We start from the raw sequence: 57058 nt of genomic DNA, 5'->3' as shown, positions 1-57058 counted from the left end.
CGGCGACCATGCCCGCCTGCCGGGTCATCAGCCGCACCACCGCGCCGGTCTCGGCGTGGCTGCGATTGGCGCAGACAAAGGCGGGGGAGCGCAGTTCCATCGCGCCCGGCTGTGGCGCGGGCGGTCAGGCTTGGCAAGCCGTGCCGGATCAGTTGGCGGTTTCTGCCCGGAGGGTAAAATCCGGTCGGCCATCCGGCCCGGCGCAGCTTTGCTTCGATGCGGCAACCAGCGGATTCTCGGCGCGACCCATCGACCAGTTGCGGCCCATGCGGACCTTCGGGTTCGGCGCACACCAGATTTCGCCGGTGGCATCGATCGCTGTGACCCACATCAGGTTATGTTCCTGACCATAGTCGATCATGCCGATCGCATAGCCATCGCCCTTGCCCAGGACGTGGAGCGGAATGGGGGGATTGAGCTGGGTAAACATGCGGGAAGCATCCAAAGTTGTTTCCCATATAACAGCGCGAGCGCGCTTCAGGTTCCCGCCGGCTTCTTTCCCTTGGGCGCATTGCCAGCCTCAAGCGCGGCAATCCGCGCCTTCAGCGCCTCGGTTTCTTCGCGCGCCTTGGCGGCCATGTCCTTCACCGCGTCGAATTCCTCGCGGCTGACGAAATCCATGCCGCCCAGCGTTTCCTTGAACCGCTCACGCGCCGCATCGCGGGCTTCGCGGCCCATGCCGGCCATGGTGCCCGCCGCGCTGTTCAGCATCTTGGCGAGATCGGCGAAGAGGGGGTTTTCACTCTGCATGGACGCTAGATGGTCTTTCCTTGCCGCCGCTTCAAGATCAAAGCTCGATCCGCTGGACCGCGTTCGACGTCGGCCTGCCATCGGCATCGGGATTGAGCTTCAGAAACTGATAGTTGAGCAGCGTCGCAAAGCACACCCAGGCAAGATAGGGCAGGAGCAGCAAGGCGGCGCGGCTGCGCACTTTCCAGAACAGGAAGACCGTGATGGCGACTGCAATGTCGAGCGCGATCAGCAGGTAGAGCGCCGAGGTCATCTGGTGCGCGCCGAAGAACAGCGGCGTCCACGCCAAATTGAGCACCAGTTGCACGCCAAACATGGCGAGAGCGATTCCGCGCCCTTCGGCCCCGCGCGCTGCGGCGACCATCGCGGCGGCAATTCCCATCATCAGGTAAAGCAGCGACCAGACGATGCCGAACGTGGCCGGCGGCGGATAGATATCAGGCTTCACCAGATCGGCGAACCACGCATTGTCCGGCCCGCTTTGCGCCAGTTTGCCCGAAACGAAGCCGAGCAGCATGACCAGCGGCACCAGCACCAGCGCCCAGCGCAGGAGGGAGGCCTTGAGCTGGCCGGGAGAGGCGATCATGTTCATCCGTTGGTCGACCCTTATGGTTCTGATTCGCTACGGTGTTTTGCCGCATATTGGCGCTGCGCGATGGCGCTGGCAATTCCCCAAGACAATCAGGGGCATCCCGTATCGGGAAAGGTCGGCATCGCCCCTCAACCGCGTTCCTCGACCCTTTGGGCAGAGATGAGAAATTCGACATTGCCTTCAGGCCCCTTGATCGGGCTTTCGACGATACCCTGCACTTGCCAGCCAAGCCCTTCGATCCACTCGCGCACCTCGTCGCAGACGCGCTGGTGCAGGCTGGCATCGCGCACCACCCCGCCCTTGCCCACTTCGGCGCGGCCCACCTCGAACTGCGGCTTGATCAGCGCGACCAGCTGGCACGGCGTGGAAGCGAGCTGCAGCGGCACGTCCAGCACCTTGGCCAACCCGATGAAGCTGGCATCGCAAACCACCCAGTTGCACGGCCGGTCGATCATTTCCGGTGTCAGCACCCGCGCGCTGGTCTGTTCAAGCACGGTAACACGCGGGTCCTGCCGCAGTTTCCACGCGAGCTGATTGGTGCCGCTGTCCACCGCGAAGACGTGTTCCGCGCCCTTGGTGAGCAGCACGTCGGTGAAGCCGCCGGTGGACGAACCGATGTCCATGGCCGTCGCCCCCGCCGGATCGAGCCCGAAATGCTCGATGGCATGGGCCAGCTTGATCCCGCCGCGCGACACCCACGGATGATCGCGCCCGCGCACTTCGAGCGGGGCATCGCCGGCAAGCTGCTGACCGGGCTTGGCGATCTTCGTTTCCCCGCTAAACACGATCCCTGCGAGCACCAGCGCCTGCGCGCGGGTGCGGCTTTCGGCATGGCCGCGCGTCACCAGCATCTGGTCGACGCGTTCCTTGGCGGCAGGCTTGGCCTTCGCGGCAGAGTGGGGCTTGGAAGGGGTGACCATGTCTCTCAGGGGCTTGCGGTTGGGGTATCGTCCTTCCATACCGGGACGATGAAGGCAAATGCCCTTATCGCCGCGTCGCTGCTCGCGTTCACCCTTGCGGGCTGCGCATCGACGCCGAAGCCCAAGCACCACCCCGCCCCCGTGCCCGATCAGGTGCGTCCGGTCCGCCCGGTCCCGCCGCCAATCGTTACGCGCCCGCCGTCCGCTGACTGGCGCAACATGCCGCGCAGTGCCGGTGACTGGTCATGGAGCCGTGAGGGCCAGACCTCGATCGCGCGCTATGGCCGGTTGTTCTCGATCGCTTGCAGCCTGCCTGACCGCGGGATCGCGCTGATGCTCGCCAGTCCGGCCACCTCTTCGCAGCCGATGGTGATTACCGCGACATCGACGCGCGGCACTCTTTCAGCCGAACCGGAGAGCGGTCAGCTGATCGCCCGCCTGCCCGCCGGCGATCCGCTGATTGACGCCATGGCCTTCAGCCGCGGGCGCTTCATGGTCGAAGCTGGCACAGCCGCGCCGCTTTACCTGCCAAGCTGGCCCGAAATCAGCCGCGTGGCCGAGGATTGTCGCTAGTCGGTGGATTCGGAAAATCGGGCTGGGGATAACCGGCCCGAACGACGGATTCTGACAGCAAATTAATTTCATTCAAGTCTTGTTGTTCGCCCCGTGTTGAATCACATTGTTTCGCAAGGACGGCGGTGATTTGCCCCGGCCGAGCCCCGAGAGGGGTGACTTTGGCTTCAACAGCGCGAAAGGAGGTGACCGATGTCTCATGGTTCAGCAGGGAGGTCGGTAATCCGCGTCATGGAGCATTATCGCTGAGTTCACTTTCGCGATAAAGGCTTCGTGAGCGGCACTTTCCGGCCGCTGACCATGCGAAGGGCTGCACTCCTTTAGGAGTTGCAGCCCTTCTCATTTTCAGGCGCTCAATGTGTTTGGGCGCTGGTTTATCGCCGTACCAGCCCCTGCGGCTTGACCACGCCAAGGTCGAAGTGCGTGACCACGCCCGTCGCCGCTTCGCAGACATCGGGCACCACCGTGCAACCCAGCAGGCCCGTCCACGGGATACCGTAGAACGGCTGGCGGCCGTCTTCCTCTTCCTGGCCCATCAGGTGACATTCCATCGGCGGATCGCCGTGGATGCGCACGCGGTATTTAGCCTCGCCCACTTCCCATAGCGGGTCGAGATCGGTGCCGAGCTGCCAGTAGAAGTGATAGACGATCAGCGGCTTGCCCTGAACCCAGGCGGTCCATTCATAGTGCTGGCCGCCGCAGGTGCCCTTTTTGACCATGCCATAGTCATGGACGATGTCGGCGGTCGCCTTCGACACTTCGAAGCGGGTGGTGACCTTCTCGATCTCGACGCCCAGCCCCTCGGCGATCATCTGCATCGAGGAGTAGAAGTGCTGGTAGGTATCCGGCCCGCGCCGCGGATTGGCGAGCAGTTCGTCGCAGTCCGCGCCGAAGCCCATGATCTCGGTATAGATCATCGGGTTGCGCTTCTTGTCGATGATCTCGGTCACCTCGATGCAGTCGATCCGGCTCATTAGGCGGGCAAGCGTGAGCGGCAGGATGTCGCTGGCAAAGCCGGGGTGGATACCGCACGAATGAAACGAGACGCCGCCCGCCTTGCACGCCGCCTCGACCCGCGCCGCATGTTCGGGAAAGAACTTGTTGGGCAGGAACGGCCCGGCGGGCGAGATGACGTTCTTGCCGCTCGCCAGCAGGCGGCAGACCATGTCGACCGGCGGGGTCATCATGCTCGGCGCGAAGAGCACCGCGTCCGCCTCCATGGCAAGGATCGCTTCCTCGCTGTCTGTGCAGAGCACGCCGGTCTTGGGCAAGCCGACGATATCACCCGCATCCTTGCCAACCTTGTCCGGATTGGTGACCAGCACGCCGACCAGCTCGATTACCGGATTCTCGATGAAATACTTCAGCGCCGCCTGGCCGACCGTGCCGGTGGCCCACTGGATGACCTTGTAGGTTTTCTGGGTCATGCGATCCTCCTTAGTTGAGCCCGCGAGTCTGGCCGCCATCCACCCGGTAATTGGCACCGGTGATGAAGCCGTTGGCGGGGCTGGCCAGCAGGGCGGCGACCATCGCCAGTTCGTGTGGCAAGCCAAAGCGGCCGGCGGGCGGCACTTCAAACACGGCTTCAGAGGCCAAGCGCTCGTTGACCTGATCGGCGGTCAGGCTTTCATCCCCGAACTTCATGCGGCCGAAACGGACGAGGCCATCGACGAGGATTACGCCCGGGGTCAGCACATTGGCGCAGACGTTCACCCCGCGCAGCGATCCGGCGAGGCTGACGGTGTAATTGAGCAGCGCCGCCTTGGCCGCCGAATAGTCCGCGCCCATGAAATTGGGCTGCATGGCAACCGCGGAGGAGACGTTGACGATCCGCCCGAACTTCGCGGCGACCATGTCCGGCACGCAAAGCTGGCAGAGCTGCACCGCGCCGAGCGTGTTGGCGCGGTAGTTCGACATGAAGTCCTCGACCGAGATTTCGGTCGGCTTCTTCGAGGTATTGCCTTCAGAATTGCCGCCGGCATTGTTGATCAGGATTTCGATATTGCCGCCCAGCGCCGCGACCGCTTCGGCATGGACGCGCGGCGCGCCGCCGTCATCGGACAATTCACCGATCGCCACCCCGGCCGCGCCGATATCGGCGGCGACCTTTTCCGCGCGCTCGCGGTTGCGGCCATGGACGACAACGCGGGCGCCTTCTTCGGTGAGCAAGCGCACGATCGCCTCGCCTATGCCGCTGCTGCTGCCGGTCACCAGCGCGCGGCGGCCCTTCAATTGCAGGTCCATGCCTTCGCTATCCTCTCGTCTTGCTTGTTGCGCCGCATTAGGGGTGCGCGGCGGCGCTTTGGCAAGCCGGCCTCGCCCTCTGTGCCAGTGCGGAGGGAAACTCCGTCACGGCGATGACGCTTCATCCGGGCGGCGCTCGCACCCCTTCCATCGCCCGAAAATTGCGCCTAGACAGCGGTTCGAGCGGCAAATTCGCGCACTAAATTGCTTGTAACTTGCCATTCTTGTAATTTTCGTACACTGGCGGCGCCAGTTTTGACATTAAGGATCGAATCTATGGCGACTCTCGCCGCATCGCAGATCAACTTCACCCACCAGCCGCACCCTTCACCGGTGCCGGTGGACGTGCGCGATGCGGCGCTGGCCGATCCCGGTTTCGGCAAGCTGTTTTCCGATCACATGGTCTCGATCGAATGGAGCGAGGATGCCGGATGGCACAATGCCCAGGTCGGCCCGCTGACCGCGATCCCGCTCCACCCGGCGGCATCGGTGCTGCATTACGCGCAGGAAATCTTCGAAGGGCTGAAAGCCTATCGCCTGCAGGACGGCACCATGGCGCTGTTCCGTCCGCACGCGAACGCCGCCCGGTTCAACGCTTCGGCCCGCCGGCTTGCCATGCCAGAATTGCCCGAGGACGTTTTTGTCGAGGCTTGCCGGCAACTGGTCGCCGCAGATCGCGACTGGTTCCCCACCGTTCCCGGCGGTTCGCTTTACCTGCGCCCCTTCATGTTCGCCGATGAGGCGTTCCTCGGCGTGCGTCCAGCCAAGAGCTACAAGTTCCTGGTCATCGCCAGCCCGGCGGGCAATTACTTCAAGTCCGGCGCGCCGGCGGTTTCGCTCTGGGTTTCGGACTATACCCGCGCCGCGCCCGGCGGCACCGGCGCAGCCAAGTGCGGCGGAAATTATGCCGCCAGCCTCGTCCCCACGGCAGAGGCATTTTCGCGCGGGCACGACCAGGTGCTGTTCCTTGACGCGGCCGAACACAAGTGGGTCGAGGAACTGGGCGGCATGAACATGTTCTTCGTGTTCGACGATGGCTCGATCCTGACCCCGGCGCTGACCGGCACGATCCTGCCCGGCATCACCCGCGAAAGCCTGATCGCGCTGGCCCGCGACGAAGGGCTGACCGTGCGCGAGGATCGCTATTCGATCGACCAGTGGCGCGCTGATGCCGCAACAGGCCGTCTGGTCGAGGCTTTTGCCTGCGGTACGGCGGCAGTGGTCACTCCGGTTGGCCGCGTCACTGATCCGCATCAGGGCGAATTCGTCATCGGCAGCGGCGGCCCTGGGCAGACCACCGGCAAGCTCAAGGACCGACTGGTCGCCATCCAGCGCGGCGCGGCGCCGGATCCCCACGGCTGGGTGATGCGGCTGGATTGACCTTCGCACGAATTTACATGCCGCTCAGTCAAGCCGCATGGCGGTTTGCGTGAAACTGCGTTAATATAGGGCCAATTCCAGGGGGGCAGGAATTGGCGACGCAGCGCAAGACATCCCGCAGGGAAAAGCGCCCCGCGCCGCGCGGGTGGCGAGTGCTTGATCCGCGCACGGCCGATTGGTCGCTGCTGAGTTGGCGGCACAGCGCCCCTGCCTTTGCGCTGTTGCTCGGTGCCGACCAGCTTCCCACCGCCGATCCTGACAAGGCCGTTTGGAGCGAAGCACAGGTCGCGCATCTGCTGTTCGAAGCGCGGAACGCCCCGTTCGATGGCTTGCCCCAGCCCGATACCACGGCGCTGCGCAAGGCGATCAAGCGCGGGCAGCCCGGTGCGATCAATCGCAGCGCCAGCGACCTCGCGCTGTTGCTCGCCGGGCAGCACCTGCATGGCATCTCCGCGCCCGAAGAGCGGATCGAATGGTACATCATCGATACGGACCGCACCGAAGGGCTGGCGTCCGAGCTTACCGCTGCCCTGCGCGAAGACCGGCTGGGTGACTTCTTCGCCAGCCTGCGGCCCGCCCATCCCGACTATGCCATGCTGCGCACCACGCTCACCAGCGAGGACGATCCGCAGCGCCAGATCGCCCTGATGCGCACGATGGAGCGCTGGCGCTGGCTGCCACGCCAGCTGGGCGAGACGTTCGTGCTGGCAAATGCCGCCGGGTTCGAGGTCAACCTGTGGCGGGGCGGTGCCCACGTGAAACGCTGGGCGGCGATTTCCGGCAAGGCCAGCACGCAAACCCCTTCGCTGATGGCCGAGGCGGTGGCGGTGAACTTCAACCCGTGGTGGGAAGTGCCGAAGAGCATTGCCGAGGAAAGCGGGATGCGCGCGGGCGGGCGCTATGTCTGGGAGAAGAACCGCTTTCGCCAGCCGCCGGGGCCGGGCAATGCGCTGGGCCGGATGAAGGTCATCATGCCCAACACGCACAACATCTACCTCCACGATACGCCCAGCCGAGGCCTGTTCGGCGCGCAGAACCGCGCCTTCAGCCACGGCTGTATGCGGGTGGAGGACGCGCTGGGCTTTGCCGCAGCCCTGCTGGATGGGGCGCGCAGCCGCCAGCAGATCGACAAGCTGTTCGAAGCGGAAAAGCCACTGCCGGGGGCGCTTCGGTTGAAACCCGCCGAGCCGAAATCAACCGTCGTGCCGCTGCCGCAAAAGGTGCCGGTCTATGTCACCTACATGACCGTGACGGTGAAACCCGACGGCGCGCCGGTGTTCCACAAGGACATATACGGCCGCGACGCGAAGATCGCCTGGGTCCAGCCGCGCAGCGATCCGCAACTGGCACTTCAGTAGCCGCCTTCTTCGACCGTGTTGAATTGGGGGTGGATTTCCTTCCAACGGTACATCCAGTCCATCCCCTCTTTCGCGCGGACCAGATCGTCCTCGCGCGGAGCCAGCGCCTCGGTCGCGGCGCGGGCCACATCGGGCAGGACTGAACTGTCCCAACCCATCGTCTCGACTTCATCGGCAAGCGCGGTGGCACCGGCGCGGCGGAGCATGACGGGCAGCCGGTCACGCAGTGCAGAGCAAGTCCAGGGGATCATCGCCCCGTTGGTGTCGGGATCATAGCCCCACAGCGTGTTGTGCCCCAATGCAGGGTGGATGTAGTGGTAATGCAGCACCTTTCCGAACACGTCGAAACGCAGGTATTCCTCTGTCCGCGCGGCGTTGAACACATGGATCGAAGGGCCGCGCACCAAGCGCTCGGCAGAGTCCCCAAGCGCCCTCGCCTCGACCGCGATCGACACCGGGCCGGCATCGAACCAGCGCGAATGACGCTCGATCAGCGGGATCAGCATGAACTTGTGATACTGGCCGCGGATCGTCTCGACCGTGCGGTTGGAGCGCGGAATTTCGGCGTCGGCCATCGTGGTTCTCCCGTTGCCCCATTCCAACCCGGCAAAGGCGCAAGGTCAAATGCCGTCAGTCCGCAGCGGCGGCGGTATCGTCCGAAACGGCAAGAAACTGCGCCGGCTGACGGATCGCCGAATGCGGTGCGGGCCAGCCCTCGGGCAGGACCTCGCTGAACCAGATCAGCCGGCCATGGGCTTGTTCGGGCCGGATCGCGAACCGCGTTTCGGGCGCGCCGATCAGATCGAACCCACGCGATTTCAGATGGTTCCATGTCGCAGCCGCGTTCCTCACCTTGAAGGTGATACCGCAAATGCCCGCCTCGCCCGCACGCGGCGGAGACACCGCCTCCAGCACCGCATCGCCCATCAGGAAGGCCGCGCCCCTGCGGTCCTCACCCGGCAAGTCACGGCCTCCAAGTTCGCGCCAGCCGAACCTCCCCGCGAACAATGCCCGCGCCGCTTCCACCTCTTCGCAGGCCAGATCGACCGACAGCAGGCCTTCGATCCCCAGCGGATGATCATCACGCCACTTCTGTGGATTCCAGTCAGGTTTCAGGCGCGGATCGCCAGGCAGTTCGCCCTGCATCGCCTCGATCCGCATGCCCATCGCCTGCCGCTTGGTTATGAGGAAGTAATTGTTCTCCATCCCCCGGTCGTAATGCAGCTCGAAACCCTTCGAGCGGAACCACGCATCCGCCGCCTTCAGGTCAGCCACGCGAAAGGCAAGGCCTATCCAGCGGTTCGGCCCAGCAGAGCGGCGCAGCATATCGCCGAGCGGATTGCCGGCCTCCGCCCCCGGCCCGGCAGGCGCAATCGGGATGAGCATGGTATTGCCGACCACCATCAGCCGCTCCTCGCGGTCGAAGCGATATTTCGCCGTTTCGGGCGTGACCAACATTTCATAAGCGGTCTCGGCCCCGAACAGGTCGATGAAAAAGGCGTCGCAAGCCGCGCGGTCGGCATTGTCGGCGATAGCCCAGCTGATATGTGCGAGCGGCAGGCTGGCCACGGCGTCCTCCCCGGTTTGGTAATTCGTTACCTTGAACTTGGCGCGCGAGACGGCACATAGTCCACCCTGCACAGGAGATTTACCGCATGGCCGATGCCTATGTTCCGCCCCGCGTCTGGGCGCCCAAGCCGTCTGACAACCCCTTTGCCAATATCAACCGCCCGGTCGCCGGGCCGACGCACGAAGCGGAATTGCCGGTCGGCCGCCATCCCTTCCAGCTTCATTCGCTGGGGACGCCTAACGGCAAGAAGGTGACGATCATGTTCGAGGAGCTGCTCGAGGCGGGCCATCCGGCAGACTACGATGCCTGGCTGATCGACATCATGAAGGGTGACCAGTTCTCCACCGGCTTCGTGGCGGCCAACCCCAATTCGAAGATCCCCGCGCTAGTCGACCGGTCCGGACCCGTGCCGGTGCGCGTGTTCGAATCGGGATCGATCCTGCTCTACCTTGCCGACAAGTTCGGTGCCTTCATCCCCGCCGAGCCCGCCGCCCGCGCCGAGTGCATGTCGTGGCTGTTCTGGCAGATGGCGGGGCAGCCGTTCATCTCGGGCGGGTTCGGGCATTTCTACCACTATGCCCCGGTGAAGATCGAATATGCCATCGACCGCTATGCCATGGAAACCAAGCGCCTGCTCGACGTTGCCAACCGCCGGCTGGGCGAGGCGGAATACTTCGCCGGGGACACGTACACCATCGCCGACATGGCCGTGTTCCCCTGGTACGCCGGGCTGATGGCCGGCACGACCTATGGCGGCGCGGGCGAATTCCTGTCGCTCCACGAATATGAGGGCATCGCCCGCTGGATCGATACCGTCGGCGCGCGCCCGGCGGTGCAGCGCGGCTTGCTGGTCAACGATCGCAATGTCATGCCTGAACGGCACGAAGCGTCAGACTTCGATGGCATTGTGAAAGAGGAAACCTGATGAGCGATGAGGCCCTGCCGCCCGGCGCGATCCGCCTGCCCGGCCGTGTAATTCCGCTGCCCGCAACGATCAGCGAAGAGGCGCGCGCCTTTCTCGCCAATCCGATGTTCGGCGGCGAACAGGAGATGCCGGCGCTAGGTGACCTCGATGGCTGGCGGCGGCATTGCGCGGAAAGCAACGCGCGCATGACCGCAATGATGAAGATGCAGCGCGCCGGGATCGCCTTCGAATCCGAGGTGATCCGCCTGTCGCACGCCGATCTTTATGACATCCTCCCCGCGACTATCGCGGCGGTCGATGCGGCGGTGCTCTACATCCACGGCGGGGCCTTTATCGTCGGCGGCGGCGAGGCGGCGGCGCTGGCGGCGGCGCAGATCGCCGACATGGCCGGCCTGCGCACCTTTTCGGCCGATTACCGGATGCCGCCCGACCATCCGTTCCCGGCTGGTCTTGAAGACTGCGTCGAGGCCTATCGCTTCCTGCTGGAACGATACGCCCCCGAACGGATTGTCATTTACGGCGGTTCGGCCGGCGCAAATCTGGCGGTCACCACGATCATCAAGGCACGCGACGAATGCCTGCCCCTGCCCGCCGCCTGCGTGCTCCATTCGCCGGTCACCGACCTGCGCCAGATCGGCGACACGATGACCACCAATGCCGAGATCGACGTGATCCTGAAGCGGCCGGGCGAGTGGCTGCCCGAGCTCTATTCGGGCGGGCATGACCTCACCGATCCCTATCTCTCGCCGATCTTTGCCGATTTCTCCAAGGGCTTCCCGCCCACCGTGCTGACATCGGGCACGCGCGACCTTCTGCTGTCCGACACCGTCCGCCTCCACCGTGCGCTGCGCAGCGTCGGGGTCCGCGCCGACCTGCACGTGTGGGAGGCCATGTGCCACGGCATGGCCCACACCGCGCCCGAAGCGCAAGAGCTGCTGGGTGAACACCTGTCCTTCATGCGCGAGGTGCTGGTCCTCAACTGACAGGGTCGGGGCTGAACCCCCTTTCCTTCCCCGCCAATCTTGGCTAGGCGGCGCTTCCCGCATGGTGGGGCGTCGCCAAGTGGTAAGGCACCGGTTTTTGGTACCGGCATTCGCAGGTTCGAATCCTGCCGCCCCAGCCAGTCCCTTCGCTCAGGCTTGAGCGGACACGAGCGAACTCGGCACGGCGATTAGTTCTGCCACGCCAACTACAGATTGCGACAAATTCGACCTTGACCAGCGGGCGCAAAGGCCGCTCCAAGCGCCTATGGCGTTCGAATCCCTGCAAAGGCCCTCCCCCCGCGGCGCAATCACGGCTTTCCTCTCCATCGCAGCCCTGCTGACGCTGGCGGGTTGCGGCGCATCGAAAGACGCCAAGGGGGGCCCTGACCGCGGCACTCCGCAAGTCGGTTACCGCGTGATGCAGCCCACCACGGCGCCAATCGTCGCCGAATTGCCGGGCCGGCTGTCCGCATCGCGCAGCGCGGAAGTTCGGCCCCAGATCACCGGCATCATCCAGGCACGGCTGTTCACCGAAGGCGCGCTGGTCCGCGCCGGTCAGCCGCTCTACCGCATCGATTCGCGCCTCTACCGTGCCTCGGTCGCGCAAGCGCAGGCCAACCTTGCCAGCGCGCAGGCCAGCGCTTCGGCCACGGCAGCCAAGGCCGCGCGCTACAAGCCGCTGGCCGAAGCGGGCGCGGTCGCCTCGCAGGACTATACCGACGCAGAAGCCTTCGCGCGGCAAGCTCGCGCCGGTGTCGCGCAAACTCAGGCCGCGCTGAACACGGCGCAGATCAACCTGCGTTTCACCACTGTTCCCGCGCCGATCACCGGCCGCATCGGCCGCTCGCTGCTGACCGAAGGCGCGCTGGCCACCAGCGGACAGGGCGATCCGCTGGCGGTGATCTCGGTCCTCGATCCGATCTATGTCGATCTCCAGCAAAGCGCGGCAGACCTGCTCAAGCTGCGGGCCCAGCTGGCGCAGAACGGCCAGACGCCGGCCTCGGCGGTAGTCTGGCTGCTGCTCGATGACGGCACCCGCTATCCCATCGCCGGCACCCTCGCCTTTGCCGAAGCGACCGCCAATCCGTCGAGCGGCACAGTGACCCTGCGCGCGCGCTTCGCCAATCCGCAAGGGATGCTGCTGCCGGGAATGTTCGTCCGTGCGCGGCTTGAACAGGGCAGCCAGTCGGGCGTGTTCCTTGTGCCGCAGTCCGCGCTGAGCCGCGATCCGCGCGGCAATGCGCAGGTTCTGCTGGTGGGCAAGGATGGCAAGGCCGAGGCGCGGCCAGTCACCGCGCTGCGCACCGAAGGCAGCGACTGGGTCGTTTCCGCCGGGCTCAAGGCGGGTGACAAGGTGATCACCCAGGGTCTGGGCAAGGCGCGCGCCGGCCGGCCGGTCAAGGCGGTTCCCGAAGGCGCTCCGCAAAAGCCGGCCTCCGGCAAGCCCAAGTCCGGCTGACCGGGCATGTCGCGGATCTTCATCGACCGGCCGATTTTCGCCTGGGTCATTGCCATCATCACCATGCTGATTGGCGGGATCAGCCTGTACACCCTGCCGGTCGAGCAATTCCCCGACATTGCCCCGCCGCAAGTCAACATCCGCGCCAACTATCCCGGCGCTTCGGCGGTCACTCTGGAATCCAGCGTCACCCAGATCATCGAGCAGCAACTCACCGGGATCGACGGCCTGCTCTATTTCAGCTCGACGTCCAGCGCGCGCGGGTCGGTCAACATTTCGGCGACCTTCGAAAAGGGCACCGATCCCGACATTGCCCAGGTTCAAGTGCAGAACAAGGTCCAGCAAGCGCTCAGCCGCCTGCCGCAGCAGGTCCAGCAGCAGGGCGTGACCGTCACCAAGTCCAACCCCGACTTCCTGATGATTGTCGGCATGTCCGACACGACTGACCGGTCGACCAATATCGACGTTGCCGACTACATGGTGACCAACCTGCAGGATGCCATCGGGCGGATCGAAGGCGTCGGTGAAACGCAGATGTTCGGCACGCAATATGCGATGCGGGTCTGGCTCGACCCCGCCCGTCTCGCCGGGTTTTCCTTGATTCCGGGCGATGTCATATCCGCGATCAACACGCAGAATGCCGAGGTTACCGCCGGCGAAGTGGGCGGCACGCCTTCGCCGCCTGGGCAGATGCTCAACGCCACGATTACCGCGCAGTCCCGCCTGCAGACGCCTGAACAATTCGCCAAGATCGTGGTCAAGACGCTGCCCGACGGCTCGATCGTCTCGCTGCGCGATGTCGCGCGGATCGAACTGGGGGCCGAGAATTACGGCGTGACCAGCCGGCTCAACGGCCATCCCGGCTCGGGTCTGTCGGTCAGCCTCTCCCCCGGGGCCGACGCGCTGTCCACCGCCGCGCGCGTCAAGGCCGAAGTCGCGCGCCGCTCGGCCGATTTCCCGGAAGGCTATGTCGCCGATTTCCCGCAAGATTCGACCATCTTTATCGAGAAGTCGATCGAGGACGTGGTCATCACCCTGTTTGAGGCGGTGGCGCTCGTGGTCATCGTCATCTTCGTCTTCCTGCAGAGCTGGCGCGCCACCCTGATCCCGGCGATCGCCGTGCCGGTCGTGCTGCTCGGCACCTTTGCCTTCATGGCGCTGGCCGGATTCACCATCAACACGCTGACCCTGTTCGGCATGGTGTTGGCAATCGGCCTGCTGGTCGACGATGCCATTGTCGTGGTCGAAAATGTCGAGCGCCTGATGGCCGAAAACCCGGGCATGACCCCGCGCGAGGCGACGATCGAATCCATGCGCGAGATCAGCACCGCGCTGGTCGCCATCGCGCTGGTGCTCTCCGCCGTGTTCCTGCCGATGGCGTTTTTCGGCGGCTCAACGGGCGTGATCTACCGCCAGTTCTCGCTGACCATCGTCGTTGCCATGGCGCTGTCAGTCGGCGTTGCCCTGATCCTCAGCCCGGCGCTGACCTCAACACTGCTGAAACGCCACGAGGACGAGGACAAGGACGGTTTCGTCGGCCGCAATCTGGCCCGGATGCGGACCTGGTTCGATCGCGATTTCGCCAGGCTGGTGAGCTGGTACCATGTCCGTGCGGTCAAGGTGGTTGAACACAAGCGGCTGTGGCTGGGGGTCTTCGCCGGTATCGTCGTAGCCATGGGACTATTGTTCCTGCGCCTGCCGACCGGGTTCCTGCCCAACGAGGATCAGGGGATGATCCAGATCCAGTTCCAGCTGCCCGCTGGCGCCACGATCGAACGGACCCGCGCCGCCCAACTTGAGATCGAAAAGACCCTGCGCGAAACCGAGGGCAAGAACATCGACGCGCTGATGGTCGTGGCCGGCGGTGGCGGACAGGGCGCGGGCGGCCAGAACAACGGGCGCGGTTACATGGCATTGGCTGACTGGGATGATCGCAAAGGTGCCGAAAACGTGGCGGATGCTATCGCCCGCCGTGCCACTCAGGCGCTGTCGGGCCTGCGCGACGTGGAATTCTTCGCCACCGTCCCCGCTTCAGTTCGCGGGCTCGGCCAGTCATCGGGCTTCTCGGGCGAACTGCTCAATTCGGGCGGGCTGTCCCGCGCGGAGTTCCAGAAGGTTCAGGATGACATTGTCGAAGCTGCGCGCAAGGACCCGGCGCTGGCCAATGTCCGCCTTGGCTCGCTGCCCGATCAGCCGACGCTCAAGATCGATATCGATACGCAGAAACTGGCGGTTCTCGGCCTGACGCAGAGCGATGTCACCACCACGCTGTCGGCGGCCTGGGGCGGGCGCTACGTCAACGATTTCATCGACCGCGGCCGGGTCAAGCGGGTCTATGTCCAAGGCGATGCGCAGTACCGGGCCAAGCCGGAAGACATGGCGCAGTGGCAGGTGCGCGGATCGTCGGGCCAGATGGTGCCGTTTTCCGCCTTCTCGACGATCTCGTGGGATGTCGCGCCAACCTCGCTTGGCCGGTTCAACGGCGTGTCGAACTACTCGCTCAACGGGCAGGCCGCGCCGGGGGCTTCGTCGGGCGAGGCGATGGATGCGATCCAGAAAATCGTCGACGGGTTCAGCGGCGTTTCGCTCGATTGGTCGGGCATTTCCTATCAGGAGCGGCTGTCTTCCGGACAGGCGCCGATCCTTTACGCGCTGTCGCTGCTGGTGGTTTTCCTTTGTCTTGCTGCACTTTACGAGAGCTGGACGGTGCCGCTCGCGGTGCTGCTGGTGATCCCGCTCGGCTTGATCGGCGCGATCCTGGCGGTGACGGTGCGGGGCCTGCAGAACGATGTCTATATGCAGATCGGCCTGCTGACCACGATGGGGCTGGCGGCGAAGAACGCCATCCTGATGATCGAATTTGCCGAACAGGAAGTGAAGAAGGGCAAGCGCATTATCGACGCCGCGCTGGAAGCCGCAAGGGTCCGGCTGCGGCCGATCCTGATGACCAGCGCCGCCTTCATTTTCGGCGTCCTGCCGCTCGCGATTGCCAGCGGAGCCGGGGCGAACAGCCGCATTGCCATCGGTACGGCGGTGATCGGCGGGATGTTGACGGCGACGGTGCTGGCCGTGCTCTATATCCCGTTGTTCTTCGTCATGGTTCGCCGGGTGACGCGTGATGGCGTGGGCGGTCTGCGCAAGAAATACGATGGGCCGAGCGACGAGGTGCAACAATGATCCTGCGCCATTGCGCCTCGCTGCTGGCGATTACCGCGCTGGCGGGCTGCTCTTTGCAACCGGCTTACAACCGCCCTGCAACGACCGTGCCTCCCACCTGGCCCGTCGGCGACGCCTATCTTCGCCAGAGCGAGGCGGCGCTGCCCGACTATCAGTGGCGCACCGTGTTCACCGACCCGCGATTGCAGGCGGTGATCGCGCAGGCCTTGTCCAACAATCAGGACGTCCAGATCGCCGCTGCCAACATCGCGTTGGCCCGGTCGCAATATCAGGTCCAGCGCGCCGAGCTGCTCCCCACGCTTGATGCCGGGGCCGGCCTGTCGCGTAGCGACAATGGTTCGGGGGCTTCCACGCAGGCGCGGGCCGAGCTTTCCATCACCGGTTACGAGATCGACCTGTTCGGCCGCATCAAGTCGCTGGGCGATGCCGCGAAGAACCGCTACCTCGCCAGCGAAAGCGCCGCCCGGGCGACCAAGCTGGTGCTGGTCGCCGACGTGGCCGAGGCATGGCTTGCCTATGGTGCCGACTCCAGCCTGCTGGCGCTGGCCAGGGACACCGCCGCCGCCTCGCGCGAGAGCCGGCGGATTGCCGATCTGCGCTACAAGGGCGGCATCGCCCCGCTGTCCGACGTGCGGCAGGCCGAGATTGCGCTGACCACGGCCGAGGCCGATGTCGCCAACCAGACGACGCTGGTGGCGCAGGATCTCAACGCGCTGCGGTTGCTGGTGGGCGCGGAGGTGGCGAGTGAGAACCTGCCGCTCTCGATTGACGATGCCTCTGGCCGGATTGCCGAAGTGTCCGCCGGGCTGAGTTCCGAAGTCTTGCTGCGCCGGCCCGACGTGGTCGAGGCGGAATGGCAGCTGCGCGCCGCCAATGCCCAGATCGGCGCGGCGCGGGCGGCGCTGTTTCCGCGCATCAGCCTCACAAGCGTGCTCGGCCTTGCCTCCAACGCGCTTGGCGGGCTGTTTTCGGGCGGCAATTTCACCTGGTCGGCGGGAGCCAATGCCGGCTATTCGATCTTCTCGGGCGGCGCGGGCAAGGCCAATGTCCGGGTGAGCGAGGCCCAGCGCGATGCCTCGCTCGCAGGCTATCGCAAGGCGATCCAGACCGCCTTTGCCGATGTCGCCGATGTCCTCGCGCGGCGCGGCACGATCGATGCCCAACTGGGCGCATCCAAGGCCGGCAGCTTCGCCGCGAACGACAATCTGCGGCTGGCCGAAATGCGCTATCGCGGCGGGATCGACAATTACCTGCAAGACCTGACCGCCCGCCTTGCCAGCTATAACGCCGGTCGGACGCTGGTGCGGACCAAGCAGCTTGCCGCGAGCAACCGCGTGGCGCTTTATCGCGCGGTCGGGGGTGATGGGTCGCTTTAAGGCGGCGCGGTCCAGCTTCCCACACCCGCTCACCCTGAGCCTGTCGAAGGGTGCTGGCACCCCGCCCGACTGTTGCGCAACATCCTTCGACAAGCTCAGGATGAGCGGGGTTGGGGTTCGGGCCAGCAAATGGCGGCGGCAGATCAGGACCAAATAAAACGCCAGGGGGCCTGTAAGCCGGGTTCTGTAGTGCGGACGGTATCCCAATCGAGACCGTATCCTCACTGGCAGCCATTCCTCTAGGCGAACCGTTGCCGGAACGCTCAAGCAACCAACCCGGGCGGTCGATGCGAAACACATCTGCCAGTTCTTGCGAGCTGACGCGCCGCCCCTATTCGGTCTTGCTCCGGATGGGGTTTACCATGCGGGTTCTGTTACCAGCCCCCCGGTGCGCTCTTACCGCACCCTTTCACCCTTACCTCGAAATACATCGAGGCGGTCTGCTCTCTGTGGCACTTTCCCTGGACTTCGCCAGCAAGCTGACTCGTCCGGCGGGCGTTACCCGCCATCCTTGTTTCGTGGAGCCCGGACTTTCCTCGGCGCTAGCAAGCTAACGACGCGGCTGCCCGGCCCCCTGGCGGGTCGGGATGTAGGGGATGGCGGGGGGACAAGCAAGGATTTGGGGTTTTGGGGCGGTTTGTCTGCTGACGACAACATTGCGGACTGATCGCACGCAGGTATACTCGGCGAGTGGGCAAGGCTGAACGACGTTCACAGCAACTAGACCGAATGGAAGCCGAGTATCGTTCCAAACTCCGTGACGCTCTCCAGAAGTGCGCTGAAGGCGAATAGGGCCTGTTCGGTCAGAACGACCATCTCGGATGTAATCAGAGCAGCGGTGCTCTGGACGATCTCAGGGATACAGCTGCGAGCGTTAATGCGTTGAGACAGCGATTGGGCGAGCCATCCTATGCACTTCACGATGAGTTTGAAGCGGCGCGCGGCAGAGGCGATTCAAACCAACTGGGTGAACCCCGATTGGCTAAAGCTTGGCTTGAACGGCTTGAGGTCCAGTAGGTCCGCACCCAGGCCCATTGCAGACATTGCGGGATTCGGCATCTTCATTCATATGACTCTACCGCCCACCAAAGCCGAGCGAATGGAAATACGCAAGCAACTGGGCAATCGCTCAATTCCCGAGCCCCGCGTCCCGCCCCTACACCGAGGTCCCGATTACCTGACGGCGCATGCGTGCTTCGCCTGTCGCAAATCATGGAAGCTTTCCGAAGACAGCGCCGCAGTATGTCCTCAATGCGGCAAATATGCCCATTTCATGGGTCGGGCGTTCAAAGCCCCAAAAATGTCCGACAAAGAGCAATGGAAAAAGGTCGAGACGCTGTGGCTTGCAGGTTATCGCTTCTTTCCGAACACCGGCTGGCGAGAGGTGGAACCCTATCCTGATCGATTGCGCGAGGTGGACGGATTCATCAGGTGTAATCCGATGCATCCGTTTCGAGTGCAGGACTAAGGTCCGCTTTCCGGCCCTTGCCTCACGCTACCTCGCCTTCCCCGCATCCCGCTGGAGCAGCAGCTCAAACAACAGCGCCGAAATCTCGCCATCAATCTCGCCGGTAATCCGCTCGGGCCGCCAGCGCCGCTCGAAGGCTCTCACCGCCGCCGGGCCATCGGTGATGTCATAGCCGAACCGCTCGAGCGCCAGATAAAACGCCCCGTCATTATCGAACACCAGCCGCAGCGACGGGCGGGGGGCGGGGATGGCGAGTTTGTGCCGCGCCAGCCGTTCCCACGGGAACAGTTCGCCCGGATCGGCCTTGCGCGCCGGGGCAATGTCCGAATGGCCGACCACGTTCGAGCGCGAGACGCCGTGGCGCTTCTTGATGTCGGAGAGCAGCGGCAGCAGCGCCTCGATCTGGGCTTCGGGGAAATCGCGGTAGCCGAATTCATGCCCCGGATTGACCAGTTCGATGCCGATGCTGGCCGAATTGACATCGGTGATCCCGCGCCAATAGCTCTTGCCGGCGTGCCAGGCGCGGTTTTCCTCGGCGACCATCTGGGTCACCAGACCGCCCTCGTCGATCAGGTAGTGCGCGGAAACGCCGGCTTCCTCGCTGCACAGCCGCTCGAGCGCCTCATCGGCGCTCTGCATCCCGGTGTAGTGCAGCACGATCATCGTGACGGGCAATTCGCGCGCGTTGAAATTGGGCGAAGGCACCTGCCGGTGCACCAGCCAGTCGCGCATCGAGCCCAACCGTTCAGGCTCCGGGAAGCACGGCGCCGAGCACCAGCGCCCCGTCGCTCAGTGCATATTGCACGCCGCCGCCCAGTTCCTGCGCCACCGCCTGAATCAGCGCGGCAGGGGCCGTGCGGGACGAGAGGTGTTCCTCCGGCAGCGATCCTTCGAGCGCCTTGCCCACCGTCTCGTCAAAGGCGATGCGCTGCCCGGTGGCGCGCACGACGATCTCGCTCGCGCCGTCGTTGAGTTCGGCCCCGACTTCCAGCGTGCCGCCGCGCACCAGCGCTTCCATGCCGAACAGCGAAAGGTTGAGCAGCACCTTGACCGCCGGCTTGGGCAGCGCTTCGGCCGCGACATTCCATTGCAAGGTGATGCGTTCGTTGTTGCTTACCAGCCCTTCGACCAGCGCGCGCGGTTCGGCCACCGGCACCATTTCACCAAAGCCGCCCGCCGCACCGAAGGCGAGCCGGAAGAACTTCAGTTTGTCGGCGCTGGTCTTGGCGCTCTGTTCGAGCAGCTCGACGATACGCTTGCGCATTTCGCCGTCGCGTTCCTCGGCGAGGAGTTCCAACCCGTTCGACAGCGCGCCCACCGGGCTGAGCATGTCGTGGCACAGCCGCGAACAGAGCATGGAAGCAAGATCGATGGCGGAAATGGTCATGTGCGGTCCCTGTAAACCCTTGAGACCTCCCTTACATCCCTGAGACTCGCGTGGAAAGCGCTTCGAAGCCCCCCGACGCGTCACGCCAGAATGTCACCTCTCCCCCGGCTGCGATGGCCCAGACGCGGCCATCACCGCTGGCGTGCTGGCAGTCGGTCCCAGAGGGCAGCGGATGGCCTTCGGGGTGCGAATGCCAGTAGCCGATCAGCGCCTCTCCCCCGGCGCGTTCGGCGCGGTGGGCGGCGATCAGCGCGGCGGGATCGATCTCGAAGTGGCGCAGCGGATTGGTGGCCACGTTGGCGCAAAGCTGTGCGCGTTCGATAAAGCCGGCGCGCCCTAGCAGCAGCCCGCAAGCCTCGCGCGGGTGTTCGCGCGCTGCAAATTCGAGAACTGTGGCAATTGCGCCACTTGTCACGACGAGGTCGGTTCCCATCTGCATGACATGGGGGACGTCGAGTCAGTTCTGCAAGGCATTATCGCCAATGGCGGCGAGCGGCTCGACAAGGCGCTCAGCTCCGCCACCGGGCTGTCGCGCGAACGCATCAAGACACTGATGGGCGAAGGGCGGGTGGACCTTGCCGGCAAGGTCGCCAGCCAGGGCTCGCTCAAGGCGGCTGAAGGCGCGGAATGGACCATCCGCGTCCCTGCCGTGGCCGCTTCGGAAGCGCAGGCGCAGGATATTCCGCTGAACATCGTGTTCGAGGACGAACACCTGATCGTGATCGACAAGCCCGCCGGGCTGGTCGTCCATCCCGCCGCCGGGAATCTGGATGGCACGCTGGTCAATGCGCTGCTCCACCATTGCCAGGGGCAGCTGTCGGGCATCGGCGGCGTAGCGCGGCCCGGCATCGTCCACCGCATCGACAAGGATACCTCAGGGCTGCTCGTCGTCGCCAAGACCAATGCGGCGCACGAAGGGCTGGCTCGCCAGTTCGCCGACCATTCGATCGAACGCGCTTACATTGCGCTGGTCGGCGGTCGTCCGAAGGTGCTGGAAGGCACGATCGCCACCCATCTTGGCCGTTCGACGCATGACCGCAAGAAGATGGCCGTGCTCCACGAAAAGGATCTGCGCGGCAAGCATGCGGTCACCCATTACAAGGTGCTGGAAATGCTGGGGCACTCCGCCATGGTGGAGTGCCGGCTGGAAACCGGGAGAACCCACCAGGTCCGCGTTCACATGGCGTCCATCGGTCATTCGTTATTGGGTGATCCGGTGTACGGCAGGAACCCCGCCCCCTTACGCGCGTTGTTGGAGCGAATCGGTTTTCGCAGGCAAGCGCTCCACGCCGCCATTCTGGGCTTCGAACACCCGGTGACTGGCCAGACCGTGCGGTTTTCCAGCTTGTTACCCGCCGATATGGAGGCGCTGTTGGTCGAATTAAGATGATTTTTTCGCCGTAATTTGCTATGACAGTTCCCGTGGCTGCCGCGCGGGGATGCCTAGAAAGGGTCTCCAATGGGCAAGCCGACAGTGAAAGGACGATTGAAGACGATGTCCGACTTTGACAGCACCCCGCAGGGTAACCTGCCTGCTACGCCGACTACCATGCCTGCTCTGGGTGGTGAGGCGAGCCTCAACAGGTATCTCAGCGAAATCAAGAAGTTCCCCATGCTGACGCCGGAAACGGAATATATGCTCGCCAAGCGTTATGCGGAACATCAGGACCCCGAAGCGGCCAAGCAGCTGGTTACCAGCCACCTGCGACTCGTGGCGAAGATCGCCATGGGCTATCGCGGCTATGGCCTGCCGGTGTCCGAACTCATTTCCGAAGGCAACATCGGCCTGATGCAGGGCGTCAAGAAGTTCGAGCCCGATCGGGGGTTCCGTCTGGCGACCTATGCGATGTGGTGGATCAAGGCCTCGATCCAGGAATTCATCCTGCGCAGCTGGTCGCTCGTCAAGATGGGCACCACGGCGGCGCAGAAGAAGCTGTTCTTCAACCTGCGCCGGATGAAGAAGAACCTCGACGCCTATGAGGATTCGGATCTTCACCCCGATCACCTGAAGCTGATCGCCACCAAGCTTGGCGTGTCCGAGCATGAGGTGGTCAACATGAACCGCCGCATGATGATGGGCGGCGATGCTAGCCTCAACGTCAGCCTCAACGAGGAAGGCGAAGGCCAGTGGCAGGACGTGTTGGCCGATGAAGGCCCGCTGCAGGACGAAACTGTCGCCGAAGCGCAGGAAGCGGGCTTCCGCCATGCCCTGCTGCTCGAAGCGATGGACAGCCTCAACGACCGGGAAAAGCATATCCTCACCGAGCGCCGCCTGATCGACGAACCCAAGACGCTTGAGGAACTCTCGCAGACCTACAACGTCAGCCGCGAACGCGTCCGCCAGATCGAGGTGCGCGCCTTCGAAAAGCTGCAGAAGGCCATGCTGAGGATCGCCGGCGAAAAGCACCTGATCGCTGCCTGATCCCGACTTAAATACCGGAAGGCCCGCCTGCGCACCCGCGCGGGCGGGCTTTTCCTTATCAAGTCATTGCCAGCAAGCTGCCATGCCCGTTAGGATCGCGCGATGAAGCGCCGCCTGCGTCTGCCCAGCCTGCCCCGTCCCGGCCCGAATCGTGGCTGGCTCTATCGCTTCTCCTGGTGGGTGGCGCGCGGCTTCATCTGGTTCGTGATGATCAGCCTTGGTCTGGTGATCCTGTTCAAATGGATGCCGGTGCCGGTCACCGCGACCATGGTCATGGACCCGCGCGGCTTCGAGAAGGACTGGACCCCGCTCAGCCGGATCGACCGCAACATGGTCGCCGCGGTGATCGCCGGGGAGGACGGCAAGTTCTGCACGCACAACGGTTTCGATACCGAGGCGATGCAGAAGGCGTGGGAGCGCAACCAGCGCAGCAAGCGCGTGCGCGGCGGCTCGACGATCAGCCAGCAGACCGCGAAGAACGTCTTCCTGTGGCAAGGCGGCGGCCTGTTCCGCAAGGGTCTGGAGGCATGGTTCACCGTGCTGATCGAGAACATCTGGGGCAAGCGGCGGATCATGGAGGTCTACCTCAACGTCGCCGAAACCGGCATCGGCACTTACGGAGTGGAGGCCGGGGCGCAGCGCTATTACAAGCACTCTGCGGCAAGGCTCAGCCGGATCGAGGCGGCGCGGATTGCTGCGGCGCTCCCCAGCCCGAAGAAGCGCGACGTCGTCGATCCCGGCGGCTTCACCCGCCGCCACGGCAACACCATCGCGGCGCGCACGTCGGTGATCAAGACGAGCGATTATGATGGCTGTGTCTATGACTGAGCAGCGATTCGTTCTTCGATAAACGCGCAGGTTGCAGCGAACACCCCCACTGCGCCGGGGGCTTCGGCATCTCGCGTCACGGCGACATGGTCCATTCCCGAAACCTCAAGCAACCGCGCCTTGCCTCCCAGCCGCGCCGCCATCGACCTGGCATCATCGATCAGCACTTCGCCTGATCCGACAGAGATCAGCGTGGGCGGGAAGGCCGCCGGATCGGCGAGCAACGGCGAGGCCAGTGGATGTGCCGGGTCCGCGCCCTGAAGGTAAAGCGCGGCGGCAGCCTCCGCCGAAGTGCGCGAGAACAGCGGGTCGCACTCCGCATTGGCATCATAGCTCAGCGCAGTGACCGACAGGTCGAGCCAGGCCGAATGGAGAATCAGACCGGCGGACTTTCCGCTCCGCAGCGAGGGGATTGCAGCGGCAATGCCTCCGCCCGCCGAAGCGCCCGATATCAGGCGCGCCACGTTTGCCGGCATGGCGTCAAAGGCGGCAAGTCCGTCGTACAGCCCAGCCGGAAACGGATGTTCAGGGGCCAGCCGATAGCGCGGCAGCAGCACTTCGACACCGCAGGCGTCGGCCAGTGCTTCGCCAAAGGGGCAGTCCATTTCGGGCATACCAAGCCGGTAACCGCCGCCGTGAAAATGCAGCACGCGCCCGCGCACTGTGCCAAGTGGAGCTACCCGCAGTACTTCGCAGCCACCAAGTCGCAGCACCGCCACCGGCCGCCGCGTCGCCCACTTGCCACTCGCGCAGGCCGCCTCCGCCCCGGCGCGCAGGGCTGTGATTTCCGCCGGCGCCGGGAAGCCCGTACGCTCGGGCGGCAGGCCGTTCACTTCGCCGCCTGAACCGACGCCTCAAGGCTGCGCGCCATCCGCGAGGCACCGGCTTTCTTCAGTTCCGGGATCACGTAATCGCCCAGCAGGCCGATCGATTCCCTCACCGCTTCATGCGTCAGATGGCCGAAATTGACATAGCACAGCACCTGATCGACGCCGGCCTCCTCATAGCGAAGGAACTTGGTGAGGCATTCCTCGGGCGTGCCGACGATGACCATGTCTTCCTTGTCGAACTGGGTGATGTCGAAGTCGCCGTCGGCCTGCTTTTTCAGCAGCGGAAAAGCCTTGTCCTGCGCTTCGGGCGGCAACAGGTTCAGCTCCCACTTGAGCAGGAATTCGGCAACCGTCGTGTACCACCACCACATCGATTCCCACAGCTTGTTCGCCTCGAAATCGGCGCGCGAGCGGGCGCAGTGGACCAAAGTATAGGTGCCCACCTTGTTGGTGTGCACGCCGGTCAGCGGCTTGGCGCGGCTCTGGCCTTCTTTGTAGACAGCGAGAATCTCGGCCAGCTTGTCGAGCGGGGTCATGATCGAGAAGCACAGCAGGCCGAGGCCATTCTCGCCCGCAAACCGCGCGCTTTCATGGCTTGATGCGGCGAGCCAGACCGGCGGGTGCGGGTCTTGCCATGGCTTGGGCGTGACCATGCGCGGCGGGAACTTGAGGAACTCGGAATCCTCCGAATAATACTCTTTCTCCCACATGCCGACCACGGTCCGCGCCGCTGCCAGCATCTTTTCCTTTGAGCGCTGAATGTCGACGCCGAAGGCCGTCTGCTCCATCGGCGTCGATCGGCCGATACCCCATTCGACCCGCCCCCGGCTGAGCACGTCGACCGTCGCGACCTTCTCCGCGACGCGCGCCGGGTGGATGAATTCGTGCGGCATGAGCGTCACGCCAAACCCGAGCCTGATGTCCTTGGTGATCTGGCTGAGCGCGCCGAGCACGGCCTCCGAACAGGGCATGTGGCTGCGCCCTTCGCGGAAGTGATGCTCCACGCACCACACGGTCGAAAAGCCCTTCTGGTCGGCCAACACGATCTGTTCGATGGCGTCGTGATAGCCCTTGCGCTCGGCCTCGCGCTGGCCCCACGGGTGCGGCTTCGCCCAAGGTTGCGGCGCTTCGAATTCGTAGAGCAGTCCCAGTTCCATCAGCGTGATCCCTGCTGTTGAGCGGCAACTTCCTTGCGCGATTTGCGGGCACCGGCGCAGAACTTGGTTGAGAGCGCGCGGTCGATGGTCAGGGTCTGGCCCGAGATGCCCGCGGCTAGGTCCGACAGCAGGAAGACGATCGGCCAGGCCATCTCGTCGGTGCTGACGAAGACCACGTTGCTGCTGCCCGTATCGACATTCGCCGGCGGGATGCGCACCCGCACCCGTTCCGACAGAACGCCTCCCGGATTGACCGTGTTGGCGCGAATGCCGAATTCGCCCCACTCGTTGGCCATCGTGCGGGTGAGCGCGGAGATGCCAGCCTTCGCCGCGCCGTAAGGCCCGTGCCACGGCGCGGAGGTGAGCGACGAGACCGACCCGATGTTGACCAGCGCCCCGGGCAGGTCGCGGTCGATCCACGCCTTGGCGGCATCGCGGCAGATGCGAAACACATATTCGAGGTTGAGGTTGAGCGTTGCCCGGAACGATTCGAGCGGGGTTTCATCGAGTGGCCGCCATTCGTCCTCGCGCGTGCCGCCGGCAACATTGACAACGCCGTCCAGCCGGCCGTGGCGGGCGAAGATACGCTCGATCAGGCCATCGGTGGCTGCCGGATCGGTTAGGTCACAGACCAGCGCCTGCGCATCGCCGCCCGAGGCCCGGATTTCCGCTGCCGTTTCGTCCACCAGGGCCTGATCGTAATCGAGCACGATAACGCTCGCCCCCGCAGCCGAGGCCTGCCGCGCGGTCGCGCCGCCGATGCCGCCGCGCGCCGCGCCGCAGATGAGGATGACCTTGCCGGTCAGGTCTATGGCAATGGACATCAGGCAAGTCCTCCCGAAAGATCGCCGAAACCGACGCGGACGAAACTCGCCCCCTCGTCCTCGGTTCGCAGGCTGTAGGTGGTATCCTTCGCGACATAGATCGCATCGCCAAAGCCGAGTTTTTCGCGCCCGTGGAACAGCGCGCCCGACAGGACGAAAAGCACTTCGTCCTCAGGGTGGCTGTGCGGCGGTTCGTGGTGGTGGGGGCGATATTCGGTGCGCTGCATGTTGGGCATGCCGGGGCCGTGGCTGAGCAGGCGCTTGAAGCGCAGCCCGGCATCGCCGTCCGCATACTTCGCCTGCCAGTCGGGCCGCACCTCTTCCCAGGGGGTTGCGGCATCGTGCATGACGATCACCTTGGCCATCGCGTCTCTCCCACGCTTGTGTCTGCCTGAGAAACTGACGCGATCGGCCCGCGCTGGCCAGAGCCAAACCGCATTGCAGCGCGTCCAGACACCTTGACCCAAAGGCATCGCCGGGGCGCAGACTTGCGGCGCATAGCCGCTTGCCAAGTTGGCGAAACTTCGCACCTTGCGAATCTGGCCGCAGCGCCTTAGTGAACAACACTGTTGATTATAAACAGGCCGCAAAAAGGGCCCGGGAGATACCATGGACTGCAAGCCCACCGATGTGCCGTCGGCCGATGAACTCGATATTCCGGCCCTGCGCGCAAAGTATTATGCCGAGCGGGACAAGCGCCTGAATTCCAAGCTGGGCGGGCAGTACATCCACGATGGCCCGGGTCAGTTGCACGACCTGTACAACACCGATCCGCACATGTCGGTCGCCCCGCGCGATCCGGTGAGCGAAGAGCTTGACGTCGCCGTTCTCGGCGCCGGCTTCGGCGGGGTCATGGCCAGCTATTACCTGACGCAGCAGGGCGTCACCAATTTCCGCAACATAGACCACGCGGGCGACTTTGGCGGCGTGTGGTACTGGAACCGCTACCCGGGCATCCAGTGCGACAACGAAAGCTACTGCTACCTGCCGCTGCTGGAAGAAACCGGCTTCATGCCCTCGCGCCGGTTCGCGCCGGGGCCGGAGATCATGGGTTATATCCGTCTCATCGCCGAGAAATACGGATTTGCCGACAAGGCCCTGTTCCACACCCTGATCACTTCGCTGCGCTGGGACGATTCGATCCAGCGCTGGCGCGTGGCGACGGACCGCGGCGATGAAATCCTCGCCCGCCACGTGGTCATGGCCTGCGGCGTGCTCAACATGCCCAAGCTGCCAGGGATCAACGGCATCGCCAAGTTCAAGGGCAAGATGTTCCACACCAGCCGCTGGGAATACGATTACACCGGCGGTTCGTGCGACAATCCGGTGCTCGACAAGCTGGCTGACAAGCGCGTTGCCATCGTCGGCACCGGTGCCACGGCGATCCAGGCCGTGCCGTTCCTCGCCAAGAGCGCCAAGCACCTCTACGTCGTGCAGCGCACCCCTTCGTGCGTCGATACCCGCCCCAACCCGCCGACCGATCCCGACTGGATCGCCAGCCTCGAACCCGGCTGGCAGCAGGAACGCATCGCCAATTTCCAGCGCCACGCGATGGAAATGCCCAAGCCCGGCGAGCCTGATCTGGTCTGCGATTTCTGGACCGAACTCAACCGCAACCTGTTCGCCCAGATGGCAGAAGAGGGCTGGCCCGAGCTTTCGCCCGAAGAGTTCATGGCCAAGCGCGAAGTCGTCGATTACCAGATCATGGAACGCTTCCGCCGCCGTGCCGACGAGCTGATCAGCGACCCGGATCTGGCCGAAAAGCTTAAGCCTTACTACCGCTTCCTGTGCAAGCGCCCGCTCTCCAGCGATACGTTCTATCCCGCGTTCAACCAGCCCAACGTGACGCTGGTCGATACGTCGAACACGCAGGGCCTTCAGGAAATCACCGAGAAGGGCTTCATCCAGGACGGCGTCGAATACGAGGTTGATTGCATCATCTTCGCATCGGGCTTTGAAGTGTCGAGCGAGCTGGAACGCCGCTGGGGCTTCGATGCTGTCGATGGCCGCAACGGCGCCTCGCTCTACGATCACTGGCGGCGCGGCGCGAAGACGCTGCACGGCGTGACGACCAACGGTTTCCCGAACATGTACTTCATCGGCTACATCCAGGGCGGCCTCAACGGGTCGGTTACCGAGCAGTTCGGCCGGCAGGCAGAACACGCAGCCTGGATCATCGGCGAGACAAAGCGGCGCAGTCTGGCCGTTGCAGAGACCACGAAGGAAGGCATGGAAGCCTATTGCAACCACTTCGCCGAGATCGAGATCGACGTGTCCGCCTTCCAGGCCGAATGCACGCCGAGCTACTTCTCGAACGAAGGGCAAAAGGACGCGCCGTGGTCGCTGTTCCGCGCCTATGGTCACGGCTGGGATGCATGGCGGGGGCTGATCGAGGGCTGGCGCGATGAGGGCCAGTTCAAAGGCATGGAACTGCGCTGAGGAGGATGGACATGACCGACCGCGTGATCACCGACGAGGATATGGACCGCGAGGTTCTGGCGACCTACGGCAACGAGGCCTTCCTCAGCCCCGAATATCTCGAGGCCGAAAAGCGGCTGCTGTGGCCCAAGGTCTGGCAGATGGTCGAGCGGCTGGAAGACCTGCCCGACGTGGGCGACTGGCTGACCTACAACGTTGCCGATGAATCGGTGATCGTCGTGCGCGTTGCGACAGGCGACAGCGGCGAGGCGTTCCGCGCCTTCCACAACGTCTGCCCGCACCGTGGCCGCCAGCTCGTCTCGGTGCCGGACCACTTGCCCGGCCTTAACAGCAAGAGCGACCAGCCGGTTCATTCGGTGCGCGGCAAGAACCGCAAGAATTTCATCTGCGGCTTCCACGGCTGGACCTTCAACACGGAAGGGCAGAACACCTACATCCTCGACCCGCAGGACTGGCAGAACCGGCTGACCGCCGAACTGACCTGCCTGTCGACCGTCAAGGTCGGCACATGGGGCGGCTATATCTATATCAACATGGACCCGGACAGCGAGACGCTGGAAAGCTTCATGGGCCGCGCGGGCGAGATCCTGAGCCACTTCGACCTCGCGAAAATGCGCTACAAGTGGCGGCAGTGGGCGATCTATCCGTGCAACTGGAAGACCGCGATCGAGGCCTTCCTTGAGCCCTACCACGTTGCCGGCACCCACACGCAGCTGCTCGCCTATGGCAACTATTACGCCATGTCGAAGCAGTACGGCTGGCATTCTGTATCGAGCTACGACACCCGCGACGTCGACTTCCAGATGAACGAGGCGAGCGGCACTACCCGCGCCGGCAAGGGCGACGATCCGCGCCGTTCGACCTATGAACTGATCCGCGAGAACTACGAGACGGTGAACTTCTCCGCCAGCACCGAAACGCTGGTCAACGCCGCCAGCCGCCTCGTCGAGGAACTGCCCGAAGGCACACCGGCGCAGGAAGTCATCGCGCACTGGATGGCCTCGGCCAAGGCAGACGATGCCAAGCGCGGCGTGATCTGGCCTGAGATTCCCGGCGATGTCATGGCCGAAGCCGGCCTCGCCTGGGGGCTCTGGCCAAACCAGAACATCCTCCACGGCGTAACCTTTGCCCTCTGCTACCGCGTGCGCCCTTACGGCGACGATCCCAACAAGTGCGTGTTCGAGAGTTACGCGCTCGAACGCTTCCCCGAAGGCGAAGAGCCGCAGACCGAATGGGTCTATGCCAAGCCGACGGCGGAGAACTGGGGATCGGTTCTGGAGCAGGACTTTTCCAACATGGAATTCGTCCAGAAGGGCATGAAAAGCTCGGGCTTCCGCGGCACCCTGCCCAATCCGCATCAGGAGCAGAAGGTGATCAACCTCCACCGCAACCTCGCGCGAATGCTTGAAGGCCGCGGCGCGCCCAAGCCGCTTTTCGACAGCAACTGAGTTCCCGCGAAGGCGGGAACTCAGGCGGCGGTGCGCTCCCGCAGCAGGCACTCGGCATGTGCCAGCGCCTGAGGGGTATCGACGTCGAACAACTCGCTGTCGCTGCAATCCAGCAATGCGAGTCCGTCGATCGAACGAAGGATTGCGCCCGCGCCTTGGTCCCGTTCAAGCCGCACCCGGTTCTCCAGGGCTCGAACCGGTATCAAGGCTGGCACTCCGGCGTATCCTTCCGGATAACGGCACCCGGCCGCCTCACCGGCTTCGATCAGTCGGCGCAGCAAGTCACTCGTGACCAATGGCATGTCGGCGAGCATGAACAAGACCCTTCGAGCGCCCCGACGCCGGGCGGCCCGGGCAGCGCAGATGACCGAAGTGCTCATGCCTTCGCTGGCGCGGGAATTGCGGACAACCTCACACGTGACGAAATCCGGTGCCGCATCCCCCGCAATCCACACCAGCGGCAGCTCCATCGCTTGCGCCGCCTCCAACGCCCACTGCCCCAGCGGCTTCCCTGCACAGGACTGCGACAGCTTGTCCGCCCCAAAGCGGCTGGCGCGGCCTGCTCCGAGCAAGGCAATCATAATATCGGCTGGGCGGCTCATGGTCGCACCTGAATTGCGCTAAGCTTGGCTCAACGGCAAGTCGGGAGAAGGTGGTTGAACCGGATCGAGGGTCTGCTCGAACGCGCACGGCAAGCGGCGCAGTTTGATGATTTCGGCGCGGATGGCTGGCAAGAGGGGCTTGAGCGGCTGGTCCATTCGGCCGAGCGCGAGGCGCATCATACCCAGATGGGCGCGGCCGTGTTTGACGGCATGGTCACCGACCTGCTCAAGCAGCGACTGCAGGTGGAAAGCTGGTATGCCCGCCATCCCGAGATTGATGACGAGCAGATCGTTACCCCGCTGATCGGCCTTGGCCTGCCGCGCACCGGATCGACCGCCTTTTCCTGCATGCTGGGCGAAGACCCCGCCGTCCGCACCCTGCGTACCTGGGAGCCGATGCAGCTTTGCCCGCCGCCCGAAACCGCGACATACAATACCGATCCTCGCATCGCGCTCGCTGAAGCATCGATGAAAGTGCGCGACGAACGCTTTCCGCGCGCGAAGCAGATGCTGCCCAGCACGGCGACCTCACCCACCGAATGCCAGCTGATCATGGGCATGGATTTCAAGGCGCAGATTTTCCAGGCGATGCATCAGGTGCGCAGCTACGTCGATTGGCTGCACCACGAGGCCGACCTCAAGAGCACCTATCGTTGGGTGAAGCACGCGCTGAAACTGCTACAATGGCGCTGCCCTTCGGCGCTTGGCCCGCACACGCATTGGCGGCTGAAGAACCCCAGCCACATCCTGTGGATCGACGATCTGAACGCCGTGTTTCCCGACGCCCGCTTCTGGATGACGCACCGCGATCCCGCCGATGTCATAACCTCGGTCGCGGACCTCTATTACGAATATACCAAGCCCTTCGCCGACAGCGTCGACAAGGACTGGCTTGGCGCGGTCAACATCGAATATTGCGAGCTTGGCATGAACCGCGTCATCAAGTTCCGCGAAGGCGCGAACGACGCGCGGTTCTTCGACGTGAAATTTGCCGAATTCCAGGCCGATCCCTGGCCCCCGATCGAGGCACTCTATCGCTGGCTGGGCGAAGACCTCACCCCGCAGGCGCGCGAAGGCATGCGCCACTGGCGCGAGGATACCCCGAAGGACAAGCACGGCACCCGCCAGATCGACCCGGCCGATTACGGGCTCGACAAGGCGGCGCTGCGGGAACGTTTCACCTTTTACCGGGAACGCTTCGGGATCTGACTGCCGTGCCTGCGGCCGGCGCGAGCTACTCTGAATCGCTCATCGGCGGCTCGTTGTAGAAGTCTACCTGCATCTTCATGGCCCCAAGCGGAGTCACGAAATGCGGCTGGCCGGGTTTGATCAGCCCGGACCGCGAAGGCGTAAGGATTTGCTCACCCGGCGGTTCGATCATGGTCAGCCGCAGCTCACCCTCGATCACCCGGATCACGCCCCAGACCCCCGTCTTGGTATCGTGCCGTTCGCGCAAGGCTTTCGGCAACGATTGCTCATCGAACACCGGAGTCGATCGGTAGGGCTGCGGCGCGGCCATATCAGGCGACCTTGCGAAGGTTTTCGGCGTGGGCCGGATAGGGCGCGGGGTTCGCCGCGACAGCAATCCCGGCAAGTTCGTTGGCCATGCCATGATTGACATCGCGGTGGTGCGCTTCATCCGCCCTGACCAGCAGGACGACGTCGCGCAACGTCGCGTCGCTGCCGAGCTTCCAGTAGTGACGGGCGATTTCCGGTGCCGGCACATTGGGGCTGCGGCCTTCGTCGATCTCGCGCAGGTACAGCGTGTAGCTGATCACCGCCTCTTCCTCGAAATAGCCGACGATCCGGTGCGCGGTGCGCGGGCTCATCATGTAAAGCGCGAAGAAGCCGAGGTAGAACACCCATTGCACCGCCATGATGACCAGCCGCTCGAACATCGTCGGCTGCGCAACTTCGATGAAGGTCATCAGGTGCATGCGCTCGTTTTCGGCTTCCTCCATAAGGGTACGGATCCAGCCGTTGTCATCGCACATCCGGCGCAGGCAGCGCAGATGATTGACGGTCGCGCCGACCATGCCGGGCACGGCGGCCACGGTTTCGAGCACGATGGCGCGGTGGCCATAGCGTTTGGCGAAAAAGGTATCGGCGCTCCAGCGAAGGGTCTTGGTGAATCCCAGCGCGATCCGGTCGCGCCAGTCGCGAGGGGCGTGATGGATGTCGGTGTCGACAAGGGGGACATTTGTCATGAGATCAACTCGCTCTTGCTGAAGTCAGGGGAATTGGCGGGGGCACGCGGCGGCATGCGGAACGACGTGGCCAGTTGCAGGCTTTCGGCAATGCGCTCAGCCTTGGCCTGAAGCTGCGCCGCGACGTCCGGCTGCATCAGTTCGCCGGTAACCTCGCACCACAGGCCCAGCCAGCGATCGAAATTTGCCGGGTTCATGTGATCGCGATGCTTGAGATGGGCTGGCACCGGCTGGCCTTTGTAGCGCCCGCTCGAAAGCATCACCGACGACCAGAAGGCAGTCAGCTTTTCGAGGTGTTCGCCCCAGTCGCCAATCGCGGGATTGAATATCGGTCCCAGTACCTCGTCGGCCCGCACGCGGGCATAGAACGCATCGACCAGCTGTTTCAGTGCGGCATCATCAAGGGTCAGGTTGCCCACGACTCGCTCCAATCATTCATTTAATTTGAATGTATACGCGTGCATGATAACATGCAAGTTATTTGAATGATTTAGAGAGAGCCCTGATGCGTTTGACCCGCTACACCGATTTCGCACTGCGCGTGCTGCTATACCTTGGTCGCGAGCCGGATCAGTTGGCCTCGATTGCCGAGATCGCTCGCGGCTATGGCGTTTCGCAAAGCCATCTGATGAAGGTGGTCAGCGACCTGGTCGGCGCGGGGTATGTTGAAAGCGTGCGGGGCCGCCACGGCGGCATCCGCCTTGCGAAGCCACCCGCCGAGATCCTCATCGGACCGCTCGTGCGCCATACGGAAGCCGATTTCGATCTGGTTGAATGCGGATCGTGCCGGATCGCCCCGGCCTGCGGCATGTCGAGCATGTTAGACGAAGCGCTCGCCGCCTTTCTGGCGGTACTAGACGGCTATTCGCTCGCCGACGCGCTGGCCCGCAAAGCCGACTTTAGTCACTTGCTTTTTGTCCCGGATGAAAGTGACGCAGATACAGCCGTCGCTGCCAGGACGGATTTGTAGCGGGATAAACATCCCCTTTCCATGATCCGCGGGGTGACGCGTTCGACGATGGGATGGAGTCTTGGAGCGATCATACCGCTTCCGTCGAATGAATCGCGACAGTTCCCTGAGAAATTGACAGAAACGCCCCTAAGGGGCCTGCTGAAGATCGCAGAGCCGCATCGACAACCGCGCGTTTTTCGCTGCCCGAGCACAGAATAATGGTGTGTCGCGCCGAGCTTAACGCAGGAAGCGTCCATGACCAGCGCGGTGCGGATCCTTGCACGTGCGGTAGATCGGGTGCCACTTCTATAATGGGCAAATCACTGCCGAAACCGTAATTGCTCTTCGGGAACAAGGAAGCGATGCGACCATCTTTTTTTATCTCAAGCACCAGCAAGTCGAACGGCATCCGAACCCGGCAGTGTGCGTAGCGATCCTTGATGGGGACAATCATCGCGCGTTCAGCGGGTTCGCCTTCGAATGCACTGCAGATTGTCGAAATATTGGGATAGGCATGGCCCTTCAGGACCTTGCACTCATCCGTGGTTGTCACCGTGACCCGGTCCCAGCGAATTGGCTGGGAAGCCAGCAATTTAAGCATGACATAAAGCGATGGACCGCCTGGCAACACAGCAGACGCTGACCCGGCAAGGGAGCACATACCGAGCCAGTTGGCCGCTTCTTCTGCCACGCACTCGATAGCCGACCCGTGCGAGTCATGTTCGATGAGTTCGATCAACGCCGCATTATTCATGCCAAGACGCACCTTCGCGTTCCGTAAGCGCAATCGCGGCCGACGGGCCCCAGGTGCCGGCGGCATAAGGTTTTGGCTTCAGCCCATGTTCGGCCCAGCTCGCCCGGATCGCGTCAATCCAGCCCCACTGCGCCTCGACCTCGTCGCGTCGCACGAAGAGAGTCTGGTCGCCCTCGATCAGGTCGAGCAGCAGCCGCTCGTAGGCGATGCGCCTGACCGGGCCGGCGAAGGCATGATTCATGCGGATGGCGAGCGGGACCGAGCGAAGTCGGATACCGTCGCGGTCAAGCCCGGGGACCTTCGCCATCAGCGAGAGCGTGATATTCTCGGCTGGCTGGATACCGATGATCAGCTTGTTGGGTTGGGTGCATGCAGCGCGGCTGGCGAAGATCGAGTGCGGCAGACGCTTGAACTCGACGATGATCTCGGTGACGCGCTCGGGCATGCGTTTGCCGGTGCGCAAGTAGAACGGCACCCCTTTCCAGCGCCAGTTGTCGACATGGGCCTTGACCGCGACGAAAGTCTCGGTGTCGCTGTCCTTGCCCAGTTCTTCGCCATAGCCCGGCACAGGCTGTCTGCTGACCGCGCCCTTGCGGTACTGACCGGTTACGGTTTGGTCTGGATCGACCAAGCGCAGTGCACGCAGGACCTTGACCTTTTCGTCCCTGATCGCGGTCGCATCATAATTGCTTGGCGGCTCCATCGCCACCAGCGCGAGCAGCTGGAGGATGTGGTTCTGGACCATGTCGCGCAGCGCGCCGATGTCGTCGTAATAGCCAGCGCGATTTTCGAGGCCAACTGTTTCAGCCACGGTTATCTGGACATTATCGATATGGGCCGCGTTCCACAGCGGCTCGAACAATGCGTTGGCAAAACGCAGTGCGAGCAGGTTCTGGACCGTTTCCTTGCCGAGGTAATGATCGATGCGGAATATGCGTTCTTCCGGAAAGGCCCTGGCAACGGCATCGTTGATCTGGCGGCTGGTTTCTAGATTGGTACCGAGCGGCTTTTCGAGGCCGATGCGTACCCCTTCCCCAGTCAGGCCGGAGGCAACGAGCCCTGAGATCGTGGGCTCGAACAGGCTTGGCGCCGTGGAGAGAAATATCGCCAGCCCCTTGCCAATCGGCCCGACTTTCTCCGCCAGAGCTGCGAAGCCATCGTTATCGTTGGCATCGAGCGGCTGATAATGCAGTCGGTTGAGGAATTCCGCCATTGATCCCCGGCGTTCGGCGGGAAGATACTTCTCCAAGGCCACCCGCGCGAACTGGCGATAGCCGGCATCATCCAGATCGTGCCGGGCAGTCCCGACAATCTTGAGGTTCTCGGCGATCAACCCATCCGCCCCCAGCGCCCACAGCGAGGGCAGCAGCATTCGCTGGGCAAGGTCGCCAGTGGCACCGAAGAGCAGGAGTGTGTCGTTCAAGACCGTGTCCTGCCCCGGTGCATGGTTGTTTAGAAAATTTGGAAGATTCGGAAAAGGCCGGGGGTGATGGGGCTACTACGCCCCATCACCCCCACTGCATGATCCTCAGAAGTTTACCCGAACACTGCCACCGACATAGCGGTTGGCATCTCGCGGCAGACCGGCCCGGTACCCACCGCCCAGCGAAGCGGCCTGTTCCAGGATGCTGGAGTAATAACGCTTGTCGAACAGGTTCTTCACAAACACATTCACTGACAAGCTGTTGGACGCATTGGTCCAGCCCGCAGAGAGATCCACTATGCCATAGCCGCGCTGAACGGTTTGCGGATCGCTGTCAGTCCCAAAGTTGAAGCTGCTCTGGAAGCGGACATCAGCCCCGAAGTCCAGCCGACTGCCGTTGTCCAGGGTCGGCCTGTAGCGGGCCGAAATGTTATGCTGCCACTTGGGCGCGCGGGCCAGCGGACGTCCGGTGGGATCCAGGAATTGCGATGTGCCCGGAACATTCGCGGGATCAAAGCATTCCGAGGTCCCCAGCAAGGATGTCGGGCAGGGAAGGATGTTGGTTCCAAAATCCTTGTAATAGGCATCAGTGTATGAACCGGCATAAGTCAGAGACAAAGCCTCTATCGGGGTTCGCCACGAGATGTCCCATTCGGCCCCGCGCGATTCCACGCGTCCGGCATTGATCGTTGCGTTTTCGACATCATCGAAGACACCATCGCCATTCAGATCAACAAACTTGGAGACGCGCTCCTGGAAGCCATCGATCTGGAGCAGGAACCCGGTGAGATTGACGGTAAGCGTCCGATCAAAGAATTGTGAGCGCAGACCGATTTCACCCTGACGCGAATGTTCCGGTTCGAGATAGTCCGATCCGCCAACCGAAAGTGAAGTCGGCGTGGAACCTCCCGTGTCGTTGAACGTGGGGCCCTTGTAGCCGGTCGAATAGCTGCCGTAGATATTGATGTCCGGAGTAAAGAAGTACTGGGCACCGACGCGGGCAATGAACGCGTCATCGAGACGAGAATTGCGGAACGGATTGGCCAGCGACGTCGTCGGCGCCTGGCTGCTTGAGAACCGGACAGACGTGCGTTCTTTCAGATAGCGCGCGCCGGCGAACGCCTTGAGCTTTTCGCTCAGGTTGAAGTTCACATTGCCGAATATGGCCCCATTCTCCCGCTTAACCGCAGTCGAGAAATCATTGACGGTGTTATACGGATTGACGCCGGCACCCTGACAGTCGGTGACCTTGAGGGTGACCGGATCATAGTAGGTCAGGCTTGAGCTGTGAGTTCCGCCATTGTCCGGCGTGAGTGTACCCAATTGGGTGCAGACTTCGTTCGCGGCATCGCGGGATGTGTTCGCGCGGTAGTAGAAGGCACCCAGAATAAAGTCGCCCCAACCCCATTTCGGCGAGGTCAGGCGAACCTCCTGTTGGATCGAATCCGCATTTACGAATCCGGCAAAGCGCTTGGGTCCGGCGATAATCGGAAGCGCATCACCATCACGCGCCTCATCCAACCGGTTGTTGCGCAGGAAGGTCTGCGAGCGAAGTTCGAAATCGCTGAACGAATAGGCGATATCGGCGGAGATGCCCTTGTTCTTGATGTTGGAGTATTGCGCCGAGTCCGCAGATGCCACGTCGGCCTCTGGCCCGATGGGCTGACCAAAGCTCGTCAGAAGGTTACGAATGCTCGTCCCCGCCGCGGTGTTGGCAACGGACAGACGGATGGTGCCTGTGCCGTTTGCCTTGCTGCGGGAATAGTCACCGCGCAGCAGGATTGACAGGTTGTCGGTCGGCTCGATCAACAATTGTGCCCGGACACCCCATGCGTTGGTCCGTGTCAGTCTGTCACCGCTCGGTGCGGCGTTGTCGAGCCACCCCCCGATGTGTTGATAAAAGCCATTGACGCGCAAGGCAGCCTGGCCGCCGATGGGGACGTTGACGAAACCTTTGGCGGTTTGCTCATCGTGCTGGGCAACACGAAGTTGAATCTGCCCAAGGGCATCGTTCAGCACCGGTCGCTTGGTGATGACAGAAATTGCGCCGGCTGACGTGTTCTTGCCAAACAGTGTGCCCTGCGGACCGCGCAGAACCTCGACACGTTCGACGTCGGCAACACTCTGCGTAAGCGAGGTCGTACGGGCATAGACTTCGCCGTCGATAATGGCCGACACGCTGGGCTCGAAGCCTTCGGAAACCCCGTTGCTGCCAATCCCTCGAATGGAAATTGACGAGGTGCGGGCTTCGTCAGACTGCTGGAATACCACCCCTGGAAGCTGGAGCGCTGCATCAATTGCACGATCGATGCCCTTGACGTCCAATTGCTCGCCGGTGATCACGCCAACCGAGACGGGAACTTTCTGGAGGTTCTCGGCACGCTTCTGGGCCGTGACGATGATCTCGCCGGAATTTCCGGCTTCTGCAGCCTGGGCGTCTTCGGCTGGAACCTCGGTTACAGCTGCTTGCGAATCCTGAGCCTGTGCAACATTCGCATTTGCAACAGCACCAAACGCAACCCCAACCAGCAGGTATCGCGATAGCTGACAAAACGGCCTCATGTAGTCCTCTCCACTTCGGTTTGCTCGCCGGAACCGATTTTGCGGCCCCCGGACTGTCCACTTCAATTCCTGCCATCCAATTAGACAGCGCTTACCCAACGAGGAGAACGTAGCGCGACTCGAAGAGCCGCGATTGAAATCAATCCTCGGTGCGGTGCGCCATTCTATGAGACAGCGGCGAACTTAGCAACAATCTTTTTATCCTATTTATCATATGATTGTGGCTTTGACAGCGATTACTCTATTTTGGGCCTGCTCTGTCGCGCCGGGCTTCGGCCAAGAGCGCGGTTCCGGCAAGGTGGGCGATCGCGACAAGAGAGAATGCTGCCGCATAGCCTCCCGGGCCCCCGATCAAGATACCGACAATCTGGAGGGTGACGAAAGCCAGCAGGTGCCCGGCAAAGGCGGAAATGCTGGCAAGTGTGCCGGTATAGGCGTGGAAGCGGTCCTCACATATTATCAGAAATATGCGCGTGGAGACGACCTGATGCGCAAAGAGGGCAGCAGCCACGAAACAAACTGACCAGGCCAGGGACCTGCTTTGATCCGCCATGGGCAGGATCATCATGACGACCACGTAACAAGCACCTGTAAGAAGGCCTTTTATCCGAAGCGCCTTGGGTGCCGTGAGGCTGCCAATCGCTGCCGCAGCAAAGCACAGAGATATGGCACCTCCCCATTCGAGGCCATCAGCATCAAACCGGGTCGCAAAGAAATCAGGCAGCCAATAAAGTGCTGCCCACCATAGCTGGTCCGTCAAAGCCTTTGCACAGATCAGGCGCCATACATCCGTTGTCCAAGGCATGCTCTCTCGCCGGATGGCGGCAACAGGAGCCGAAGAGTAGTGCTGCCCTCTGGTCGCCCAGGCCCACCAGATAAACCAGCCGAAGCCACAGATTCCGGCAATGGCCGCGGCCCCTCGCCAACCCCATATCGCTGCGAGCGCGGGAACCGCCACTGGGCCAACAATAGCGCCGGCACATGCCGCGAGGTTTATCCCGGCGATAGCGGCAGGACGCCAGACTGGAGGCAGGGCAACAGAACACAGTCGCAGCGCGGCGGGGTTGCCGATCGACTCGGTCGCGCTCAGCAGAAGTCGCAAAAGACAGAATGCTACGATCCCACCGGCAAAGAGCAGGCCGAAGGTCAGCACACTCCAAACAAGAACGGCCAAGGCCAAAGCCCAGCGCACTGCCAACCGATCAACAATCTGCCCAGCCGCCAACAGACTGATTGCTCCTACGAGCTGCGACGACGCAGCGAGCTGGGCATATTGGAAATCCGACCAGCGAAACTCGGCGTCGAGAACTGGCTTGAACAATGGCAATAGCTGCTTGTCGACGCTCTTCAGGAAGAGTGCGAGAAAGATACCCAAGGCGACAATGCGAGCGCTTCTGGACCCGGCCGACCAATCGGCGCGAACCTTGAACATGTCAGCTACCGGGTGCGGGAGACGCTGTCGTTCCTCCCGGCGTGATCTCGGCGGCGAACCGGGAAGGGGCAGGCACCTCATCACCAATATATTCAGCAACAGTGAGCAGCCTGCGGACAGCCGTTTGCGCAATGAGCGAATAGGAGAAGCCGACTGTTGTCAGCGGCGGCCAGACAAGTTGTGTCAGATTCGAATTTCCGAAACTGCAAACGGACAACTGGTCCGGAATTGACAGACCTTTTCGTCCAGCAAAGGACAGGACACCCAGGGCCATTTCATCTGATGCTGCAAAAACCGCAGTTGGCCTAGCGCGGTTCGATGACAGAAGCGACGCGGCATAGGCCCCCGAAGCGAATGAACCGTTGCCATGTTCGACAAGAGAAGGATCGAAGGAAATGCCTGCGTTACGCAGCCCTGCCTTGTATCCATGCAAGCGAAGATCCTCGGTTTCGGGCCCTTCCTTGTCCCGGATGAACCCGATTTCGCGGTGCCCCAAGGAAACCAGATACTGGACCATCTTCTGCGCTGCATCCGCATCGTCTAGTAAAACCTGACAGGACGAGTTTCCGAGCAGACGTGTAGACAGGCGTGCATAGCGAACACCTCTCGAGTCGAGCCGCTGGATCAGTGGAGCATTGTCCGCAACAGGGGGAAGCAGGATCAGGCAATCGGGCCGCGACGTAGTCAACAGCGCCTCCACGGCTTCAACAACTGCCAACCGACTACCGGTAACTGCCTCGACAATGACATGGCGCTGTTCACCGGCAGCAGAAGCAATGCCGTGTTCGATGTCTATAACAAATTGCGATGCGGCCTCATCGAAGACGAGAGCCAGAAAATGGGATCGTGAACTGGCAAGATTGCGGGCGTCGCGATTAGGCCGATACGACAGTTGCCTCACGGCCTCACGTACTTTCTCACGGGTGGCCGCGCTTACTCCGGTTTCGTCATTGATCACCCGCGAGACGGTCTTGATAGCCACCCCGGCTGCCGCTGCGACTTCATAGATTGTTGCCTGTTTGCTCTTCACGGCACGGACCTGGCGAAACCTGTTGAACCCCGGATGACGAGCTCGGGCTCCATCGGCAACCTTGTTGGTGAAACTGCTTTTTCGGCCAACAGCTGGGCGACCGCCGCATCTGCCATTTCGCGAACCGGCTGTCTGACTGTCGTAAGCTGAGGTCTGACAACTCGCGCGGCAGGGCTATCGTCAAACCCCATCACCGAAACGTCGTGCGGAATCCCAAGACGAACCTGGTTGGCTGCTGCAATCACCCCAAAGGCCATTTCGTCATTGGCCGCAAAGATAGCAGTTGGACCCTCATCGTGGCCCAGCAGTTCCATGCCGTGATCGAGGCCGGATTTGAATGTGAAGTCGCCCAGGCGAATGATCGCGGCCACGGGCCTCGATGAACTCGCGATTGCTTCCTCGAAACCGGCACGACGCTCGGCTGCAGCAGGGCCTCTTGCGGGGCCACCGATGAAGGCAATCCGGTCATGTCCGAGGCTTAACAGATGCCTGGTGGCGGCCCTGGCGGCGCCGCGGTCATCAATTCTGATTGACTGCGTTGACGGCCGATCAGCACTCGGGGCAATTCTAACGCAGGGCACGCCGCGACTGACCAGTAAATCGACTACTGCTCGATCTTCGCACAAGGGAGGCGCCAGAATGGCACCGTGCAGGCGGGTCGCGTCTAGCAAACCCCTTACCCGCTCAACCGCATCAACCCCGTCACCGACGGATTTGATAACAAGATGATACCCGCTTTGCCGGCATCGGTGTGCCGCGCCGAGCTGAAGCTCGAGGACGTATCCAGCGTTCTTGTTGTCAAAGATCAAGGCTATCAAAAAGCTCTGGGAACTGGCGAGTGCACGTGCCGAGCCATTCGGAGAATAGCCGAGCTGCGCGGCAACGGCTTCCACCTTGGCGCGGGTGGATTCCGAATAGCCACTGCCTTTGTGCCTCAATACGCGCGATACGGTCTTCGCCGACACCCCGGAAATCTGAGCAACCTTTTCAATTGTTACGCTTGAATTCACAAAGCCGCTCCCTGCCGGAAAACCGGAGAGTGAATTCCGAACCCGATCTGTTGCCAGCCGGGCACCTTATACCAATTCATGCCCCCCACCTCACGCTCACCAGATCAAACGCACCCCCGAAGCAACGCCGGACAGGAACGCAACATTCTGTTCTAACCAAGCCCCGCATTGCAGCAAGTGGCGAGACCTCTGGCCGGGCGGTCTTGCTTGCCGGCAAGTGGGACAAGATCAACAGGCCGACTTGCCGTTACACGAATCCGGCTCACGAAGCACTGCACCAGCAGACCGCCGCATCGCTATAGACAGCGCTTACCTTATATGCAATGAAATAGGCTATTGGAAGCGGTCGGATTCGAACTGACCCTCACCGGGAAGTTAGGGAGAGGAGTTCGATGAATCTGCTAAAATCCGCATTATTCTCAGCAAGCGCGCTGTATGCCCTCGCCAGCCTCCAAGGACCTGCAAACGCGTCACCCGGCCGGATCCAAAGAGTTGACAGCGCAGAAACACGTCCAATTTCCCCGGTTGACCTGAAGACAAGGGCAAGACCTAACATACTGCTCGTCCTGGCAGATGACATGGGTTATTCGGATCTCGGGATGTTCGGAAGCGGCATCCGGACGCCAAACTTGGATTCGCTTGCCCGCCGCGGCCTGCTCTTCACCCAGTTCTACAATGAGGCGAAATGCACTGAATCGCGAGCCGCCCTGCTCTCGGGCCGTCCATCACGGGCCGTGCTTGCGCGCGCACCGTTAGACTCGAACGTCGACAGCCCGCTTGCACCGGAAATTCCCACTCTTGCAGAGGCGCTACAGGCCCAGGGTTATGACACTTACATTTCGGGCAAATGGCATTTGGGGGAAAGACCGGACCAATGGCCAGACAAGCGGGGTTTTGCTCACAGCTTCAGTCTTGTGACCGGAGCATCCAGCTATTTTGAAATGCGGATGCGCGAGGCCCAGGACGATCCTGCACAATCGAGCTTTTGGCCCTCCAAGCCTTTCATGATCAAGGACGGCGCCCGTTGGCCGATCCCGCAGAGCGGCTTTTTCATGACCGATGCGATCGCCGACACGGCGCGCGAGATGATCAGCGAGCACTCCAGGCTGGACAGTGGCAAGCCATTCTTCCTCTATCTGGCGTTCACAGCGCCGCATTTTCCCCTTCATGCGCCCGCCGAGGATATCGCCCGGTACAAGGGGAAGTTCGACAGTGGATGGAGCACCTGGCGTGACCGCCGGCTGACTGCCATGAAGACGGCGAAGCTTCTTCCTCCCGGAACGAAACTCGCCAGTATGCCGGCGTCGATCCCGGGTTGGGAGACCATTCAGGACAAGGGGGAATGGGCACGGCGAATGGAGGTGTTCGCCGCTCAACTCGACCGGCTGGACAAGAATCTGGGCAAAGTCATTTCCGAACTGAAAGCGACAGGACAGTACGACAACACGCTCATCCTGTTCCTGTCTGACAACGGCGCGGCCTCGATGTCGCCGGAGGCAATGGCCCGGGATTTCGGTTATGTCATACCCGGCGCCCAGATTGGTTCACGCGAAAGCAATACTGCTTATGGCGAACCTTGGGCCGCGGTTTCGAACACGCCCCTGCGAAGCTACAAGCAGTCACTGTACGAAGGCGGCATGCGTACGCCGATGATTGCCTTCTGGCCCGAGGGACTCAAACGACGCGGCACGACAAGCGTGCCCGGCCAGATAAATGACCTCTTCCCGACGCTTGTCTCGCTTGCCGGAGGAGATTCGGTTCCTGCCGCGACAAATGGGGTCAATCTTGCTCCCTTGTTTTCCGGACGACAGGTTCCTTCTGCTGAACGTTTCTGGGCCTACCGCGCATACCGCGCCGTTCGCCTTGGTCAGTGGAAGGCGGTTTCTCCGGACAACGGGAAGACCTGGCAGTTGTTCAATCTGGCAAACGATGCCGGCGAGAACATGGACTTGGCCGGCTCTCACCCGGACCGGGTGAGGTCCATGGCCTCCGACTGGATGGCCTGGTCCCTGGCGGCTGGAAAACCCTACGAAAAGAAGTGAACGATGGACCGGCAAAAGCGCTTTCGCACCGGGTCCGCGCCGCCCCGATTGCCATGCGGTCGCAAGCCGGTGTCGACGTCGCCGCGAACCGCGAAACCAGTTCGATGACCGCGCCGGTTTCAACAGTTTCCGACACCACACATGATCGTCTCCGGATAGGATTTTCCTGACCATGAAATTCTTCAAATCGATGTTCATCTTCGTTGCCATGGCCGCAGCTTCCACCCCGACACTTGCTGCGCCAGGCGAGATGACGCAGCCCGCCAAACCCAACATCATTTTCGTACTCACCGACGACCAGCGCTTCGATGAACTGGGGATTCTGAATCCGAAATTGCACACGCCCAATCTCGACAAGCTCGCGAAGGGGGGCATCTATTTTCGCAATGCCGTGGTGACAACCGCACTGTGCTCACCGAGCCGGGCCTCGATCATTACCGGACGGTACATGCACCGGCACGGCGTGGTCGATAACAATGCGCCGATCGCCGCAGGAACGCCGCTTGTCTCTACGCTGCTTCGCAACCAGGGCTATGATACCGCCTTCGTCGGGAAATGGCACATGGGCGGCGAAGGCGACGATCCGCAGCCGGGGTTCAACCACTGGGTGAGCTTTGCCGGGCAGGGCAATTACTGGCCCGATCAGATCGTTGGCGAATCTGCCAACAATGCGCAGGGCAATGTTCTGAATGTTGACGGCAAGCACGTGCCGCAGGCCGGCTATATTACCGACGAACTGACGAACTATGCGCTCGACTGGCTGCGCACCGGCCGCGATGCAAAGAAGCCCTTCTTCCTCTACCTGAGCCACAAGGCGCTGCATGCCGACTTCAAACCGGCAACGCGGCACAAGGGGCAATATGCCAAGACCAGTTTTCCTGACCCGGAAACCATGGCCGATACCCCGGCCAACTACGAGGGCAAGCCGATGTGGGTGCGCAATCAGCGCAACAGCTGGCACGGCGCGGACTTTCCCTATCACGGCAAGCTGTCAATGGAGGCCTATCGCCGATCCTACGCTGAAACCCTTTCGGCGGTGGATGAGAGTGTCGGGCAATTGCTGCAATATCTCGAGAAGAACCATCTCGACAAGAACACGATCGTCATTTTCACATCCGACAATGGCTTCATGTTCGGCGAACACGGCTTGATCGACAAGCGCAACGCATACGAGGAGTCGATGCGCGTGCCCCTGCTGGTCTATGCTCCGGGGTTCATCAAGGGCGGCCAGGTTCGCGATGAAACAGTGGCAAATATCGACTTTGCACCGACCTTCGCCGAGCTCGCCGGCGCGAAGCCCGGGCCCGGTGCTTTCGATGGCCAGAGCTGGTTGCCGATCGCCACTGGCAAGGCTCCTTCTGACTGGCGCAAAAATCTGCTTTACGAATACTACTGGGAGTTCAACTATCCGATGACTCCCACGACCTTTGCGTTGCGGGGCGATCGCTACAAGCTGATCCAGTATCACGGCATCTGGGATCTTGATGAGTTGTACGATCTTCAGAAGGACCCCCGCGAGACCCGTAACCTGATCGATGACCCTGCCTTGCTGGAGACCAAGATCGCGATGCGACAGCAACTCTACGACATGCTGGGCAGCAATGGACAGCACACCGTTCCATACACCCGCAAGTTCAACAGCGGTGCCGTATTCCGCGACATTGGCGGCCCGCCGGCTGCCACCTTTCCTGAACGCTGGATGCGCAAGCCCGGCGATCCCGATCTCGATCAGCATTTCCTGCCCGACAGCCCCGAAAAGCTGAAAAAGCTCAAGAGTCTGGAAAAGTACTGATGCACAAATCTGTCCATGTCACAGCAGCCCTGTCTGCAGTTATGGCCCTGGCCGCGTGCAATCGCGATGCCCCTGAAAAGGTTGGACAGAATGCGGCGGTGCGAACAAGTTGCGGCTCCCCCGCTGCGGCAGAACCGTTCCGACCTGAAAAGGGGATGGTTTTCGTCAAGGGCGGTACCTTCACCATGGGCGCACAGCCCGAGAACCGGGAAGAAGGGCCGCCGCAAAAGGTGTCGGTTGGCTCTTTCTGGATAGACTCTACAGAGGTCACGAACGCTCAGTTTGCGGCCTTCGTGAAAGCCACCGGCTATGTCACCATGGCCGAGAAGCCGCTTGATCCGGCTGTTTACCCGACGGTGGCAAAGGAAGATCTTGCCCCGTCCTCGCTTGTCTTTACGCAGCCCCAGGGCCAGGTTGACCTTCGCGACCCGTCGCAGTGGTGGCAAGTCGTCAAGGGTGCCGACTGGCGCCATCCTGCGGGTCCTGGCAGTTCGATCGAAGGCAAGGCGGATTACCCTGTCGTCCAGATCGCTTATCAGGACGCGCTGGCCTATGCGCAATGGGCCGGACGCGACCTGCCGACCGAGGCCGAGTGGGAGTTCGCCGCAAGGGGCGGGCTTGAAGGCAAACGCTTCAGCTGGGGCGACAGCGCGCCTGACGGGCGGTCGGGCAACATGTGGCAAGGTCCCTTCCCGGTCGCGGACGAAGGTACTGACGGATACCGCGCGCAACTGGCTCCTGTCGGCTGTTTCCAGAAAAACGGCCTTGGGCTCTCGGACATGGCAGGCAACGTCTGGGAATGGACAAACACCTGGTTTCGGCCAAACATTTCGTCGAATGGCGGGAAAGCAAGCATCCCGCCCGAAAGTGATGCCCTCGACCCCGATGAACCCGGCGTGGCAAAGCACGTGGCCAAGGGCGGCTCCTTTCTCTGCGCGGACAACTACTGCCTTCGCTACCGTCCTTCGGCACGTACGCCGGGGCCGCCTGACACCGGTTCTTCCCATATTGGGTTCCGCACCGTCAAAAGGACATCGTAGGCGAGGCCGGCTGCCGTGAAAGCGGCACCAGTTATTTTTCCACTTGGAAAATAGAACGGCATTTGGCATGGGTATTTGACGAAAAGGATTCACCCGGGAGATTTTTGAAGATGCCCAGCCGAAAGCTCATGTCCCTGCTCATGATTGCAGGGTTCCTGGTGACCAGCCAGGCTGCGACGGCTCAAAAGGCGACAGGACTCTGGCGCACGCCGGCGATGGGCGGCGCAACGCTCAGCCTTGAAAAATGCGGCCCTGATCTTTGCGCACGGATCGTGAAGATCGACGGCGAGACTCCGCAAAAGCCGCGACTTGATGAGAACAATCCCGATCCGGCACGCCGCGGTGACCGCCTGGTCGGCAAGTACTTTATCACGGGGCTGAAAGGCGGTCCGACAAAGTGGTCCAAAGGCAAGATCTACCATCCACCTACGGGCAAGAAGGTGGAAGGATCGCTCCGGCTGATCGACAGCCGAACGATCGAAGTGAAGGCCTGCATGTTCATGATGTGCCGGACCAGCAAGCTTGTGAGGTTGGGTTGATGGCGCGGGCAAGGAAGCAAGGGCGCGCAATCGCGCTGGGCTTCCTTGCCTTTGCCAGCACCGGCGCCCTTGCCGGCACGGCACCCGAACGGGATAGGCCCAAGCCCGCCGCTGAGCGCCCGAACATAGTCTTCATCCTCAGCGATGATCACGCGTGGCAGGCGATCTCGGCCTACAGGCAGGGAATTGCCAGCACGCCGGCGATTGACCGGATCGGTCGGGAAGGCGTCGTGCTCGACAGGATGCTCTCCCCCAATTCGCTTTGCGCGCCGGCAAGGGCAATGCTGCTCACCGGTAAGTACTCCCATCGTAACGGTGTTCGCGACAATTACGACACGTTCAACGGCAGTCAGCCCACCTTGCAGGGTCTGCTGCACAAGGCCGGATACCGCACCGCCCTTTTCGGCAAGTGGCATCTCAAGTCGACCCCTCAGGGTTTTGACGACTGGGAAATTCTGTCGGATCTGCAGGGACAGGGGCGCTATTGGAACCCCACCTTCGAGCGCGCCACGGGGACCATTCAGCGCCAGGGATATGCCTCCCGACTGATTACCGAGCGAACCCTGGAGTGGCTCCGCGCCCGCCCCCGCGACGACAAGCCGTTCCTTCTGTTCATGTGGCACAAGGGCCCCCACCGCCCCTTCGACCCGGACGTTGTTGCCCGCGGTGCTCCAGGCCCCGTACCGGCTGCACCTCCGGCAATGACACCGGGCCGCGGTGCCCTGCCTGAACTTGTCAGCCAGAGAATGGAAGTCGGCCGAGACCTGAACCCTCGCGACCTTAAGCTCCGCTATCCGGCGGCTTCAAATTCCAGGCAGCGTGCGGCCTGGGACCGTCGCTATGCGACCGCGAACCAGCAGTATCGGACAAACCGGCCGCTTGGTGCCAATCAGGCGGCCTGGAATTACGGCCGCTACATCACGGACTACCGGGATGCCGCTCAGTCCGTCGATGACAGCGTCGGCACCCTCCTTGCCGAGCTAGACCGACAGAACCTCAGCAGCAACACGATCGTCATCTACTCCTCAGACCAGGGCTTCTTCCTCGGTGAGCGCGGGTTGTTCGACAAGCGGTGGTACTTCGACGAGAGCCTTCGCACGCCTTTCCTGATGCGCTGGCCGGGCCATATCGCCGGCGGCCAGCGCGCCGAAGGCCTGGCATCCCAGGTCGATGTCCTGCCGACCTTGCTCCAGGCGGCCGGTGCCGCGCCGCAAGCCGGCCTCGACGGCATTTCGTTTCTCCCGGCCCTTACCGGCAACAATCGAGACATGCGAAAGGCCGCTTACCTGCACTATCACGAGTGCCCGGGCGAGCACGTGGTCCCTTGCTACTACGGGGTTGCCACCAGCCGTTACAAACTGGTCTTCCTCTATCAATTGGGCGTGCGACGCTGGGAGCTCTACGACCGGGTCAAGGATCCCGGCGAGACGCAAAACCTCTATGAGGACCCGTCCTATCAAAACGTGCGCCAGGAGCTTGCCGCCGAACTGACTGCGCTGCGCAAGGCTGCGCAGGACGATGCTGATCCGGAAACGGCGTCGGCCATTCTGCGCCGGTTTCTCGTCACGCTTGCCGAGAGAACCGTGAAGCTGTTCCAGATCGGAGAATCTGCCCAATGAACGAACGTTGGTCGAACCGCATCGAAGCCCTGGCGATTGGCGGAATGGCGGGGCTGTTTTTCGCTCCTGCCTGGGAGTTTCTTGCCTATTACGAGCGTCTTCCGCTTGTATTCGCGCAGATTTCCGCCGCCATTGCCCTCGCTATCGGCTGGATTGGCACCCCCATTTGTGGTGCGCTTCGGAGGTTCGGGATCCGGAAGCCCTTGCTCCTGCTTCTGCCTGCTGTTCTAGTACCGGCAAATTTCCTCTCGTTCGACACAAACGTGCTGATTGCAGCCGTGTGGCATGCCGTGGTGGGAGGCGCAGCCCTGGCTGCACTGGCGGGAATTGCTGCGGTGCATCTTGAGGGCCGGACCCAGCCTGAACCGTCGCTGCGCTGGCTGGTTCTTGGCATTGCCCTGGTCAGCTGGCTGCATCCACCGCTGGCGCTCGCGATTGGTGGATCGACCGGATGGTGGATGGCCGCGACCGTCTTCGTAATTCCGGCCGTGGCGGGCCTGTGGACCGCAAGGGTTACCGAAAACGTACAACCCTTCGGAGACGATCCGCTCGCGTCGCGGCCTTCTGCCATTGTGCTGGGCGCTGGATTCGGATTTCTTGTCTTCGCGCTCCCGGCCTATTTCGATCTTGCTATGGGGAGTCCCACCGCCGCGCCCCTGGGCACGCTTTCATTCTGTACCGGTCTCCTGCTCTGTTCGATGCTGCCTCGCACGCTCACGGACCAGCGCGCCGGATGGCTGGGGATTGCAACAGCAGCGCTCCTGGTTGTCCCATTCCTGCAGACCTGGCCTGCCGCGGGGCTGCTCTTCCTTTCCGGCATCGGAGCCGGAAGCATGATCTGCCGACTGGTGAGGTCGGTCCAGACAACTGCCTGGACCTTGCTTGGTGCCAGCATGGGCAGCGCCGGTGCAGGTCTGGCAAGCCTGGTCATTCTTTCGGGCAGTTCGGCGGGCCCGTTCAGCCAGTGGTCGATCGCGGCGCTTGTTGCTCTGGTTCCAGCCGCAGCAACGCTGTTCGTCCAGTGCCCTTCCGCCGCGGGACAGGCCGACCTGACGGCTCCGGCGCAGCCTGGTTAAAGGACCGCGCCGGAGCCTGCAGCTCTCAGGCTTTACGAAGCCAGTTCCGGCGATAGCCTTGCCACGAAGCCGCCTGACGCAGCCATCTTCAACTGCAGCGTTCCGGAATATGGAGTCCTGACCCAGACTGGTTGGTCGGAGGCCGTCCCGTCGGAGATGATTTCTGCGTGCTGCGCCTTTGCGCCCAGTGCAGAAAGGTCGAGGCGCAAATCATGGCTCCCCGCGCGCCCATTGATCCCGGCCACGTACCACTCGTTGCCCTTGCGGCGGGCCACGACGACATGGGAATCGGGGTCGCCGGAAACCAGGACATACTGGTCCCACGCCGAGGGCAGGCGCGCGAGGTGTTGGCGCATCCACGGGAATGCCGCAAAATGGCTCCGGTAAGCCTCGATGGAATCGGCGCAGTGCAGCAAGGCCGATTCAAAGACGACCGGCAGGGCGAGACTATGGGCATAGCTGATGTCGTGGGCTTTCCGCGCCGCTTCCAGAACGAGCGGGGTGTAATCCATCGATCCCGCCAGGTTCCTGATCAGCGCGAAGCGCACATGGTCGATCGCTGCAGGGCCCTGGTCACCTTCCAGCCACTTGTACCATCCCGGAAATGCGTAGGTTTCCCCGCCGCGGACTGCCTCCATGGACATGAGGTTGGGGAAGCGCCGCTCCCAGCCGCGCGGCAGGGTGCAGCCGTGGAAATTGACCATCAGATGGTTGTCAGCGGCGTCAGCCAGGACCTCGAGATACCGCGCGATGTGTAGCTGCTTGTCGGAGTGCCAGAAGTCCACCTTGATGCCCCGCACACCCATAGCCGCAATGCGCGCAAATTCCGCGCGCCGGCGTACCGGATCGTGAATTAGGTCACGGGGTTGGCCGCCCGCCTTGTTGTTGGGTCCACCCGAATTGTACCACAGGTGGATATCGATGTGCTTCGATGCGGCATAGTCGACCAGTTCCTTGACCAGCGTCTCGCTCGCCCCGTTATTCCAGTCGCTCCATCCGGCGTCGACGAGGACACCGCCCCAACGAAATTCTGCCGCAGCATCAACATAGCGCCGCTGTTCGGCAACATCGCCTGTCTCACGGTCGTTCCACCAGTCCCAGGCCAGCGTGGTCGGCTTGACCCATCCCGGCAGTGCCCCGCCGAAGCGCTCATCAAGCTGCGGGGCAAGATCGGTGACCATTGACGAGGCAAAGACCTCTGGCAGAGTGCCCATTCGAACGAGACGCCAGGGACTTTCGAAGGGAAAGCGAATGGCCGGATTGCGCTTGCCTTCTTCCATTGCTTCGCCTGCCAGCGGAAAATCGCACAGCAGGACCTTGCCGCTCTGGTCGGGCTGGAGCTGTGATGCCGCATACCGGCCGTCGACCCCGGTTTCAGTGACAAATGCGTAACGCCCCTTGGCTGCAATGAGGAGCGGAAAGACCTGGCGTTCGCTCGTTCCGGAGTCCGAATGACCCTCGAAATAATACTCGTAGCTTGGCCCGAACTTCCAGGGGTACATATAGGGCTGCGACCAGAACCTCGACCCTGGAGGCAGAGCAAACCCGGTCTCTTCGCGGTCAACCATGCGCTCCGGACGTCCGCCGGGGGCGTCCGGAACAAGATAGCGCAGGGCCACGCCGTCGCGGGCGGCATGGACTTCGATGCCGACCCGGCGCCCGTCGGGCCTGCGGAACCAGAGCCGGTCCCGCCGGCGGGTCATATCGACCTTGCTGACGGCTCCGTGCGCGAGCGGATAGGCAATTTTCTCGACAAAGGATTCCGCGCTGTCGAATTCAAGTTTCGCGAACAGCGATTGTCCTTCGACCACGAGGCCAAGCGGTGACCATGTGACAAGTTCGACCTCGCGGTCCAGGGCGCGCCAGGCAAGACCGCCGCCATGCGCAGTCCGGGCAAGGGCAATCTCGATCCGGCCCCCGGCGCCTTCGAATTGCACAGTCCAGACCTGGAGAGGAGAGACATCGAGCTGGATGGGCGCGCGGGGCGCTTCTTTTTTGGTACAGCCGGAAAGCAGGGCAGCAGCACCACATCCCCCTAGAATGCTACGCCGTGTTATCATGTCGATCCTCTCTCATCCTGCTTGAATAAATTTTCCTATTGTATAATTAATCCTACCACAAGAACAAGGGAAGAGGTCAGATGTCGAAAACGCGCCGCCGTGGTTGCACGTTCTCATTGCTCGCGGTCTCGGCTGTAGCAGTGATCGGGATTGCGATCGCGAGGCGACCTGCCCCTCCCCCGATTCCATCGCCAGCCCCGGCTGTTACCGCTGCTCCGGGCTCGCCGAACATTCTGCTGCTGACCGTTGACGACATGAACTGGGATTCGTCCGGCGTCTACGGCAATCCGATCCCGGGCATTACTCCCAATATCGATCGCCTTGCAGCTGAAGGCGTGCTCTTCCAGCAAGCCTTCGTCACCTCGCCGATCTGCCAACCGTCACGCTCGGCCTGGATGACCGGACGCTATCCGCATGCTAGCGGCGCGATTGGCTTCCTGCCGATCAATCCGGGCGTGCCCACCTTGCCGGAAACCCTCCGCGGGGCTGGTTGGCGTATCGGCATTCTCGCCAAGAACACGCACACGCCGCCGCTTGAACCGACGGCCTGGGATTACTGGATTACGCCCCGGGACCTTGGCGTGGGACGGGATCCGGAAGCCTTCTACCGCCACACCCGCAGGTTCATTGAAGACAGCAAGAAGGCCGGAAAGCCGTTCTTTCTGAACGCCAACATCCAGGATCCCCATCGCCCCTTCCCGGGCGGAAAGCGCGCCTGGTGGGGCAACATCCTCAACTTTCTCGACCCCCAGGGTGATCTCCCGCCCGATCCTCCGCAGTTCGTGGAGCCCCAAAATGTGCACGTTCCGGGTTACCTTCCCGACCTGCCCGAAGTTCGAGAGGAGCTGTCGCAATACTATACGGCTGTGCACCGCGCCGACCAAAGTGTCGGAAGGATAATGCAGGCACTGCGGGAAACCGGCGCCGACCGGAACACGCTCATCGTGTTTGCTTCCGACAATGGCATGGCATTCCCCTTCGCGAAGCAGACACTCTATGATGCGGGACTGCGAAGCCAGTTGATCGTGCGCTGGCCGGGCCATGCCAAGGCAGGCCATGTCGTCAGCGACATGGCGACAGGTACGGATGTCATGCCGACCATTCTGCATGCCGCAGGCATCCAGGCTCCCGCCGGAATGAATGGCAAATCATTTCTGACCGCCCTGTCCGGCAGCACCCCGGCATCGCAAGGTGCCAGGGAAATTGTCGGCTATGTTGACCGCGTCGACATTGCATTGCCGGTCGTGCCGCGGAAGGTTCTTGCCTATCCAAGCCGAAGCATAACCACCGGTGATACGATCTACATCTGGAACCAGTGGTCCGGTGAGGACAAGGATTTCATTTCCGAATCGCAGACAGGGCTCACCTATCCCGCGATGAAACGTTCCGCGGAGGCCAATCGCGCCGCAGCAGACCGTCTCAGGCTCTATCTCAGGCGCCCCGCCGAAGAGCTATACGATCGCCGCGCAGACCCCAACGCCTTGAACAATCGCGTGCGGGATCAGGCAATGCAAAGCAGGCTCAAGACCCTGAGAAATGCGCTTCTTGCCCAGATGATTCAGAGTCGGGATCCGCAGCTCCCCGCATATCAGGCTTACCTTCGCGCCAATTGAGGCGAGTGAAGGTCTGTAAAAGCCGGGCTACAACAGTCCGGATCCGCTCGCATTCACTGAGGCTGCCGGTATTCCCAGGCATCTCCCACTCCGTGCATAGCGCCGAGCCCGCGCATTAAAAAAAGGGGTGGGACCAGCCCACCCCTCTTCGGTTCCCGGCAGGACCGGGGATTGGACCGACGTTGATCGTCAATCCTTACCGCCAAACTTCAACCGTACGGTGACACCGAACTGCCTGAAGGCATTGCGGGGCAGCAGCTGTACGTAGTTGCCGGGACTGGCGTTTGCAGTAGCTGGCACGGTTGCGGAGCTTGGAGCATTGTTCAGAACATTGACCTGCGAGGTAGGCGTGTAGAGGATCGTCGATGCGAACTGCTTGTCGAACAGGTTCCGGGCAAAGGCTGTAATCGTCCAGCGCCTGCTCTGCGGGCCAAACCCGACGTTGAGGTCAAAGGTACCGTAGCCCTTCTGCCGTGTATTCGGATCCTGGCTCAGGTCGAACAGGGCATCGCTCTGCCAAGTGTAGTTCATGCCGATAAGGCCGAAGTAGTCCTGGCCGATCGGATGGGCGTAACGCGCGCCGACATTGAACTTCCAGTCGGTGGAACCCGGCAAGCGCCCGCCATTGACGTTCTGCCCATAAATCGGGCTCGCTGCCGTCCCTCCGATGATGTAGCACGAACCGTCACGGGGCGGATTGGGCACCAGAGCTGCAGCCGTATTCGCGATGGGTTGCCCAGGGTAACACTGAGCCGCACTGCGGAAGTCGGTAACCCTTGCCTTTGCGTAAGTGACCGACGCGTTGAGATCGAGACCCTCGATTGGCTGGGCAGTGAAATCCGCCTCGAAGCCTTTTGTGCGCACGTTGCCCGCGTTCACGATGACGTAGCGAGACAGCGTTGTGTCGAAGCTGTTTGCCTGGAAGCCGCTATAGTCAGTGAGAAACACCGCGAGGTTGGCGGTAATCTTGCGGTCAGCCAGCAGTGCCTTGATACCGGCTTCGTAGGCATTGGACTTTTCCGGATCGGTATAGACACCGGTACCGATGTTGAGCGCCGGTCCCTTGTACCCGCGCGCATAGGTGGCGTAGATATCCAGATTGGTGCTGGGCTGGAACTGAACGCCCGCCCGGCCCGACAGGTTCCGGTCACTGCGTTCAGCGAGGCGGATGCTGCCCGGGTTGTCCGGCAAGGTCAGCACGGTACCGGCAACGATGGGCGTCGTTGGCGGAAGGCCGGCCCCGGTATTGAATGCGTTTCTGACGCCTGCGGGCGGTGTTGAAAGGAATGTCAGGGACTGGTTGAACGCGCTGCCCTGGACCGCCTGATTGCTGCGCTCTTCGGACGTATAGCGAAGGCCGCCAAGCAGCTTGACCGTTTCCAGAACTCGCAAGGAGAACTGGCCATAGGCGGCAAGGCTGGTTGTCGAGCTCGTGTTGCCATCGTTTGTCGTGCCACGTGACAGGATTTCAGCGCGGGTTGCATCGGGGTGGTCGCAGTTTGCGCTCGTGCTGGGAACCTGGATCAGCGGCGATGCCGGGCCACTGGTCAGCGTGGCAGCCGAATAGGCAATACACTGGCTCGCCGTCCTGAATGTACCCGTGGTGTCCTTCGACCACATGCCATAGAGCCCGCCGACGTATTCCAGCGTACCGCCCCGTGGCGAGGTGATCCGCAATTCCTGGCTCATTTGTTCGTTGCGGCCGATGTCTGAGCGCTGTGCTTCGACCAGAAGCTCGTTGTAGGAATTGGCAAGCGTGGGCGAGCCCGGCTGACGGCTGACGGGAAGCCCGTCTGCGTCAAGGGAATCGGGCGTATTGTTGCTGAGACGCCAGGCCGTGATGCTGGTCAGAACGTGATTGCCGATATCGAGGTCCGCCGAAAGCGACACGCCGCCGCTCTTGCGGCCCGAAAAGGTCGGTACGTCATAAGCCTGATCAGTATTGGTTGGCGACGGCGTGACGCCAAATCCGGCCAGCAGCGCAATGCGGTTGGGATCGGTCGAAGCGCGTTCCGTAAAGGGCAGCCCGAAGTCCTCGCGGTCGTTGTAGTCGGCACTGAGCGTGATCGTCCCCGCTCCGTGCTGCCAACGCAGCTTGCCGCGAATGCTGTCCTGGTTGAGTCCGCCGGACTTCTTGCCCGTCACCCGGTTGAGCAAATACCCGTCGAGCGAACGATGCGTGCCGGCTATGCGGAAGCCCAATTCGTCACCGAGCGGTCCGGAAAGCACTGCCCGCACTTCGCGTTCACCGAATTCAGCGAGGGTGCCCTCGACCTGTCCTTCCAGCTCCTTTGTCGGATTTTTGGTCGTGATACTGATCACACCGCTTGAAGCGTTCTTGCCAAACAGTGTTCCTTGCGGCCCACGAAGCACTTCGATCCGCTGGGTATCGAACAGGTTCTGGTCGAGGGCTACCGACTGATCGGCGAATACGACACCGTCGACAACATAGGAAACCGAAGGCTCGCCATTGCCGGCTGTGCTGCCGACGCCGCGAATGCGAAAGCCGCCGCCACGCACTGTAGTCGAAGAGAAGCTCAGACCAGGCGTGACAGCGACGAGATCCGAGACCTCCTGGACGCGGGACTGCTGAAGCTGGACCTCATTGATCACGCCCACCGAGACCGGAACCTCGAGCAAGCGCTCCTCGCGCCGCTGCGCAGTGACGACGATGTCCTGCCCGGTCTGGGGCTGCTGGTTATCGGCTTCCGCAGAAGCCTCGGCTGCATGCGATGCGGTTGCCGTTCCCATCGGAAGGAAGAATGCAGCACCAGAGAGCAAAAGATATTTCATAATCCATCCCCAAAGTTTGCGGCGATGCTTTTCATCATCGTTCCGCGTTCGTTTCTACCACTCGATCAAAATAATTTCCACTTGGCAATTTAATTTTTGGACGTGACTAGGCCTGCAGCCAGCCACGAAATCAGTGTCGCAGTAAGTTCACTCCTTCATGCTCGGAAATGGCATCGAGATCCGAGCCCCAGTTCGGCCGTTTGGGCAAAGTGGCATTCCACTTCTCAAGTTCGGCCTTCATTTCAGCGAACTTTTTCGGATCAGTCGGCACCAGATTGCGCGTTTCGCCGGCATCGGAATCAATGTCATAGAGCATTGAGTGGTAGCCCCATTCGGGCTTGCCTTGTCCGTAGACCGTCATCGTCCGCGCCCGAACCCGGTCTTCCTCGCCCGCCAGTTTGC

53 protein-coding genes, 1 tRNA gene and 1 other RNA gene (2 of these 55 running past the window's edge) are annotated in these 57058 nt (G+C 62.4%); 25 read left to right on the top strand and 30 right to left on the bottom strand.

What is annotated here, in order from left to right:
- From recO to WG900_RS13175, 5 genes are all read right to left on the bottom strand, one after another.
- A protein-coding gene (gene recO, locus WG900_RS13195) for a DNA repair protein RecO (RefSeq protein WP_339967702.1) crosses the window boundary here: on the bottom strand, window positions 1–100 show its 5' end (the start). Its footprint begins 512 nt before the window's first position; the window shows 100 of its 612 coding nt (coding positions 1–100); it begins with the start codon at window positions 98–100; its stop codon lies beyond the left edge, outside the window.
- A 48-nt stretch (window positions 101–148) separates the two neighbouring features.
- Window positions 149–430, bottom strand: a complete 282-nt coding sequence (locus WG900_RS13190; RefSeq protein ID WP_339967701.1) for a hypothetical protein — start codon at window positions 428–430, stop codon at window positions 149–151.
- 47 nt (window positions 431–477) lie between these two features.
- On the bottom strand, window positions 478–750 hold the full coding sequence (locus tag WG900_RS13185; protein ID WP_310530516.1) for an accessory factor UbiK family protein: 273 nt from the start codon (window positions 748–750) through the stop codon (window positions 478–480).
- A 37-nt stretch (window positions 751–787) separates the two neighbouring features.
- Window positions 788–1342: a TspO/MBR family protein gene (locus WG900_RS13180; protein ID WP_339967700.1), complete on the bottom strand. Its 555-nt coding sequence runs from the start codon at window positions 1340–1342 to the stop codon at window positions 788–790.
- A gap of 128 nt (window positions 1343–1470) precedes the next feature.
- Entirely contained in the window at window positions 1471–2262 is a 792-nt protein-coding gene (locus WG900_RS13175) for a TlyA family RNA methyltransferase (RefSeq protein WP_339967699.1), read from the bottom strand.
- A gap of 48 nt (window positions 2263–2310) precedes the next feature.
- On the opposite strand from WG900_RS13175, the gene WG900_RS13170 reads away from it, so the two are divergent.
- Complete coding sequence (locus WG900_RS13170; RefSeq protein WP_339967697.1) at window positions 2311–2835, top strand: hypothetical protein; 525 nt, start codon at window positions 2311–2313, stop codon at window positions 2833–2835.
- 374 nt (window positions 2836–3209) lie between these two features.
- Here WG900_RS13170 and WG900_RS13165 read toward each other — a convergent pair whose 3' ends face one another.
- Both WG900_RS13165 and WG900_RS13160 read right to left on the bottom strand, forming a co-directional pair.
- Window positions 3210–4262 (bottom strand): NAD(P)H-dependent amine dehydrogenase family protein, encoded by a 1053-nt coding sequence (locus tag WG900_RS13165; protein ID WP_339967696.1) that lies wholly within the window; start codon window positions 4260–4262, stop codon window positions 3210–3212.
- Between the two features lie 10 nt (window positions 4263–4272).
- Complete coding sequence (locus WG900_RS13160) at window positions 4273–5079, bottom strand: SDR family NAD(P)-dependent oxidoreductase (protein ID WP_339967695.1); 807 nt, start codon at window positions 5077–5079, stop codon at window positions 4273–4275.
- A 276-nt stretch (window positions 5080–5355) separates the two neighbouring features.
- Between WG900_RS13160 and WG900_RS13155 the strand changes: the two genes are divergently transcribed.
- Together WG900_RS13155 and WG900_RS13150 are read left to right on the top strand one after the other, a co-directional pair.
- On the top strand, window positions 5356–6459 hold the full coding sequence (locus WG900_RS13155; protein ID WP_339967694.1) for a branched-chain amino acid aminotransferase: 1104 nt from the start codon (window positions 5356–5358) through the stop codon (window positions 6457–6459).
- Between the two features lie 92 nt (window positions 6460–6551).
- Entirely contained in the window at window positions 6552–7817 is a 1266-nt protein-coding gene (locus tag WG900_RS13150; RefSeq protein WP_339967693.1) for a L,D-transpeptidase family protein, read from the top strand.
- Here the strand turns inward: WG900_RS13150 and WG900_RS13145 are convergent.
- Both WG900_RS13145 and WG900_RS13140 read right to left on the bottom strand, forming a co-directional pair.
- Window positions 7811–8392 (bottom strand): DUF7700 domain-containing protein, encoded by a 582-nt coding sequence (locus WG900_RS13145; RefSeq protein WP_339967692.1) that lies wholly within the window; start codon window positions 8390–8392, stop codon window positions 7811–7813. The genes WG900_RS13150 and WG900_RS13145 overlap by 7 nt on opposite strands.
- A 55-nt stretch (window positions 8393–8447) precedes the next feature.
- Window positions 8448–9386, bottom strand: coding sequence for a VOC family protein (locus WG900_RS13140; RefSeq protein WP_339967690.1), 939 nt, complete (start codon window positions 9384–9386; stop codon window positions 8448–8450).
- 86 nt (window positions 9387–9472) lie between these two features.
- Between WG900_RS13140 and yghU the strand changes: the two genes are divergently transcribed.
- The 6 genes from yghU to WG900_RS13110 all read left to right on the top strand — a co-directional run bounded on the left by yghU (window position 9473) and on the right by WG900_RS13110 (window position 17307).
- Window positions 9473–10312 (top strand): glutathione-dependent disulfide-bond oxidoreductase, encoded by an 840-nt coding sequence (gene yghU, locus WG900_RS13135; RefSeq protein ID WP_339967689.1) that lies wholly within the window; start codon window positions 9473–9475, stop codon window positions 10310–10312.
- Window positions 10312–11295, top strand: a complete 984-nt coding sequence (locus WG900_RS13130; protein WP_339967687.1) for an alpha/beta hydrolase — start codon at window positions 10312–10314, stop codon at window positions 11293–11295. The genes yghU and WG900_RS13130 overlap by 1 nt, the downstream gene beginning before the upstream one ends.
- A gap of 65 nt (window positions 11296–11360) precedes the next feature.
- Window positions 11361–11435: transfer RNA gene (locus WG900_RS13125), tRNA-Gln, on the top strand.
- Window positions 11436–11560: 125 nt separating this feature from the next.
- The gene (locus WG900_RS13120; protein ID WP_339967686.1) at window positions 11561–12754 is read left to right on the top strand and encodes an efflux RND transporter periplasmic adaptor subunit; all 1194 of its coding nucleotides are present in this window, start codon (window positions 11561–11563) and stop codon (window positions 12752–12754) included.
- Between the two features lie 6 nt (window positions 12755–12760).
- Window positions 12761–15931, top strand: a complete 3171-nt coding sequence (locus tag WG900_RS13115; protein WP_339967685.1) for a multidrug efflux RND transporter permease subunit — start codon at window positions 12761–12763, stop codon at window positions 15929–15931.
- On the top strand, window positions 15928–17307 hold the full coding sequence (locus WG900_RS13110; RefSeq protein ID WP_339967684.1) for an efflux transporter outer membrane subunit: 1380 nt from the start codon (window positions 15928–15930) through the stop codon (window positions 17305–17307). Before WG900_RS13115 ends, WG900_RS13110 begins: the two co-directional genes overlap by 4 nt.
- A 157-nt stretch (window positions 17308–17464) precedes the next feature.
- On the opposite strand, the gene rnpB is transcribed toward WG900_RS13110, so the two are convergent.
- Window positions 17465–17885, bottom strand: an RNA gene (gene rnpB, locus WG900_RS13105) — RNase P RNA component class A.
- Between the two features lie 491 nt (window positions 17886–18376).
- Here rnpB and WG900_RS13100 point away from each other — a divergent pair.
- Complete coding sequence (locus WG900_RS13100) at window positions 18377–18775, top strand: hypothetical protein (protein WP_339967683.1); 399 nt, start codon at window positions 18377–18379, stop codon at window positions 18773–18775.
- Between the two features lie 27 nt (window positions 18776–18802).
- Here the strand turns inward: WG900_RS13100 and WG900_RS13095 are convergent, their stop codons facing one another.
- Genes WG900_RS13095 through WG900_RS13085 form a run of 3 tightly spaced genes read right to left on the bottom strand, consistent with a single transcriptional unit; the run spans window position 18803 to window position 20601 of the window.
- Window positions 18803–19507: an N-acetylmuramoyl-L-alanine amidase gene (locus WG900_RS13095; protein ID WP_339967682.1), complete on the bottom strand. Its 705-nt coding sequence runs from the start codon at window positions 19505–19507 to the stop codon at window positions 18803–18805.
- A gap of 13 nt (window positions 19508–19520) precedes the next feature.
- Window positions 19521–20162 carry a histidine phosphotransferase family protein gene (locus WG900_RS13090; RefSeq protein ID WP_339967681.1) on the bottom strand — a complete coding sequence of 214 codons (642 nt, stop codon included), beginning with the start codon at window positions 20160–20162 and terminating at the stop codon, window positions 19521–19523.
- A 31-nt stretch (window positions 20163–20193) separates the two neighbouring features.
- A complete protein-coding gene (locus WG900_RS13085; protein ID WP_339967680.1) occupies window positions 20194–20601 on the bottom strand; it encodes a M67 family metallopeptidase in 408 nt (135 codons plus the stop codon).
- A gap of 3 nt (window positions 20602–20604) precedes the next feature.
- On the opposite strand from WG900_RS13085, the gene WG900_RS13080 reads away from it, so the two are divergent.
- The 3 genes from WG900_RS13080 (at window position 20605) to mtgA (ending at window position 23412) form a co-directional block, all read left to right on the top strand.
- Entirely contained in the window at window positions 20605–21552 is a 948-nt protein-coding gene (locus tag WG900_RS13080) for an RluA family pseudouridine synthase (RefSeq protein WP_339967679.1), read from the top strand.
- Window positions 21553–21657: 105 nt separating this feature from the next.
- Entirely contained in the window at window positions 21658–22584 is a 927-nt protein-coding gene (rpoH, locus tag WG900_RS13075; RefSeq protein ID WP_339967678.1) for an RNA polymerase sigma factor RpoH, read from the top strand.
- A gap of 102 nt (window positions 22585–22686) precedes the next feature.
- On the top strand, window positions 22687–23412 hold the full coding sequence (mtgA, locus tag WG900_RS13070; RefSeq protein ID WP_339967677.1) for a monofunctional biosynthetic peptidoglycan transglycosylase: 726 nt from the start codon (window positions 22687–22689) through the stop codon (window positions 23410–23412).
- Here mtgA and WG900_RS13065 read toward each other — a convergent pair.
- The 4 genes from WG900_RS13065 to WG900_RS13050 are packed head-to-tail and all read right to left on the bottom strand — an operon-like array spanning window position 23403 to window position 26588.
- Entirely contained in the window at window positions 23403–24245 is an 843-nt protein-coding gene (locus WG900_RS13065; protein ID WP_339967676.1) for an alpha/beta hydrolase fold domain-containing protein, read from the bottom strand. The genes mtgA and WG900_RS13065 overlap by 10 nt on opposite strands.
- Complete coding sequence (locus WG900_RS13060; RefSeq protein ID WP_339967675.1) at window positions 24242–25399, bottom strand: LLM class flavin-dependent oxidoreductase; 1158 nt, start codon at window positions 25397–25399, stop codon at window positions 24242–24244. Before WG900_RS13060 ends, WG900_RS13065 begins: the two co-directional genes overlap by 4 nt.
- The gene (locus tag WG900_RS13055; protein WP_339967673.1) at window positions 25399–26223 is read right to left on the bottom strand and encodes an SDR family NAD(P)-dependent oxidoreductase; all 825 of its coding nucleotides are present in this window, start codon (window positions 26221–26223) and stop codon (window positions 25399–25401) included. Before WG900_RS13055 ends, WG900_RS13060 begins: the two co-directional genes overlap by 1 nt.
- Complete coding sequence (locus WG900_RS13050; protein ID WP_339967672.1) at window positions 26223–26588, bottom strand: hypothetical protein; 366 nt, start codon at window positions 26586–26588, stop codon at window positions 26223–26225. The genes WG900_RS13055 and WG900_RS13050 overlap by 1 nt, the downstream gene beginning before the upstream one ends.
- A gap of 244 nt (window positions 26589–26832) precedes the next feature.
- Here WG900_RS13050 and WG900_RS13045 point away from each other — a divergent pair, with 244 nt between their 5' ends.
- Window positions 26833–28662 carry a flavin-containing monooxygenase gene (locus WG900_RS13045; RefSeq protein ID WP_339967671.1) on the top strand — a complete coding sequence of 610 codons (1830 nt, stop codon included), beginning with the start codon at window positions 26833–26835 and terminating at the stop codon, window positions 28660–28662.
- A gap of 11 nt (window positions 28663–28673) precedes the next feature.
- Entirely contained in the window at window positions 28674–30110 is a 1437-nt protein-coding gene (locus tag WG900_RS13040) for an aromatic ring-hydroxylating oxygenase subunit alpha (protein ID WP_339967670.1), read from the top strand.
- A gap of 20 nt (window positions 30111–30130) precedes the next feature.
- Here WG900_RS13040 and WG900_RS13035 read toward each other — a convergent pair whose 3' ends face one another.
- On the bottom strand, window positions 30131–30712 hold the full coding sequence (locus WG900_RS13035; protein ID WP_339967669.1) for a nucleotidyltransferase family protein: 582 nt from the start codon (window positions 30710–30712) through the stop codon (window positions 30131–30133).
- A gap of 54 nt (window positions 30713–30766) precedes the next feature.
- Here WG900_RS13035 and WG900_RS13030 point away from each other — a divergent pair, with 54 nt between their 5' ends.
- On the top strand, window positions 30767–31921 hold the full coding sequence (locus tag WG900_RS13030) for a sulfotransferase family protein (RefSeq protein ID WP_339967667.1): 1155 nt from the start codon (window positions 30767–30769) through the stop codon (window positions 31919–31921).
- 25 nt (window positions 31922–31946) lie between these two features.
- On the opposite strand, the gene WG900_RS13025 is transcribed toward WG900_RS13030, so the two are convergent.
- From WG900_RS13025 to WG900_RS13015, 3 genes are read right to left on the bottom strand one after another with little or no spacing between them, the layout of a single operon-like run.
- Complete coding sequence (locus WG900_RS13025; RefSeq protein WP_339967666.1) at window positions 31947–32231, bottom strand: TehB family protein; 285 nt, start codon at window positions 32229–32231, stop codon at window positions 31947–31949.
- A 1-nt stretch (window position 32232) separates the two neighbouring features.
- Entirely contained in the window at window positions 32233–32919 is a 687-nt protein-coding gene (locus WG900_RS13020; RefSeq protein ID WP_339967665.1) for an alternative oxidase, read from the bottom strand.
- Window positions 32916–33338, bottom strand: coding sequence for a group III truncated hemoglobin (locus tag WG900_RS13015; protein WP_339967664.1), 423 nt, complete (start codon window positions 33336–33338; stop codon window positions 32916–32918). Before WG900_RS13015 ends, WG900_RS13020 begins: the two co-directional genes overlap by 4 nt.
- Window positions 33339–33424: 86 nt before the next feature.
- On the opposite strand from WG900_RS13015, the gene WG900_RS13010 reads away from it, so the two are divergent.
- Complete coding sequence (locus tag WG900_RS13010) at window positions 33425–33889, top strand: Rrf2 family transcriptional regulator (protein WP_339967663.1); 465 nt, start codon at window positions 33425–33427, stop codon at window positions 33887–33889.
- Between the two features lie 70 nt (window positions 33890–33959).
- Here the strand turns inward: WG900_RS13010 and WG900_RS13005 are convergent, their stop codons facing one another.
- From WG900_RS13005 to WG900_RS12980, 6 genes are all read right to left on the bottom strand, one after another.
- Window positions 33960–34625 carry a 6-phosphogluconolactonase gene (locus tag WG900_RS13005; RefSeq protein WP_339967661.1) on the bottom strand — a complete coding sequence of 222 codons (666 nt, stop codon included), beginning with the start codon at window positions 34623–34625 and terminating at the stop codon, window positions 33960–33962.
- Window positions 34618–36048 (bottom strand): glucose-6-phosphate dehydrogenase, encoded by a 1431-nt coding sequence (zwf, locus tag WG900_RS13000; protein WP_339967659.1) that lies wholly within the window; start codon window positions 36046–36048, stop codon window positions 34618–34620. Before zwf ends, WG900_RS13005 begins: the two co-directional genes overlap by 8 nt.
- A 105-nt stretch (window positions 36049–36153) precedes the next feature.
- Window positions 36154–38610 carry a TonB-dependent receptor gene (locus tag WG900_RS12995; protein ID WP_339967658.1) on the bottom strand — a complete coding sequence of 819 codons (2457 nt, stop codon included), beginning with the start codon at window positions 38608–38610 and terminating at the stop codon, window positions 36154–36156.
- Between the two features lie 241 nt (window positions 38611–38851).
- On the bottom strand, window positions 38852–40042 hold the full coding sequence (locus tag WG900_RS12990; RefSeq protein WP_339967657.1) for an MFS transporter: 1191 nt from the start codon (window positions 40040–40042) through the stop codon (window positions 38852–38854).
- A gap of 1 nt (window position 40043) precedes the next feature.
- Window positions 40044–41072, bottom strand: a complete 1029-nt coding sequence (locus WG900_RS12985; protein ID WP_339967656.1) for a LacI family DNA-binding transcriptional regulator — start codon at window positions 41070–41072, stop codon at window positions 40044–40046.
- Window positions 41069–42082 carry a LacI family DNA-binding transcriptional regulator gene (locus WG900_RS12980; RefSeq protein ID WP_339967654.1) on the bottom strand — a complete coding sequence of 338 codons (1014 nt, stop codon included), beginning with the start codon at window positions 42080–42082 and terminating at the stop codon, window positions 41069–41071. The genes WG900_RS12985 and WG900_RS12980 overlap by 4 nt, the downstream gene beginning before the upstream one ends.
- Before the next feature lie 578 nt (window positions 42083–42660).
- Between WG900_RS12980 and WG900_RS12975 the strand changes: the two genes are divergently transcribed.
- The 7 genes from WG900_RS12975 to WG900_RS12945 all read left to right on the top strand — a co-directional run bounded on the left by WG900_RS12975 (window position 42661) and on the right by WG900_RS12945 (window position 50190).
- Entirely contained in the window at window positions 42661–44124 is a 1464-nt protein-coding gene (locus tag WG900_RS12975; protein ID WP_417597837.1) for a sulfatase-like hydrolase/transferase, read from the top strand.
- Window positions 44121–44294 carry a hypothetical protein gene (locus WG900_RS12970; protein WP_339967652.1) on the top strand — a complete coding sequence of 58 codons (174 nt, stop codon included), beginning with the start codon at window positions 44121–44123 and terminating at the stop codon, window positions 44292–44294. The genes WG900_RS12975 and WG900_RS12970 overlap by 4 nt, the downstream gene beginning before the upstream one ends.
- A gap of 2 nt (window positions 44295–44296) precedes the next feature.
- Window positions 44297–45916, top strand: coding sequence for a sulfatase family protein (locus WG900_RS12965; protein ID WP_339967650.1), 1620 nt, complete (start codon window positions 44297–44299; stop codon window positions 45914–45916).
- 155 nt (window positions 45917–46071) lie between these two features.
- Window positions 46072–46956: a formylglycine-generating enzyme family protein gene (locus WG900_RS12960; protein WP_339967649.1), complete on the top strand. Its 885-nt coding sequence runs from the start codon at window positions 46072–46074 to the stop codon at window positions 46954–46956.
- A gap of 110 nt (window positions 46957–47066) precedes the next feature.
- On the top strand, window positions 47067–47495 hold the full coding sequence (locus WG900_RS12955) for a DUF2147 domain-containing protein (protein ID WP_339967769.1): 429 nt from the start codon (window positions 47067–47069) through the stop codon (window positions 47493–47495).
- Entirely contained in the window at window positions 47495–49114 is a 1620-nt protein-coding gene (locus tag WG900_RS12950) for a sulfatase-like hydrolase/transferase (RefSeq protein WP_339967648.1), read from the top strand. The genes WG900_RS12955 and WG900_RS12950 overlap by 1 nt, the downstream gene beginning before the upstream one ends.
- Before the next feature lie 44 nt (window positions 49115–49158).
- The gene (locus tag WG900_RS12945; protein ID WP_339967646.1) at window positions 49159–50190 is read left to right on the top strand and encodes a hypothetical protein; all 1032 of its coding nucleotides are present in this window, start codon (window positions 49159–49161) and stop codon (window positions 50188–50190) included.
- A gap of 32 nt (window positions 50191–50222) precedes the next feature.
- On the opposite strand, the gene WG900_RS12940 is transcribed toward WG900_RS12945, so the two are convergent.
- Window positions 50223–52127: a glycoside hydrolase family 97 protein gene (locus tag WG900_RS12940; RefSeq protein ID WP_339967644.1), complete on the bottom strand. Its 1905-nt coding sequence runs from the start codon at window positions 52125–52127 to the stop codon at window positions 50223–50225.
- Between the two features lie 203 nt (window positions 52128–52330).
- Between WG900_RS12940 and WG900_RS12935 the strand changes: the two genes are divergently transcribed.
- Window positions 52331–53863 carry a sulfatase family protein gene (locus WG900_RS12935; RefSeq protein ID WP_339967643.1) on the top strand — a complete coding sequence of 511 codons (1533 nt, stop codon included), beginning with the start codon at window positions 52331–52333 and terminating at the stop codon, window positions 53861–53863.
- A 189-nt stretch (window positions 53864–54052) separates the two neighbouring features.
- Here WG900_RS12935 and WG900_RS12930 read toward each other — a convergent pair whose 3' ends face one another.
- Window positions 54053–56614, bottom strand: coding sequence for a TonB-dependent receptor (locus WG900_RS12930; protein ID WP_339967641.1), 2562 nt, complete (start codon window positions 56612–56614; stop codon window positions 54053–54055).
- A 172-nt stretch (window positions 56615–56786) separates the two neighbouring features.
- A protein-coding gene (locus WG900_RS12925; RefSeq protein ID WP_339967640.1) for a sulfatase-like hydrolase/transferase crosses the window boundary here: on the bottom strand, window positions 56787–57058 show its 3' end. It continues 1333 nt past the right edge of the window; only the last 272 of its 1605 coding nucleotides appear in the window; the start codon falls outside the window, past its right edge — the gene reads right to left on this strand; its stop codon occupies window positions 56787–56789.

Source organism: Novosphingobium aquae (assembly GCF_037572715.1).
GTDB lineage: Bacteria > Pseudomonadota > Alphaproteobacteria > Sphingomonadales > Sphingomonadaceae > Novosphingobium > Novosphingobium aquae.
This window is presented reverse-complemented; position numbering and strand designations above follow the sequence as displayed.

Coding starts and splice junctions, on each gene's coding strand:
- WG900_RS13155 (WP_339967694.1), top strand. CDS start 5,356: ATGGCGACTCTCGCCGCATCGCAGATCAACTTCACCCACCAGCCGCAC.
- rpoH (WP_339967678.1), top strand. CDS start 21,658: ATGTCCGACTTTGACAGCACCCCGCAGGGTAACCTGCCTGCTACGCCG.
- WG900_RS13120 (WP_339967686.1), top strand. CDS start 11,561: ATGGCGTTCGAATCCCTGCAAAGGCCCTCCCCCCGCGGCGCAATCACG.
- WG900_RS13025 (WP_339967666.1), bottom strand. CDS start 32,231: ATGGCCGCGCCGCAGCCCTACCGATCGACTCCGGTGTTCGATGAGCAA.
- WG900_RS12945 (WP_339967646.1), top strand. CDS start 49,159: ATGGCGGGGCTGTTTTTCGCTCCTGCCTGGGAGTTTCTTGCCTATTAC.
- WG900_RS13020 (WP_339967665.1), bottom strand. CDS start 32,919: ATGACAAATGTCCCCCTTGTCGACACCGACATCCATCACGCCCCTCGC.
- WG900_RS12955 (WP_339967769.1), top strand. CDS start 47,067: ATGCCCAGCCGAAAGCTCATGTCCCTGCTCATGATTGCAGGGTTCCTG.
- WG900_RS12935 (WP_339967643.1), top strand. CDS start 52,331: ATGTCGAAAACGCGCCGCCGTGGTTGCACGTTCTCATTGCTCGCGGTC.
- WG900_RS12930 (WP_339967641.1), bottom strand. CDS start 56,614: ATGGGAACGGCAACCGCATCGCATGCAGCCGAGGCTTCTGCGGAAGCC.
- WG900_RS13090 (WP_339967681.1), bottom strand. CDS start 20,162: ATGACCATTTCCGCCATCGATCTTGCTTCCATGCTCTGTTCGCGGCTG.
- mtgA (WP_339967677.1), top strand. CDS start 22,687: ATGAAGCGCCGCCTGCGTCTGCCCAGCCTGCCCCGTCCCGGCCCGAAT.
- WG900_RS13145 (WP_339967692.1), bottom strand. CDS start 8,392: ATGGCCGACGCCGAAATTCCGCGCTCCAACCGCACGGTCGAGACGATC.
- WG900_RS12960 (WP_339967649.1), top strand. CDS start 46,072: ATGGTTTTCGTCAAGGGCGGTACCTTCACCATGGGCGCACAGCCCGAG.
- WG900_RS12950 (WP_339967648.1), top strand. CDS start 47,495: ATGGCGCGGGCAAGGAAGCAAGGGCGCGCAATCGCGCTGGGCTTCCTT.
- WG900_RS12965 (WP_339967650.1), top strand. CDS start 44,297: ATGAAATTCTTCAAATCGATGTTCATCTTCGTTGCCATGGCCGCAGCT.
- WG900_RS13035 (WP_339967669.1), bottom strand. CDS start 30,712: ATGAGCCGCCCAGCCGATATTATGATTGCCTTGCTCGGAGCAGGCCGC.
- WG900_RS12990 (WP_339967657.1), bottom strand. CDS start 40,042: ATGTTCAAGGTTCGCGCCGATTGGTCGGCCGGGTCCAGAAGCGCTCGC.
- WG900_RS13045 (WP_339967671.1), top strand. CDS start 26,833: ATGGACTGCAAGCCCACCGATGTGCCGTCGGCCGATGAACTCGATATT.
- WG900_RS13080 (WP_339967679.1), top strand. CDS start 20,605: ATGGGGGACGTCGAGTCAGTTCTGCAAGGCATTATCGCCAATGGCGGC.
- WG900_RS13180 (WP_339967700.1), bottom strand. CDS start 1,342: ATGAACATGATCGCCTCTCCCGGCCAGCTCAAGGCCTCCCTCCTGCGC.
- WG900_RS13005 (WP_339967661.1), bottom strand. CDS start 34,625: ATGAATAATGCGGCGTTGATCGAACTCATCGAACATGACTCGCACGGG.
- yghU (WP_339967689.1), top strand. CDS start 9,473: ATGGCCGATGCCTATGTTCCGCCCCGCGTCTGGGCGCCCAAGCCGTCT.
- WG900_RS13085 (WP_339967680.1), bottom strand. CDS start 20,601: ATGCAGATGGGAACCGACCTCGTCGTGACAAGTGGCGCAATTGCCACA.
- WG900_RS13185 (WP_310530516.1), bottom strand. CDS start 750: ATGCAGAGTGAAAACCCCCTCTTCGCCGATCTCGCCAAGATGCTGAAC.
- WG900_RS13190 (WP_339967701.1), bottom strand. CDS start 430: ATGTTTACCCAGCTCAATCCCCCCATTCCGCTCCACGTCCTGGGCAAG.
- WG900_RS13050 (WP_339967672.1), bottom strand. CDS start 26,588: ATGGCCAAGGTGATCGTCATGCACGATGCCGCAACCCCCTGGGAAGAG.
- WG900_RS13160 (WP_339967695.1), bottom strand. CDS start 5,079: ATGGACCTGCAATTGAAGGGCCGCCGCGCGCTGGTGACCGGCAGCAGC.
- WG900_RS13165 (WP_339967696.1), bottom strand. CDS start 4,262: ATGACCCAGAAAACCTACAAGGTCATCCAGTGGGCCACCGGCACGGTC.
- WG900_RS13175 (WP_339967699.1), bottom strand. CDS start 2,262: ATGGTCACCCCTTCCAAGCCCCACTCTGCCGCGAAGGCCAAGCCTGCC.
- WG900_RS12975 (WP_417597837.1), top strand. CDS start 42,661: ATGGGTTATTCGGATCTCGGGATGTTCGGAAGCGGCATCCGGACGCCA.
- WG900_RS13100 (WP_339967683.1), top strand. CDS start 18,377: ATGACTCTACCGCCCACCAAAGCCGAGCGAATGGAAATACGCAAGCAA.
- WG900_RS13130 (WP_339967687.1), top strand. CDS start 10,312: ATGAGCGATGAGGCCCTGCCGCCCGGCGCGATCCGCCTGCCCGGCCGT.
- WG900_RS13010 (WP_339967663.1), top strand. CDS start 33,425: ATGCGTTTGACCCGCTACACCGATTTCGCACTGCGCGTGCTGCTATAC.
- WG900_RS13055 (WP_339967673.1), bottom strand. CDS start 26,223: ATGTCCATTGCCATAGACCTGACCGGCAAGGTCATCCTCATCTGCGGC.
- WG900_RS12995 (WP_339967658.1), bottom strand. CDS start 38,610: ATGAGGCCGTTTTGTCAGCTATCGCGATACCTGCTGGTTGGGGTTGCG.
- WG900_RS13170 (WP_339967697.1), top strand. CDS start 2,311: ATGAAGGCAAATGCCCTTATCGCCGCGTCGCTGCTCGCGTTCACCCTT.
- WG900_RS13095 (WP_339967682.1), bottom strand. CDS start 19,507: ATGCGCGACTGGCTGGTGCACCGGCAGGTGCCTTCGCCCAATTTCAAC.
- WG900_RS13110 (WP_339967684.1), top strand. CDS start 15,928: ATGATCCTGCGCCATTGCGCCTCGCTGCTGGCGATTACCGCGCTGGCG.
- WG900_RS13115 (WP_339967685.1), top strand. CDS start 12,761: ATGTCGCGGATCTTCATCGACCGGCCGATTTTCGCCTGGGTCATTGCC.
- WG900_RS13040 (WP_339967670.1), top strand. CDS start 28,674: ATGACCGACCGCGTGATCACCGACGAGGATATGGACCGCGAGGTTCTG.
- WG900_RS13060 (WP_339967675.1), bottom strand. CDS start 25,399: ATGGAACTGGGACTGCTCTACGAATTCGAAGCGCCGCAACCTTGGGCG.